This is a genomic window from Rhodococcus sp. YH1 (assembly GCF_009939605.1).
Taxonomy (GTDB): domain Bacteria; phylum Actinomycetota; class Actinomycetes; order Mycobacteriales; family Mycobacteriaceae; genus Rhodococcus; species Rhodococcus aetherivorans.
Genome location: NZ_WVTE01000086.1, coordinates 1 through 52,347, shown reverse-complemented (window position 1 = coordinate 52,347; position 52,347 = coordinate 1). Strand labels below are relative to the sequence as shown.

The window sequence follows — 52,347 nt, the reverse complement described above, 5'->3', positions numbered from 1 at the left end:
ACCGCGGCCACAGCTCGTACTCCCCGGTGTTGCGCGAGCGCAACTTGCCCTCGTTCAGCCCGAGCGTGTTGATCCAGGTGATCTCCTCGTCGAACGACGAGTAGTCCGAGTCCATCGACACGACGTGCATCTCGTACGACTCGGTGAACCCGTACTGCAGCGAGTCGGCCAGGTCCACGCCGAGCGTCGGCCGGGGCGGATCGTCGCTGCGCTGTACCCGGATGAAGTGCCATCCGAGGTTCTGCGAGAAGAAGCACAGGTGCCCGGGCGTGCTCGTCGACCAGGACCGGAACCAGGCAGTGCGCCGCATCTGTGCCTCGCGGGCGGTGCGGCCGAAGATGTGGACCGTGAAGTCGAACTCCCGCTCCTCGCGGAGTGCGCGCAGGAACTTCGCGCCGGGTTGCTTGGCGCCCTTCGACTTGACGATCCGCTGCTGCCCGAACTCGAACCCGTCGGGATGGTCGGACAGAAGGACACCTTCCATCCCGGAGTTCACCCCGGACAGGTGGAAGCACCTGCCCGGGGTGCCGTCCCGGTTCGGCGGCCCGATGTAGATGAGCTTCGTGTCGTCGAGCTCGAGAACGTTCACCCGAACAGACCTCCAATGCTCATCTGTGCCAGCGCATCCCGCCGCAGGACACCCTCTATCCGCTTACCGACCTTGTCGGGGTCCATGCCGTAGGCGTTGATCGTGTGACCGCGCCGGGAGGCGAGGGCCCCGATCGCCTTCGTCAGCGACTCCTGCCGCTGCCCCATCTGCTCGAGTAGAGCAGTGCTGGCCGTACCGGCCCCGGCCCGAAGCGCCGCCAACTCCCGCATCTCGCGGTCGTAACGCCGCTTGTCCTCCGCCGTCTGCACCCACTCCTGCTCACCGGAGAGGTTGAGCGCAGCCATGCCGTGCGGCAGCGGACCACCGGAGTCGCGCAGCACCGCCGGCACCCGAAGGGTCTTGGCGAGCTCCTCGAGCCAGCCCGGCGTGCCCGGGGTGACCGGGCCCTGCTTGGCGATCTCCTCGTCGGAGAAGGTCGGGGCGACCATCGTCGGCGGCTGCTGGGCGGCGATCATCGCCGGGATTCCGGTCGTGCCGATGCCCTGTAGCAGCGGACCACCGATGTCCCCGGTACCGAACAGCACCTTCGGCAGGAACCCGATCGGGGAGTCCTCGAGCCCGAAGGTCTCGAGGACACCGCCGGCCAGGGTCTCGGCCAGCTCCAGCCCGACCGCGCCGAGGGACTTGACCCCCGACCCGGATCCGGAGCCCGACTTCGGCTTGCGGCCCTCGTCCAGCGCGTTGAGCGCCTTCTGCAGGTCCCGGTCCGCCTGCGCGCGATCCCGATCAGTGGATGCCGGATCGGCATACACCGCGTTGCGGTCCAGCTTGGCCTGCTCGACCGCGTCCTCGAGGTCGGCGAGCCGCAGCTGGTCGTCGGTCATGCGCCCCTGCAGCGCTGGGGCTTCCGGCGCCAACGCGACACGCTGCTTCTGCTGTTCCGCGGTCAGCGCGTTGATGGCCCGACGTAGCTGGTCGTCGGCCTCGTCGCGGTCCCGCTGTGTCGCCTCCGGGTCGGCGTACACATCGTTGCGGTCCCACCGCGCATCGTCGACGGCCCGCTCGAGGTCCCGCAGCCGCAGCTCCTCGTCGGTGTAGGTGCTCGTCAGCTCCGGGGCTTCCGGAGAGATCGAGGCACCGGACTCGGCGGCCCGCTTCTTCTCCTCGAGTTCGCGGACCTTGGCCTCGGCCTGGGCGACCTTGTTCTCGGCCTGGTCCTTGTCGGCCTGCGACTTCTTCGGATCGTTGAGGGCCTTGTCGCGGTCCTCGATGGCCTGCTGCACCGAGATCCGCGCCGAGTCCAGCTTGAGGTCGTCCTGCTCGTCCCACGTCGCCCGATTCCGGTTCGAGCGGCTGCTCGGCCGACCCGAGTAGTAACCACCCCCGCTCGAGGAGCCGTCGCCCGGGGGTATGAATGCTTCGGCCGGCAGGTGGTAGTGGTTCTCGAACTGCGGATCGTCCGCCCCGGCTGCCCCGGCACCCCAGCGGACACCGTTGCTGCCGGACTCGAACGGGGTGCCGTCGAGGGTGCCGGCCATGTGCGAGTACTGGCCGCCACCGCCGTTGTGCACGCCGATGTTCAGCGCCGAGGCGGGACCCAGCCCGGACCGGAATCCGAGGGCTGCGAAGTTCGACTCGGTGGTGAACCACCGGCTGTACGGATCGAGACCCTTTAGCAAAGCGTAGGCGGCAGAGACGAACCCGGAGCAGTCCCACGACGGGGAGCCGACCCCGCCGTACTGGTACTCCTTGCCCGACTCGCCACGCAGGAACGACACGGTTCGATCGACGGCGATACGGCCGCCGGTCTCGAAGCCCGGGAGCTTCGGGAACGTGCCGGCGTTCATCATCGCCAGCTCGCGGTCGTACTTGTCGGACATCTCGCTGTTGACGACCCACTCGCCGCCGTCGACCTTCGCGATCGGCACACCATTCGGGTCGACAGCGAAGATGCCGTCGGTCGTCTCGGTGCCCGGACCGGTCGTCGGCATCCGGCCACCACCGAGGAACCCCGGCAGCCTGGCCCCATTGGCGTTGCGCGGTAGGAACGGACCCTGGATGGTCCGGTCACCGAAGTACGCCTCCCGGGCCCCGGGGGACCACTGGTCGACAACTCGGATCGTCGCGGTGCGGTTCCGGGCTGCCTCGTCGATCGCGGCGGAGACGACCTGCGCCTGTCGCATCGCCTCCTCGATGAGCATGCGCACCTCAGGGGATGCCTTGCTCGTGTCGATCTTCGCGAGCTCGGCGAGGGTGACGTCGCGGCCGGCGAGGAAGTCGTCGATCACCGCGCCGACGGCCGGGTCGACCTGCGAGGTGTCGATCTCGCGCAGCTTCGCGAGAACGTCCTCGTTCTTCAGCACGAAACCGGTGGTGTCGGCATCGATCGTCGGGGTCGCCGACTGTGCCCCAGCCTCGATGGTCTTGTTGATGACCTCCTGCAGCGCAGCCAGCGCCAGCTGGTTCGGGGCGGTGATCTGGACGTTCTTCGTGCCCGGAACCTGCTCGATCGTGAAACCGAGCTCCCGCAGGTTCGCCTTCGCGGCCGCATCGTCGACCTGGACCTCGACCGACAGGTCGTCCGAGCTCTGGAATGCGAGCGCGACGTTGTTCAGTTCCTGCAGTGCCTGATCGGCTCCCTCGATCTTGACCTGCGCCAGGATGATCTCCGGGTCGAGCCCCAATTGCTCGGCAGCACGACGGATCTCGTCAACACCGAGGCCAGCAGATTTCGCGAGCTGCTGGAACTGCTGCTCGTTCTGCGCCCAGATCGGCCCCATGTCGGCACCGGCCGCGGCCGCATCGGCGGTCGCATCCCGGATGTCCTTGAGGGTGTCGTACAGTCTGCCGCCGTTGGCGCTGGCAGTGTTGACCGACCCGTCAGCGTTGATCAGGGCCGCCCCAAACCCGGCGGTGGCATCCCACGCAGCCGTGGTTTCCTCGGCGGTCTCCCGGACCCGCTCGTTGTATGCGGCGATCGCATCCGACAACGGCACAGGAACGCCCGCAAGGACATCCAAGGTGCGCTTCAGTGCCGAAGCCTTGTCGTCGGCCGATGCCGACGCATCCGCCAACGTCCGGGTCGCATCCGCCAGATCCAGGAATCCCGGCTCCAGGGTCTTCGCGGAGCGCTGCAGCTCGAGGAACTCCTCGCGCATTTCCCGGACCTTCGCGATGGCGTCCTCGCCGCCGTTTCCGGTGTTACGCAGGCTGGCTTCGAGTTCGGCGAACTCGGCCGGCGAACCGGCGATCGAGGCGGTGAGTTCCTCGTTGGTGATGTTGAGTTCCTTGAGGGACTCCGCCGCCCGGCCGGCTGCCTCCCCGATCCGCTGCGCCTCGTCCACGGCGGCGTTCGCGCCGTTGCGGGGCGGGTTGAGGATGGCCGTCCAAATCTCGTCCATCATGGACGGGGTGGCATCAGCGACCTCGGACAGGCCCTGCATGAACTCGTCGACAGCGACCTTCTGCGCGGACAGCACAGTGTCGTTGATCGAGCCCTGAGATTCCTGGAAGGCCTTCCCGACATCCCGCTGAGCTGCCGACAGATCACGCGCAGAACTCTGCACAGCCTCCTGGAAGTCGTTCACCGCCCCGAGGGACTGCACCAGGGTGTACACAGCGGCAGCGGCAGCAGCGATACCCACCACCCACGGCCCACCGAGCATCGACACCATGCCACCGGCGGCGGAACGCAGACCGGTCGACGCGGCCGCAGCCGCGCCGGCGGTGCGCCCGAACGTGGTGGCACCGGCAGCGGCGTTCATGAACGCGCCCTGCATGCGAGCCACCACCGGCACATGGGTACCGAGCTGGCCAACTGCAGAACCGAAACGGCCCATCTGCACCGCGCCCATCCCGGACACGGTCACCAGGCGGTTCGTGGCGGTCGCAACACCCACCGCGGCCGTCCCGTACGCGCGCAGCGCCGACACCGCGGTGGTGGCCGCCCCACCGAGGGCGGCTCCGAGACCGGTGGTCTGTAGCGCCACCAACGCGACCGTGGCGGCCTGCACCACCGGGGGAAGATCGGTGAACGCGTCGACCGCAGTACCTACCGCGGACCCCGCGGCGGACAGTCCGGTCACGATGCCCGGGGTGACGTCGTTGATGATCTGCGCACCCTTGGTGGCGAGGCCCTCGAGTGGTCCGTCGACAAGGTCGTACACCTCGAGCGCCAGACCCTCGGCCGAGTTCTGCACGGCTGACAGGGCACCCGGCAGCCCTTGGGTCTTGGCTGCGGCGACCTCGGCTGCCGAGCCCTGCCGATCGATCGCGGAACGCATCGCATCCCAGCCCGCCACGCCCTGCTCGGCAGCAACACCAGCCAGACGCATCGCGTCGGAGCCGAACAGGGTGGCCGTGGCGGCCTGGTACATCTCCGGCGTCATGTTCTGCGACGCCCGCTCGAGCTGCCCGAACAGCGCCTTCATGCCGATGAAGTTGCCCTGCGCGTCGTACACCGTCAGACCGAGATCACGGATCGCGGCCTGCGCCGGCTTGCCCGTGTCGGTCAGCGCCAACAGCGCCGACTTCAACAGTGTTCCCGCATCCGAGCCAGCGATACCCGCATTGGCGAGCAGACCCAGCCCGGCAACCGTGTCCTCGATGGACACACCGAACTGGTTCGCCACCGCGCCGGCCTGCTGCAGACCGGAGGCAATATCGGCGATCTCCGCCGACGAGGCATTCGCACCGTTGGCGAGGACATCGGCAGCCTTGGCTGCGTAGTCGGCATTGAGACCGAACGCCTGCAGAGCCTGCGACTGGATGGTCGCCGCCGACGCCGCATCGATTTGAGCCGCCGCCGCCAACTCCAGGGTTCCGCGGGCCGCGCCCATGGCCTGCTCGACCGAGAACCCACCCTTGGCGAGTTCGGTCATCGCCGCCGCAGCGTCCGTCGCCGAGGTGTCCGCCAACGACGCGTCGTTGCCGAGTCCCATCGCCGCGTCCCGGACCTTCTGCAGCTGGTCCGCGGTCGCACCCGACACAGCCTGCAGAGTGTTTAGCTCGTTGGTGAAGCTGTTGCCGATGTCGAGGACCGCCTTCGCGGCGGCTCCGACGCCGAGAGCCACCCCGAGCGCACTGCCGATCTTTGTGGCGACACCCATCGCCCCGCGCATCCCGGATTCGAGCTGCGCGGGAAACTGCCGTAGATCGGGTGCGACTTCAATGTCGATGCGTCCGCCGGCCACCGGCCACCTCCTTCGTGTCCGGCGCCCTCTACCGGGCGCCCAGAAGCCGTTTGAAATCGGCGGCCGACGAGAGTTTCAGGCCGCCGCTCTTCGGCGCGTTCGCAGCGAGCGCGTCGGAGTACTGCTTGCGGCGGATCTCGCCGATACCGTCCGGGCGCAATGCGACTGGCGCGATCAATGGCTGCGGTGGTGGTTTGATCCCGGACCGCTTGCGTTGTTCACGCGCTGCTTTCACCTCGGGGTCGTCCGGGTCGGTGGTCCACTGCGCGTACTCGGAGTTGAGCCAGTAGTCGTCCCGGTCGAGCAGCATCGCCAGGTTCTCCGAGTCCCGCGCGGACTGCGCTTCGTATTCGCGCGCAGCGAGGATCAGGTGTCCGCAGTCTCTCCACGGGAGGGTTCGGAGGACTTCTCGGAGGTCTCGGTGGAACCAGCGCCCAACGCTTGTGAGAGCACCGCGCCAGCCATCCTCGCGGCAGAGGGAGGCGAGAGCGGCACCAATTCCCCCTCGGACAGCTCCGAAAGGGAGATGACCTTGTTGAGCAGTTCGGCGGTGATCTTCGCGTTCAGCTTCGCTGCCATGACCGCATCCCACAGGGCCTGGCCGGCGCCGTCGGTGATCAGGTCGAGTGCTGCGACCACCTGGCTGGTGGCGAGGTAGGCGTGGAACTTGGCTGCTTCCTCGCCGGTGAACTTGCGGCGTACGTCGGCCTCGACCCCGAACAGGGTGATCGGCTTCGGTTCGCCGCCGTCGTGGGCGAGGACGTCGAGAATGTCGAACCGCTCCACCGCAGGCTCCGGTGTCGAGGCCGGAGCCGTGCGGGGAGCGGTCTTCTTCTGGGTGCCGGACATGATGTAGTGCTCCTATCAGGGTGCGAGCGGGTTGAAGTCGGTAACCGGGACGACCTCGGTGAGGGCGAGCAGCTCGAATTCGAAGCCGTCGAGGGTCTCGCCGCCGAACACCCGCGGGGGCGGGGTGGTCAGGGTGGCGCGCTCGACGTAGAACCCGGCCGAGCCGGTCTCGTCGACAACGCGGAACAGAGCGGCGAACTCCTCGTCCACACCCGGCTCCCACTTGAAGATGCCCGAGCTCGTGCCGATCTCGGTGATGCTGCCGCCCTGCAGGGCCGTCAGCACGGTCGCCTTGGAGAAGTCGACGGCGCGGAACTTGATGCGCTCCTCGAGCGGGCCCTTGACGACCTTGTACGGAGCGGTGCGTCGGTTCCACACCGGCAGGGTCTTCAGGTCGCGGGTCGGGTTCACATCGAACCCGGCCTCGACACCACCGAACGCGTCCCAGGTCACGGCCGGGGACGTGCCGCTGGTGACGGTTGCGGCGAACGGGTCGGTGGGCAGTGCGGTGCCGGCGGGGGCGCGGAAGATGTCGCCGTCCAGCCAGACGTAGGCCTTGTTCGGATCCGCGTAAGTGCTCACGGGGTTACCTCCTGAGATCGGCTCACGGATCGTGAGCAGTAAGGGAGTCCCGCCCCGGGCGCGTCCGGCACAAGGACACCCGGGGCGGGACAGATGGGAGACGCCTGCGGCGTCAGGCGGACAGCGTCCGCATCTTCAGCTCCACACGGCAGGCCGCGCGGAATAGCGGGAAGTTGTTCCCGCGGGTGTTGTCGACCATCGTGATCGGGCCGTCGACCCACCGGCCGGACCAGGCACTGTCCCGGAACCGCACGGTGCGGGCCCGGCCCAGCAGTTCCCCGGCCAGGGCCGCGACGTTCCACGACACTTCCTCCGGGTCGGTGGTGCCGCCGAGGATCTCGATCTTCGGGGTCCACACGTCGACCTGCACCATCGGCCGGCGCAACATCGGGTCTGCGCCGACGTTGCCGGGCCCACGCAGCGTGATGCACGGTCCGGTGATCTCGTCCGGCAGCTCGCGGGTGGTGATGCGGTCCGCGGGAACCAGATCGAGGATCTTCGGCTGGTCGACCAGGAAGGCGCGGACCGCGCCAGGTGCGAACGGAATCGGCACTGCTTACCCCCCTCTCGGTTGCCAGCCGCTGTACCGGCCGTACTGGCGAGCCGCATCGGTGAGCGAGGCATGCGCCGGGGTGTCGACCGTGCCGTACTCCTTGAAGATCGCGTCCGGGTCGTTGTCGACCAGGAACACGCGGTCTCCTTGGACCTCGACGCCGATGCCGTCGCGGTATGCGCCGGTGTAGACCGGGGCGGCCGATCGGGCGTCGTTGGCGGCCTCGTGGGCGATGTCGGTGCGATCGTCTAGCGACAACGCGCGCGCTTCGCCCCGCGCCCGGGCGCCGTACACGATGATCCGGGCGGCCACCTCGTCAGCCCTTCGGTGTCGTGACCGTGGTCGACGACGAGGACGTGGACGAGGAGCTCGAGGACTTCTTCTTCGAGTCCTGCTCCCGCAGATGGTCCTGGTACGCCTTGGAGTCCTCGGCCGCCCAGTGCTGGTTGCCGTCCGCGTCGGTGTAGGTGACGACGTCCTGGGTCTTGGTGGTCTTGGCCATGACTGGCTCACTCCTTCATGTCGGAAACGCACCGCACGTTGGCGGCGATGTAGGCCAACCGGCGGGATCCGTGGGCCGGCCTGCGGGGGCGGGGTTTGCCCTCGACCTCGTAGATCAGGCCGTCCGGGCCGCGGAACTGGTCCCGACGGTCCGGGGTGGCGGGGATGCCGGGGTCGAGCAGCAGCACGTACGACGAGACGACGTGCCCGTCCAGGAACTCGGTGTTGCCGGCGTCGACCGACGCGGCCGACAGCTGCCGCTGTTGCAGCAGACCGGTCCACTCGATCTCCGTGCGCGGGCCCGGGAACCAGTTCCCGGTCGATGGGTCCTGGACCGGCTCGCCGTCGACCAACAGCACCCACTTCTCGGGCAGGGCTTGCATCACGCGATCCTGATCGTGAACGCGCCACCGGTGCTCTCGTCCGATTCCGGCGCGAGCTGCCCGAGCTCGGTATCGGTGAAGTACACGAGCTCGGCGTCCGAGTCCGCGTACGTGGTCTGGATCTCCGGGTATTGGGCTGACCGGACCCGCAATCCGACACGCAGGGCGTCGAATGCCCGGCATATCACTGTGACGAGGATGCCGCGGACCAGACCGGGACGGAGAGTCCCGTCGGTGAGACGCGCGTCGACGTCACCGACGACGGCCCGCATTTTCGGTGACCGCAGATTCTCGGATGCCAGCTCGATCAGTGATTCGACCTGCCCGATCTCGGGTCCGGCCAGGGTCTCCCCCAGCCGGACCTCGACGTCAGTTCTCTCGACCAGACTCTGCAGCGGTGCTGTCACTCTTGCTCCCTGCCGTCTTACGGGTGGTCGACTTCGGAGCGGGATCGTCGGCGCCGGCCGATTCGATCAGTCCGTCTGCGACGAGACGCTCGATGTCGTCCTTGGAGACGTCCGACGGCACGGGTGTCCCGCGGTAGAGGTACTTGACCTTGCCGTCGACGCCATTCACGCCCACGAGAGGGGCCGTCACGATGTGGCTCATGATTCTTCCTCTCAGATGCCGGTGATCTTGACCGCGGCGCCGGGTTCGCTGACGTACGGAACGAACACGCGGCGGGCACGGACCTTCCACTGGTCGTTGTCCTCGTCGCGGATGGACTTCGTCTCGATCGTCTCGCCGGTGTATCCGCCGCCGAGCTTCTCGTCGGCGATGCCACCGAGCGCGTTGGTGTCGATGACCCAGGCGCCGACCGCCGGCAGGTTCGGTGTCGGCAGGATCGTCAGACCAGCGATCATCGGGAACTCACCGGTGTAGACAGTGTTGGCGGAGTCCTCGCGCGCCCGGGCAGTCTGGATGGTCGGATCCGACGCCAGGTACGCCCAGGTGGTGTCGTCGACGACGAGCACGTTGGGGTCGTACCCCTTGTTCAGACCGATGATCTGGGCCTTGGCGAGCATGATGTCGCGCAGGATCTTCGTCGAGGCCGACCAGGCGCCGTCGGTGACGGCCTGGGTCTGGGTGACCTGGGAGGCGATCAGCGACAGGGCGATCGCGTCGCAGTTCTTCACCGCGGTGTTGACCAGGCGGGTGAGTGCCTTCTCGACCGCACCGAAGTTCGACCGCTTGATCTTCTCGTCGGTGATCGGCACGTCCTGGCCCCACTTGTTGACCTTCACGGCCTGCGGGACAGCGTCGGCCAAGCCGGTCTGCGGGTATTCGCCACCCGGGGAGATCATCTCGACCGGACGCTCGACGTAGAGCGGGTCGTCCTGCTCGAAAACGATGGCGCCGCCCTGCACGTCGGTACGTGCAGTGAGCAGCACATCCGAGATGAAGCGCTGGCGGGCGAGTTCGGTGGCACGCCGCGAGACCAGTGTCGGCGACGCCAGGAAACGGTTGACGGTCTCGAAGTCCCCGGAGTAGGTGGGCGGTGCCGGGGGGTAGGTGATGGCCATGTGGCCCCTCCTTCGTGGTCCGGAGCCTCACGACTCCAGGGATGGTGTGGACTCAGCGGAGAACGACGCGGACCTTGCCGCCCGACGCTGCCGAGACGGCGACGCCGACCACCTGCGAGTAGTCGGTGCCGGCGCCGATCGCTGCGACCGCGCCAGAGGCTGCCGGGATCACGTTGGCGCCGGCGGCGATCGCGCCGGATGCGGCGAGTTCGTGTTCTCCCACCGAGTGGATGGTGACCCTGTCACCGGAGGTGGCGTCGAACGCGGCGACGCCGAGCCACGCGGCGGTGGCACCGGAGGTCGGGGCGACGGTGCCGTTGCCCGATACGGCGACGAGCTGGCCGCCGGTGATGGTTGCGGATGCCTGCGAGACGAGGGCTGCCCCGGGCTTCCTGATGGGAACGTATTCGGCCATGTCAGGGCCTCACTTTCTGGTGGATCCGTAGATCTGCTCGTACAGGAGGTCTTCCTCCGACGGGGGCGGGCCGCCCTGCGGTCCGGCGTGAGGAAGCGGTGCGGGAACACGAGGTGCGTTCGGGTCGACGACCGGTGCCAGCGTGGGCTGGATGGTTGCCCAGTCGGCGGCAAGTTCGTCGACGGTGTTGCCGTGCAGCCGATCGACCCACGCTGCGGGCACTCCGTTCTGCAGGGCGAACCGCAGCCGAAGGTTCTCGGCCGCTGTGTTCTCCTTGTCGGTGGTGGCCGCCTGCAGGTTCTGCTGTGCGGCCGCCGCTGCCTGCTGGGCCTTCTCGAGGTCCGTCAGCTTCTCGGCGTTGATCTCGTCGAGTTGCCGCTGTAGGTCTGCGACTCTGCGGTCCGCTTCGGCTCGAGCGTCGCGCTCGGCTTGCAGCGCACGCAGGCCGGGTTCACCGAGCGGTGCGTCCGGCTTGGGGTCGGCTGTCGGCTGGGGCGGAGTGGGTGGCGTCGCGCTACCCGGATCAGCTCCGCCTTCGGGGGCTGCGCCAGTGCCTTCGGTACGTGCAGTCATGGTTGGGTTGTCCTCCATCGCGGGGGTAGCCCGGCCCGGCATCGCGCCGGTCGGGAGTCGTTGGGTGCGGCTACGCGAGGTAGCCGTACAGCTTGAGAAGCCGGAGCGCGTCGGCGCGGTCTTCGGCGATCTCGTAGATGGCCTCCGGCATCAGCCGAGGGGCGCGGGCCTGGAAGTAGCGTCGCCCGTTGCGAACGTCCGTCTGTCGGCGCGCGTACCCGGCCTGACTCATGGCCCGGTAGGCCTCGCCGCGCCGGGTCACGCCTTCCGTAGTGGTCGGTAGAGGCCGGCCGTATACGTCGGTGCGGGACAGCCTGCCTCGGGGGATCCAGCCGGCGGCGTTCAGTTCTTGCGTCGACATGCCTCGACGCGAGTTCACGACCTGGGTGATGTCGGCTCCGTCGCGGATCGCTTCGGCGCCCGCCTTGGTGAACTGCTTGTCCTGCTCCTCGGGGGTGAGGCTGTCGAAGTAGGCCTTCGGATCAGTAGTGACGTCATCGGCCCTGTCCTCCCGGGTCGGGATGTGTCGGCAGTCGCAACCCGGGTGTCGCTGGAAGGCCCGGTTGGATCGGTAGAACCGACCTGCCAGTACCGCGCAGCGCGAGCAGGACGGCGGGTTCAGCATCCGCGTGTATCCCACCCCGGGCCGGGTCGTGATTGCCAATCCGGTGGCGACCCGGGCAGCATCGGCAATCTGCGTCTGCATGCGTGTCACCAGCGCAGACAGACCAGCTTCCCAGGCTTGTGCGACACCGAGTCCGGCGCCGACTCGTCCCTTGGCGGTGATGACCGCGCCGTACATCAGCGAGTCCAGTCCACGCCCATCCGACGCGACCCCGACCAGCCCGGCGGTCTCGACCGAGGCTTCGGCCGCCACCGGTGTTCCGAGTTCGTCGAGCACATCGGTGACATAGGCGTCGGCCGATCCGACTGCTCGCTGCTGGGCGGCGACGAGCAGCTCGAGCATGGCGTCGATGTTCCGGTCGAACCATGCGTCGAAGTCCTGCGGAGGGCGGTTCCCCCACAGGTCCACAGCGATCGCCAGGGCTTCCATCGTGATCGACTGCTGATCGCGGTAGTACTCGACGGAGGCGTCAGGAATCATCGCCCGGCGCCGTCCGTGCGAACCGGGCTATCGCGCCGGCCGCCGACGCTTCATCGTCCATCTCGCGCATCTGCTTCCGTTGCGTAGCCGAGTAGCCGAGATCGATGCGGGTCTGCTCGAGCGGGACGATGCCCGACTCGTACTTCTTCACAGCCGCATCTGCCTTCTGCGCCACCGTCGGCGTCGACGGATCCCGCCAGACCGTTTCGATCTGGTAGTCCCGCGGTTCGAGCTTCGGGCTCTTGCGCAGGTACATCAGGTTGATGCGCTGCACCTCTTCCCAGGCCCCGCCGAGGAAGGTGTGCTTGCGCTCGACTCTCTTGACCAGCTGAGTCTCCGAGGATCGGATCGCATCAGCCGACGTCGGGTTGTCCCCGACGAAACCCATGTAGTGCGGCGGCAGGGCAGCGATCTGCGAAGTCAGCTGGGCGAGCAGCTTGATCGTGTTGTGGAAGACCGTCAGGTCCGCCTCGTCGAACTGGCCGACCTTGATGTTCGGGTTCTCGTTGGCCCACAGCCGCGACTTGACCTTCGACCACGTCGACAGCGGGTTGCCGTTCCGGTCAACGAAGTCGGACTGCTTCAGCCCGAACGCCCAACGACGCGGCATCGCGTGGAACTCCCCCGACACCATCATGTCGGTGGCCATCTTGTTGGCCGCGTCTGCGAGCGGAATGACATCTCGGAACTCGGTCATGCCGTCCGGCCGCAGGATCCGGGGCCGGTTCACCAGCGGCACCACGGGCACGATCCCGAAGTTGTGCTTATCCTGGAACTCCCCGGCCTTCCATTCGCCTTCCTTCTTCACGAACTCGGTCGTCTCGGTTGGCGTGAACACCAGGACGTGGTCGACGTCGTCCTCGTCCTTCCACTTCTTGATCGCGCTCGACACCTTGCGGGTCCCCGGGTCACGGCGTGCCCACACCTGGAACGGCGACTCGACCGTGTTCCGCGGCGGCTGATCCTTCTCCTGGTTGGCGCTGATCAAGACGTAGGACCGTGACAGTGCGATGGAATCGAGGTGGCCCTGTTGAGACTGCTCGTCCATGTCGTTGTACTGCCAACCAGCCCAGAGGACCTCGTCCTCGACATCGGAGTCCGCATAGCGGAAGCCTTCGATGTCCAGGCGGGACTCGTATGCGTCGGCGACGAGCCTGGCCCAGTTCAGAACCAGTTCGGCGACAGTGTCGCCGAGCTCCTCGCGCATCGCGTCAGACATGTACTTCAAGGGCTGCTCGCCCTCGAGGTAGTTGTCCCACTTCGTCAGGTTGCCGACATCGGCTGCCAGGCCCTTCTCGAGGACAGGGATGAGTTCGACAGCTCCGGGCATCTGCTACATCACCCCTTCACATCACGATCATTCGACTACTGACGGGATCCGCCCATCCGGCCTCGCGGGCGTCGGCGGCTGCTTCGTGGGCGAGGATCGACGCCATCGCAGCGTCGATCTTCTGGTGGTCGGCCGGCTTGCCGAGGATGTACTTCTGCCCAGGCTTGGCAACCTTGCGTGCGTTGGCGATGTGGACCGCGGTGATCGGGCAGCCGTCGTGACGGATCCGGCCGGTCGCCAGGTCAGTTTCGAAACGGCGGATCGCGTCGTACATCTGCCGGACGCGGTTTGTCGCCCACTCGAACACGTGCTCCTCCCCGTGCCGTAACGCCCAGTCTCCGATCTCGCTGTACCAGTCCTGCGGGTCGCAGTACTGACGCTCCACGCGCCACCGGTCGTGGATCTCGTCCACGGCCGCGTCGACCTCACCACGCGGGATCTGCCCGCCCCACTGCGATGGGTCCCAGATTGTCGGCCGCTGATCCGGCCCGTACCTGGGTGTGAACAGGAACCCGTCACGCGTCTCGCACCGGATCGCTGTGAAGTCGTTGTTCTCGGATCCGTCGAAACCGAACGAGATCTGGGTTCCGGGTTCAGGATTGGGCAGCCACAGCTGCGTCGTCATACCGTTCCTCCCAGAGCCCATCCCGCAGCCACGAACCCTGGCCGTAGACCAGCCGATTACCGAAGAACCGTTCGGCCTGTGCGGGGTCGCGCTCGTTGAGCTCCATGGCCTCGGCCTCGATCGAGTCGAGGTTCACCCACGGTGAGCCCGCGTAGACGTACTTGAGGATCTTCCTGCGGTCCCGCTTGTTGCCCCAGGACAGCCCCTTCGGAGGGATCCGATAGAACTTGAAGATGTCCGGGGCCTGCGACTCGTACGTGCGCTGCGCGGTCGAGTTCTCCGACGGATCCCATGCGTTCGTGGTCTCCATCGTCCGGCCACCCATGCCGGCGGCGCCGCGGCGCTGTGTCTCCGCGACACCGACCATCTTGTTGGCCACCGTGTACATGCCGGTCTCGTCGTGCAGCACCCAGGACACCGGGTTACCCAGTCGACCGCGCGCACTCGAGGTGACCGCGTCGATCCGGTCGAAGTCATCTCCGCCGACCTCACCGGCGATACGGATGAACCCCTCGCGCGGCGACATCAGATCCGACAGCGGACCGAGACGGATCATCGCGGTAAGCGGCCGGTACACGTTGCCGACCTGGTCCTCGTTGTTGGCGGTCAGCTGGATGACCGGCGAGGGATGACGCATCCCCATCGGCTCGCCTGGCAGGTACTCGTACTCCCAGCCGCATCCACAGCCCCAGTCGGAGCAGGCGTACCCGTCGCCCTTCTCGGCCCAGCCGAGGAACTGCGAGGGCCCGACCGCCTCGAGGCACGCCATCGACGCCGCCCACGGTCCCTTGCCGGTCTTCTGTGGCGCCACGACCTGGGCGCGGCGGTAGACGAATGCCTGGTTGAACAGCGGTTCCGGTTTTCCGTCCTCGCCTGTCCCCCACTCGACGCCCGGCCGGATCTCGTAGTACTTCGCGCCGCACCAGAACTGCCAGTCCGACCACACGAAGTCCGAGCCGCGGCGGTAGCCGTCCGGGACTCGGCAGTGCCGCCGGACCCACGCTTCTCCGATGTCCCCGAGCGTCGGGAAGTCGACGAGGAACCCGTCAGTTAGCTCCACCAGGCACCGCCCGCAGGCGCCGCTGCGGAGCGGCGGTCTGCTCGACGTCCTGGGCCTTGGGCTTCTCGGCCTTCGCCGCGGCGACCTCGTCGGTAGCGATCACCCAGCCGTTCTCCTTCAGCCCCGCGGGTGTCAGACCGATCTGATCAGCCAGGCGGTGCATCACGGCCGCGTCGGCGGCCGGCGCGTCCGGCGCCTCGGCGCGGACCTTCCACCGGACCCACATCGCGATGGTCTCCCACCGGTGCGGCTCGATCGCCCACTGCGCTGCCTGTGGGTAGGTCCAGGCCTTCCGCCACACCGCGCGTTCCCGGGTCGAGCCCTTCGGGAACGGCCAATCGGGTCCCTTGCCGGAATAGCCCTCGCTGGGCAGCGTCGTGAATTGCAGGCCGCGTCGGTCCGAGCGGCCGGACTTCGGATCGGCCTGGGGGCCGGACCGGTTTCGTGCACCTCCACGTGCCATGTCGATCACTCCTTCGGTGGCATCGCGCCACGTCGGACGTGCCGTCGGCATCGCGCCGGCGGCGGGGGCTTCCGGAATGTCTGAACCCTCCGCGCGGATTTCTCACCTCCCCCGCGGTCGGGGAGGGAGGGTCCTTTGGGGGTCACCCCCTGGGGTGGGGGTGGGTCTGCGGCCGGCGGTGGCTCGGTTGCAGGCGATGTGCTCGGGGCCGCGGTAGCGGGTGCGGTCGTGGTCGTCGTGTCCGAGGTCCCACCGTTGCTCGGGCAGGATGGGCCGGTTGCAGCGCCAGCATTGGACGGTGCCGGCTTCGACTGCGGGGCGCCATGCCTCGCGCCTGTTGCGGTGTGTCTGTCCGTATCCGCGGGCGGTGCTGCTGCCTCGTCGTTGCTCGTGCTCGCGCCGGTGCTCGGCGCACTGGGGCTCGCGTTGGATGCGGGCGCAGCCTGCGACGGAGCAGACACGCATGCGGGCTCGGGCCATGTCAGCCTTGGAGGTCTTCGATGGTGGCTGCGGGCCGGACGTCGATGATGAGGCGCTGGTCGTTGTGGGACCAGGTGTGGATGAGGCCGTGCCAGGTGTCGGGTTGTCCGGGTTCGCCGATGGTGACGAGGTAGCGGCGCAGCCCGGCGGCGGTGAGGCGGGAGGCGAATGCGGATGCGGCGGGGATGGAGACGTGCCGCCGGTCGCCGTGTGTGGTGACGGTGGTGTCGTCGAGGGTGAGCCATTCGCCGGTGCCGGATTGCCTGACCTGGACGAGTTCATTCACTGGCCTTGGCCTCCTCGGTCTTGGTGAGCAGTTGCTGCAGCAGTTGGGAGTGGGCGCGTGCCTTGCTCGGGGCCTGGGCGTAGAGGCCGGCAGGGTGGGAGGCGATCCACGATCCGTCGCGGCTTTGTGAGGTGACGATCTTCTCGGGGTCGTAGAAGTCCTCGGGGTCTGGTGTAGGCCAGGTGCCGTCGGGGTTGCGTTCGATGTGGAGTCCGAGGTCGCCGCTGGGTCCGTTGGGTGTGGGGACCCAGCGGACTTGTTCGTGTTCGGGGTGGTGGCGCCAGCCTCTGCGATGCAGGTATGCGGCGAGGCGGGTGGATTGGTGGATCTCGACGCGTGTGGGTTCGGCGACTTTGCGGTCGGCGATGGTGTGTTCGGGGAGGTGGACGACTGCGAGTTCGTCGGCGAGGACCTTGACTTCGGGGTCGAGTTTGGCGGCTTCGGTTTGGTTCTGCACGGCGCCGGTGAGGGTTTCGCGGAGCCAGTCGAGGTACTCGGGTTTGACCCACTGTCCCGGGGCGTCGGGGTTTTCGATGTAGCCGGGCGGGGGCGTCTTGCCGCTAGGGCGGAAGTTGATCTCCTTGAGGACTTCCTTGCCGTCTTCGCGCTCGGTCACGTGGGGGTTACCTCCGGTAGTGGGCGAGGATGAGGAGCCAGCGGATCCAGGGCTTCAGTGCCATCACGCCTCCTGCGGCCAGAGCATCTCCCGAGGCGGTACGCCCGGGATCAGCTTCTCGATCAGTGCCTCGGCGAGCGATCCGCCGACGTATGCGATGACTTCCTCGCGGGTGCCTTTGCCTCCGGTGGGGAGGCGCAGCGGGTTGCTGCCGAAGTAGGTCTGTGCGAGGAACACGGCGACGTGGATGGACTCGTGGACTACGAACTCGATGGGCAGCGACTCGGCCGAGAAGCGGAGGATGCCGAGGTATCCGTTGTGTCCGGCCTTGACGGCGTGGGTGAATCCGCCGCCGACGTCTGCGACGTTGCGGATGCTCTCGCCGCTGTGCTTGGCGTAGGACCGGCGCATCTCCTGGTCGGTGTCGTGGACAACGACGCGGACCCAGTAGGGCGGGATCTCACCGATGTCCGGGACTTCGATGCCGGCGGTACGGGCGGTGAAGCGGCGGGTCATCGGTCGGCGGCGACGATCTTCACGGCGTCGAGGAGTGCCTGTGCGGTGTCGATAGCGAGCCAGATGGCGTTGCGGAGCATGGCTTCTCCTCGGAACGTTGGGGTCGGGCAGCGAGGTGGTGCGCTCGGGTACGTCCGAGCGGTGCGCTTGTGTGCGCGGCCTGGCTTGAGCTGTGTTGTCCGAATGCGGCGTGCGGGTGCCGGTCGGCAGCCTTGACCCGACGGTCTCTGGGGTTGCCCCAGGAATGCCGAAGGCGTGAGAGTCGATGCCTTTGCATAACTCTCACGCCCGCGGGCGAAGCCTAGCATATGGGGGCGCCGCAGCTGGTCAGGCTGTGTGGCGTGTTCCGAGGAGTTCGAGTGCTTCGTCGAGTCGGTAGCGGCCGCTGTGTGATTCGAGTCGTCCTCGGCTGATCCAGGTGTCGATGGTGGATCGGGCTATGGGTTGGCGGGTGATGACGGTGAGGGCGGTGCGGAGTTCTCGTTTGTCGTAGAGCCGGTCGGCGAGTACGGCTGCGGTTGCTTCGCGGAGGGTGTGGATGTCGATGATGGTTCCGCAGCTTCCGCAGGTGGTGGTGTTGCGTCCGCGCCGGCAGTAGACGCCTGGGCAGGTGGTGTCTGGGTTGGTGGATTGGCAGGGGCCGATGAACTCGGGTGGTTCTTTGGTGTCGATGACCTGGGCGACTCGGTGTGTGACGTCGCGGATTTCGTCGAAAGCTTGCTCGGCGGTGTCGCACAGGGCGAGGTCGTTGATGTGGAGGGCGAGCCAGACGGTGGCTTGCTGCGAGCGCTGATGCCCGGGGTGTGGGAGTTGGCGTTGTGTGGTGGTTTCGTCGATCCAGGCGGTGAGGGTGCCGTGGAGGTCGTAGGCGATGTCGCTGGCGACGGGGTCGAAGGGGACCATGGTGTCGGTGGTTCGGCCGCCGTCGCGGTATTGGTCGCCGTATTGGGTTTGTCGGGTGATGACGTTGTCGAGTTCGGGGATCATCCAGGTGAGGTCGCGGAGGGTGCCAGTGAGCAGCTGGCGGGTGTGCGGGTCGAGGTAGAACGTCTCGCTCACTGGTCCTCCTGTGGTCGGTGCCCGGTGATGAGTGCGACGAGGTCGGCGACGGTTCCGGTGACCCACTGCTCGAGGGGGTTGGTGGTGCCGTGGCGCTTGTGGACGACGAGGCCGCAGAGTGCGTCGTCGTTGCCGGCCTCGATGGCTGCCTCGCGGGTCCAGCCGGGCAGGTCGATCCTCTGGCCCTTGCCGGGGGATTTGAGCTCGAGGACGAGGCGCTGGCCCCTGATTCGGACGCCTGCGATGTCGCCGCGGTCTTTGGCGCCGTTGCGGGCGCGGCGTTCGATGCGGTCGTCGTCGAGGTGGTGTGCGAGGGCTTGGGCGATGAGGGTTTCGAACGCGGTGCCGGCCTTGCGGGCAGATGCGCGAGTGCGGGCCATCAGGCTGCGCCTTTCGGTTTGGTGAGCGTGGAGCGGATGGCGGCGAGGTGCCGGGCGGCGCGTTCGGCTCGGTCCGGGTCGTGGTCGCAGAGGGCGCCGTTTGCGTAGCCGTCGTCGTCGCAGATGCCGCATTCGGTGATGGCCTGGGCGCGGAGCTCGGCGCGTTCCCTCGCTTCGGTGGAGAGCCTGAGGGCGGCTTCGCGTTGCTGCTGGGCCATCCAGGCGGCGTGCGATCGGCGTGCCTCGCCGCAGGCGTGGCAGTTCGCCGTCGTGCCGCCTGGATGCGATGGGCAGAAGGGGAATGGTTCGGTGGTGCGCGCCCTGTCTCCTTCCGTACTTACGTAACCACTATTTGAAGATGGAGAGGGAGTAGGAGAGGGAGTAGGAGAGGGAGAAGGAGTAGAGGGGGGTTGACTCGGGGGGTCAATCGGGGGGCGCGATTCATACTGAATTGGGGGATGAATCGAGGGTTGGACAGAGGGATCAATCGGGGGTCGAGCGTCACCCTGATTCGGGGCATGAACCGCACCATCACCGAGGGGATAGGTGGCGGGATCGATCGGGGTCTGCTCGAGCAGCCGGCGGACCGCGTCACTCCCCCAGCCCTTCAACTCCGACTCGTCCCCGTGGAGTCGGATCAGCTCGTGCACGATGACGCCGCGCAGCACATTGGACGCCACCGCCGAATGCGCCTTGGCCATGGACACACCCATGTGCCGCTGCTTCATCAGCCCGTCGTTGCGGATGAAGGATCGGACGAGAACTTCTTCGGTGTCCTCGTCGACAACGATGTAGAGACGCTGCACCAGCTCGGCGACGGAAGCCCAGAAACGGTCCGGGTTCCAGTCGCGGGCGAGCGGGAGCAGCCTGCGTGGTCGCCAATCCGCGACACCGCAGTAGCTGAGACTCGGTGAGGTGATGAGCATCAGGTACACGTGCTGCGCGCCTGGGGTGAGTTGGCGGAAGTCCTCGTCGGACCAGATCGACGTGAAGATGCGGCCGTGATCCCGCGCCATCAGGCTGGCCTCCTCTCTGTGGGTTCGAGTGCGCCGGGAGTGTTCCACATCGGTTCATGTTGCGGCGCAGCTGGATTCGACGTGCATGTATATGCAACCCGAGCGCGGTAACCGGTATTGCAGGGGTGACGCAGAGCGGTGTGATCGCCGCGGTCATGGATGGTCACAGCAGTCCCTTGCAGTCGCGGCACCAGTAGGCGCCGGCGGCGGCCGGGGCGTCGCAGACCTTGCACGAACGTGGTGGTGGTCGGTGCGGGTGTTCGGCGGACTTGATGGCGGCCGCTGGCTCCACTCGGCTGGTGACGGATTCGCTCATCGGCGTTCGCCTCGCAGGATCGCGAGCTCGTCGTCGCGGAGGCCGGCCATGAGTTTCTGGCTGCCACGTTCGGCGAGGTGCGCGATGTCGTGGCGGATCTGGTCGGGCAGGATCTCGCGGTTGTCGAGTGCCCAGCGGCCGATGCGGATGGCAGCGTTGGCATCGGTGACCCTCACTGGTCACCGTCCAGGGCGTCGCGGAACTCCTGAGCGAGCGCGTGCAGGACGACAGAGTGTGACGTACCGCCACTGAGGTCCGTTGCGTTCGCCCAGCGGTCAGCGAGCTCGCGGACTCGACCGACACTGGCTTCCGCTTCGTCCCTCTGGCAGCGCAACGTCTGGATGATGCGCTCGTTCTCGTCCGCCTCGTTGAGCAGCGCCATTCCGTGCTTGAGAACCCAGATGTAGACGGCGCGGGCCGACCCGTCCGTGAACAGCTTCCGCGCTTCGGCACGTGCCTTCGTGATGTCGATCGGCTCAGGCATCGGTGTCCTCCGGGAGGCATGTGAGGGAGGTGTGGACGGCTTCGGCCCATTCGCAGGTGTGGCGCCAGGTCTCGGCGAGGTCGAGGCCCTGGCCGAGGAGGCGCAGGCAGCGGGTGAGATCGGCCTTCACGCGGGCGTTCTCCTTGAGGGCGTCGTCGAATGCGCGCTTGAGCGTGGCGTTCTCGTCGGCGTGCGCGAGTGCCTGCCGTTCCTTCACTTCGAGGAGGTCGCGGGTCTTGTCGCGTTGGGTTTCGGCGGCGATGAGCTGCTCGGCGAGATCGGCGTTGCGGTGTTCGAGGCGGTCGTTCTCGCGTTGCAGGTCGTCGATGCGGTGCACTTCGGCGGCGATGGTGGTTTCGAGCTGCTCGATGCGGCCCGGCTGATCTGGGAGTGGAAACGCGGCGCTCATGCTCGGGCCTCGATTCGGCGTTCGATGTCTTCGATGCAGTCCGTGACCCACACGAGCAGCAGCCACGAGGCGGTGGCCCACCCGGCCGCCGACAGTGCGGCGGCCGAGCAGACGGTGAGGGCGGTCCTCATTCGGCACCGCCGGCGGATGGGTCCTCGGGCTGCTCGAGGAACTGGATGAGCGCGGCGGACTGGTCGGCGGTGATGTCCGCGGCGGACCGGATGTGGTTTCCGAACTGGGCCTGCAGGTACTCGAGCTTCGCGGCCTTCGTCTTCACCCCGGAGGCGTCGAGGAGTTCGGCGATGCGCTGCTGCTGCTCACGCGACGCCTTCTGCTCCCGTGGTTCTTCGGCGACCGGTTCGGGCGCCGGCGCCGGGGCGAGTGCAGCCTTCAGCCCGGCCACACCGCGCTTCGGTGGTCGAACCTGCTCGACAGTTCCATTGATCGGCTGGGCCGAGTTCTCGACTTCGCTGACCATGCCCATCAGTGCGCCCGGGGCGATGATTCGCGCGAGCTCGGTCTGGCACTTCGAGCGCAGCATCTCCTGAGGGTTCGAGGCGTACTTCGCGTTGCTGGTGTAGCCGGCCTTCTTGGCGCGCTCGATGGTCCAGGTGACCGACTCGACCTTGTCGTCACCCGGCCGGGTGCCGCACCAGGTGACGGACTCGTCGCTCGCCGACTCCTCCCAGACGGTGCAGCCGATGTTCTCGGCTACTGCGATCATGGCGCGGGCGTACATGCCGACCTTGCCCCTGATGACGAAGAACGCTTCGAGGGCGCCGTCGGGGGTGAAGCCGAGCTGTACGCCGCGGAGGATTGCGGCTGCCGCGTCGAGCGGTTTCCCGCGGTAGATCTCCGGGCAAGCACCCGTCTGGGTGATGAACTCTCCGTACTGCATCGCCATGGTCTGCATCTCGGCGTGCTCACGGAGCTTCGCCATGCCGTCGCTCTGCAGTCGGTCGAGCGCGGGCTTCATTGCCGGCAAGACTTCGGCGTCTGCCAGATGGGCGAGTTCGTTGCTGGTCATGCAGGTACTCCTTCGAGGAAGTCGGTCTTGGTGTTGGCGTAGAGCGAGATGCTGTCGCCGCGGCCGTTGCGGCGGTCGGCGATCTTGTGGCCGCGGCAGGTGGCGTACTGGGCGCGGCCCATGGCGTCGAGGACACGGATCTTCGCGGCACGGACTTCGGCGTCGATCAACTTCTGATCAGCCACAGCCCGCAGATACGCGGCGGCCAGGTCCTCGTCGAGCTCAACCTCGGCGTCCCGATCGATGTCCGGGTGTAGCCGTCGCAGGCACTCGTACGTGGCGATGCTGTTGTCCAACTCCGGCGGGGTGCCGGCCTGCAGCGACGCCACCCATGCCCGGACGCGGTCGAGGATCTCGTCGGCGAGCTCGCGGTCCCATTCGATCGGGTAGATGCGCGGCATCCCGTACGTGGGCCACAGGACGATGTCGGCTTCGTGGATGCCGGAGACGAGCATCTGCCACGTGACCTGGGCGGTGTAGTCGGCCGGTGCTTCACCGGAGCCGTCGTCGCCCCACTCCTCCTGCGAGCGGGCGGTCTTGACCTCGACGATGCGTCGGGCCCGGCCACGCGAGGCGCGCCGGTCGATGGTGGCCGCGTTCGGGAAGCCGAGATCGTCCACGGTGAACTGCACCTCGCCGGTGGAGATCCGCCACCCGGGGGTGCGGTACTTCCAGTACTCGGCGGCGGCGATCTCCGCGGCGTGCCCATAGTCGAACAGGTCCTGCTTCTGCTCCCCCACTGGTGCGGGTTCGACGAGGCCGGCCATCTCGTGCCACAGCGCGTACTGCGACTGGTAGCGGGAGATCCCGAGGATGGCAGGGACCTTCGATGCAGTCACGGTACGGACCCATTCGGCCGAGCCGGGCGCGAGCTTCGGCATCTTCACAGCTCGACTCCCATCTCGCGGTCGACCTGGGCTTCGTGGAGTCGGTCGGCGTAGGCGCCGTCGTCGAACTCGAGGAACACGGGCCGGTCGGGGTCGTCCCATTCGGGGTGGCTCACAGGACCTCCTCGGCGGGCCCGGCGACAGCGGCGTCCTCACGGTGTGCACGCGGGTCGTAGTGGTCGGCAGGCAAGCACGCTGCCGCACAGGGGGCCTGACGGATCGCGTTGCAGGTGTTGCACTGCCACAGGTTTCGCGGCGGGGCGATGTAGCGCTGGGTCATGGGAGTACCTCCACGGGGAGTTCGAGGTCGGCGATGGCGCACCAGGTGCCGGTGCCGGCGTGGATGAGGTGGCCGTTGACGGTGACGGCGAAGATGCGGCCGGATTCTTCGCGGATGCGGGTTCCGGTGCGCAGCCGCCAGATCAGACGGTCGTCGTGGATCGTGATCGGTGTGTGGGTGGGGCGGTCCCATGCGTCGGCCGGGTCGGCGCCCGGATCGTTCCAGCCGCTCATGCCGCGGCCTCCTTCTGCGTGTGGCGGTGGCAGGTGCGGCACATGCCGGAGGTGAAGTGCCCGACGGTTCCCGGGAACTCCTTTTCGGAGGTCTTCGTGGGGCGCAGCCTGCGGCCGCAGGTGCCCTGGCACACGTCGGGCATGCGGAAGGTGGTGGGCTTCGTGGTCCGCCCGTCCGGGTACTTGTGGTAGCAGCCGGAGCAGTAGCCACGGCCGGTGTGGGACTTGGTGCCCGGCCAGTCCTTCGCCGAGGCCTTGTTGGGGCGCATGGCTCCACCGCATCCGCGGCATACCCTGGGCCGGTCCTGTTTGGTGGGGGCGACGTGGCGGGCGCAGGTCTTGCACATGTGCCGGTTGTCGGAGAGAACGGATCCGGGGTGGGCAGCGGGGTCGTCGTGACGACCACGGAGAGGCCGGCCACAAGGCCCGGCGCAGGTGCGTGTCTGGGCCTGGGCGGATGGCTCGATCAGTCCGAGCATTTCGAGGAGTTCGCGGGCTTCGTCGGCGTTGCGCGCATTGGACGCGACGGTGCGGCGGGCCGGGTCGACCACCCAGTCAGGCAGGGTGGTGTCGCCGAACTGGGCGCCGGGCACGGTTTCTCCGGCTCCGATGTTGATGCTCATGGCTGCACCGCCTTGCGGTACTTGGCGATTCCCCAGGCGATGGCGTGGCAGGCGATCAGGTAGTGGTGATCCCAGTCCGACACGTCCCATTCGTAGGTTTCGGTGAAGTGGTAACCGTCGTAGTTCCAGCGGTTGACGGCCTCATGGAACAGTGAGCTGTCGTAGGTGTGGATCTCGTCGATGACCTGGTTGCGCAGGTCGAGCCATGCGTCGGCGGTCGGGCCGTCGACGTAGTGCCGCTGTGCGAGGAAGTCCTGCACTACGGCCGATACGGCTTTCGATTCGGAGAACGTGTGGGTTCCCCGCCGGGCGGCGTGGTTCGTGATCTTCTCCGCCCAGTAGTGCGGGTTGATCCGGGCGTCGTCGTAGGCGAAGAACTCGAACATGTCGTGTTCGCGGGCGAACGTGAATGACTCGAGGTCGCCGTCGATGCACAGGTGGCCCGGCCACGTGGTGAGCGTCCACGACCATATTCCGGTGCCGGGCTTCGCGAACCGGATGTGCCTGTACACGCCGTCGTCGTGCAGGGCAGTCATCTCGTGGTCACGGGTCGCTGCGGCGAACTGGCGGGCGGCGTACTGCTCGGCGGGTTCCGCGTGGCTCAGATGCCGACGGGTGATGCGGCGAAGCATGGCGCGACGTTCCGCAGTCATGGTCGGCTTCGTGTGGGTGGCGCGGCGTTTGCCGGGACGGGCAGTCAGTTCGGGAACGAAGTCGATGCTCATGCCGCACCTGCCAGGTGCTCGAAGCACGCCTTGAGGTGGTGCGCGTCGGCGAGGGCGTCGTGTTCACCGTCCGGCTGTACCGGTAGCTCAGGCTTGCCCAGTCGATGCCATTCCTGCTGGAGGTCGCGGGTGAACATCGGCAGGCCCTTGGGCAGTCTGATCATCGTGCCCCACAGTTGCGCGAGCGCGACGTGGTCATACGCGCCGTAGTCGGCCCACAGTTCCGGGTCGGGCTCGACCAGGAGGAACTCACGTACCTCGTTGGCTATGACCCACCTCGGTTTCACGAGAACCGATGAGGTATCCAGGGTCCCGGCCTCGGAGGTTCGGACCGCGTGCTGACCGTCGCCGATGTACTGCAGCGAGGACTTGTAGCCGCGTAGTGGGAGGTGCGGCCACACGTTGTTGAGCAGCCAGTGATCCCGCCGGATTAACTCGGCTGGCATATCCGAGTTGACGGCGTAGTACTCGCGGCCGTCCTCGGCGACGATGCCGATCGAGATCAGCTCGATGGTGCGGCCGTCCTCGAGGAACTCGGTGTCGTAGAAGTACCTCATGCGGACACCACCGCGGCGTACATGATGAACGCGAGCATCCCCACCAGGCCGACCATCGCGAGGATGGACCACCACACGCTCGCCATCTCGTCCGGGCGGGTGGCGATGATCGGCAGGTGGTCGAGCTCCACAGAGTCGGCCAGGGCGTCGGCCTCGTCGGCCGGGGTGAGGGTGTCGTCGAACAGCAGCGAGCAGGGCACGGTACGGCGAACTTGCTCGTAGATCGGAAGAGTCATTCGAATGTCCTTGTGTCAGAAGTGGGTGGCGGTGGCGGCGCGGTCATCCCCACACGCGCCGCCACCGCGGTCATGGGATCCACGCGAAGAAGAGGGCCAGGGCGGCGACGATCGGGGCCCACAGCAACAGCGCGGGCGGCAGCGCGAACACGATCCCGCGGAACGGTCCCGTCACGACGCACCACCGACGGTCGAGGCCCGGACGAGGCCGCTGTCGATGACGGCCACAGCACCGAGCTCCACGACGTCGCGGATGATGTCGTCGACGTCCGAGCCGGCCTCGAGGAACTCACGCAGAGCTTCCGGCGTGTCCTCGTCACCGTCGAGCCACCCCAGGTACTCGGCCTCGTCGATCGCCACCTCGGCCGTGTGCTCCACCGAACGGACAACGGTCACATTGACCTTGCGGGCGCTCACGACGCCACCTCGATCCGCAACTCGTCCAGATCGACGCCGGTGATCTGGTCGCCCAGACCGTCGTTGTACACGCGCCCCTCAATGCGGACCAGCGCGTAGCGGATGCCGCCCGTGGCAGTGCGGTAGTCGAGGACCTCGGCGATCTCCTCCGACAGGCCGGTCACCAGGCGGGCGGTCACGATGCCGCCTCCATGTGTGCGGCGATGTAGTCCTCAAGCCACTGGCGGGTGACTTTGCGGCCGCGGCCGATTCGGATGCACGGGAGTTCGTCGTGCTTCCACATTTCGCGGATGGTGGTTTCGGACACCCCGAGCAGCTCGGCCGCCTCACCGGCGTTCAGCAGCAACTTCGGACCGATCGGGGCGCTCACGCCGCACCGCCGTAGTACTTCTCCCAGACGCGGTCAAACAGAACCCGATCCGATTCGGTGTACGCGTTCACCGGCCGAATCTGCCCCGACTTCGTTTCGAGCGGGTACTGCTTTGGGTCCTCGCCATGCTCGAGCTGGTACATGGCCTTGAGTCGCTTCCCGAACACCGACGACATCGATTTGATCTCGTTGCGCGACAGCCCCTTCTCCTCGAGGTAGGACTGCGCGTATAGCGGAGTGGTCGCCGGGTCCAGCTGCGGCGCCTCCCCCATCGCCCGGGCGAGGACCAGGCGGGCCTTGCATTCCAGGTGCGCAGGATCGATCAGCCCCTGGGCCATGCGCATCAGTTCCATTTGCGCCTTCGCTGTGCTGATCGCGTCGGTCAGCTTCGCCTCGACAACTTCGGCCTGCCGGGTGCGAATCGCGAAGTAGGCCTGCGCGGCGGCGATGGCCGGCTTCCGCGGATCCCCGTTCATCACGACTAGGTAGGCGCCGAAGCGGGAGAGTTCGAAGTCCTCCTGCCGGATCGAACCGCCCTGCGGGCGCTCGACCAGCTTGCTGGCGTCGGCAACGTGGCTGGTCACGAACTCGCCACTGTTCACGAGTGCAGCCTTCGCGCGGTCGATCGCGGCGGCGAAGTTGCGCCAGCTCTCGTACTCGACGACCTGTGCGAGGTCGCGGGCGGACCAGAACTCGGTTCCGTCGGCGCGCGTCTGCCGGATGGAGTCGAACGGGGACTCCTCCGATGGGGACGTGCCCGGTAGAGTTAGGTCTGACATTGAGATGCCTTTCGTGTCGCGGCCGTCAGCTGTTGCCCTCAGCTGGCGGCCGTTTTCATGCACTGAGTCGTGCCCTCTTTCGAGCGGTGGAACGCCGCGCATTACTGGATAGTTCGGGCACAAAAAAGATGTCCATGGGGACGTCCAGGGCCTCGCAGATAAGTTCTGCGGTGCGCGGGTTGTTGACCGACTGAGTTCGCCCGCCGACGAGGTTGTCGATCGTGCCTGGTGCGCACTCGGCGTACTTGGCGAGTCGTCGATTCGAGAAGCCCTTGCGGTCCATTCGATCGATCAGGGCGTCTCTGGCCACCAGTTGCATCCTCATGCCACTCGGCCACCTCCTTCGGTTGCTGCGATGCCTGCGGCTGTCTGTTCGAACGGTCATCATCCTCACTCCCCGTTAGGCGTTCTGTCAAGCATTACGCGTCAGAGTATTACCCAACGTTAGGCAGTTAGGCAAGGGGTTCTCAGTGCGCATCCGCGCTGGCCTGGGCTGCGCCGCAAAAAATCCCGCGCGAGTTCTTAGGTGGAATAGTTCGGGACCTGCGTCGATGTTCGAATGCTTCGGTTGGGCACTGCCTAAGATTGCGGAGTGGACGAGATGCCAAGTGACAAGCGACGGTGTTCCCGTGAGCGATGAACAGACGCTGGCCGGCCTGATCGCCGACCGGAAGGGCACCAGGTCCTACGAGAAGGTCTCGCAAGACTGCGGAGGGATCCCGACCTCTAAGCGACTGCACCAGCTCGCGACGCAGAAGCCGAAGAACTTCCCCGACCCGGACACCATCCGGGGATTGGCGCAAGGACTCGGCGTAACGATCACCGACATCGTCATGGCATCAGCACGTTCCCTTGGCCTCCCCGTCTACACAGGGAACGACCCGAGCGCACTGGCCATCGGCGGGGCCGGCGACCTTCCGGACTCGACCAAGGAGGTCTTGTCCACTGTGGCGCGCGAGTTCATCAAGCTCACATCCCAGCGAACGGATGGAGCGAACCATGAATCAGACACCGAAGAAGTCCCGGAACCGGGGACGCAAGAGGGCGGCACGAAGCACCGCCGCAAGGCTGGCGCGGATCGCGTCCGGCCAGGAGCCCCCATGATTGAGGAAGACCATATTCGGGACATCCGGCGCACAGCGCTCCTCGGGCACTATCAGTGGGTCCGGGACAAGGCGGCCGGCCAGCGCGACCTTAAGCTCCTGCTGGTCCAGGCAGAGGAGGTGCTGACTGGGCCCTACGGTGGCGGACTCGACGAAACCGCGGACATCGACCCCGAGATCGACGATGGGGCCTACTCGCAGTACTTGGCTTGGAGAAGTGTCCTCTCCGCATCTCGCGAGCCGCGGCCGACTTGCCCTCTGGACACTGAAGGCAAGCGGTTGGCAGACCGGCGATGGCGACGGGAGTTTTCCGAGTTGGTGCTCTGGGACCGAGTTCGGACAGTGGCTGCGAGCGAGGAGATCAGAGACTTGGCGGTCCAGGTTGCATCGGCGCAGTTAGCGACTGATCCCGCATCTGGATCCGGAGGATTCTTGAACGCAGCGACCGCCCAGGTTCGGGAACTCCATCCTGACAGTGGCCGGATGCCGCCACCGGACGAGCTCAGCCCCGACGAGATCCTTGCTGCGCGGAAGAACGACGACAAGAGTGGGACGTATCCCGACGACGAGGGTGAGGCGTAGGTGGGGAACGATGAGTTCCCTTCCATGAAGGCGACGAAGCTCTTGCAGATCCTCAGGAAGCGACTTGGATATCAGTCTGTCGCCAAGAGCGGCCCAGGTAGCCACACTTGGCTCGAGGCAGAGGGAAGACCGCGAATACGCTGGGCGTTCCACAACAAGGTGACTCTTGCGCCTGGGCTGGTGCGGAAGGTTCTTGTCCAGGAAGCTGGGCTTACTATCGAGGAAGCGAGGGAGGTGCTCGGCAATGGCTGATTTGCATGTCGTATATACCGGATATGGTGACGAGTTCGGCTGGGCGATCTCCTCACCGCAGATCCCCGAGTTGATCGGGGGGCGAAACACCCTCCAGGAACTCGTGGATGATACTTCGGAAATCCTGCAGTTTGCCGGCGTCAACGACGGAGACTTTGACCAGGTCTGGGTCCATGAGCAGCACGTCTACCTCGACCCATCGGGGGATGAATACCTGATTCGCTTCGCCCACGAGGATGACAACGAGGTCGATAACGAGGCGCGCCGGATGTGCGCCAGTCTCACCCTCTCTTGCGTGGAGGCGGGGTTCGACGAAGACAAGAAGGCGCGACAGCCACGGCTAGTGACGACCGAGCGCCTGATGATCGCCGCTCTGGGGCATGACACGATCGGGTGGTGCCTCGACCAGCTCGACGCTGGCACCAGCGCGGTAGTCGTTCAGCAGATCGCGGACGATGCAACCCATGCGGTCGCGATCGGCGAGACGGTTCCCGACGAGGTGACGTGGGAGCTTGAGGACCTCGGGTTAACGCGCAAGGACACGGTCACGTCAATGTTTGATGCGGTCTACGCCTGGGAGGCACGGGGTCTGGCTGGCGCTCGACAGCACACTGTGATCGTCCCTGTGTAACGACGCGGTGTAGTAGAAATCCGACCGTTACGTTCGAAAGCATGTTCTAATGCGGACATGCGGCAGTCGACAGCGCGCGCACCAAAGCGCTGGCATCCGTGGCAACACCTCGGACGCCACCATCCGCGCGTGCCCGTCAACTGCGACTACAAGCTCGGCGACCGCACCAAAGGCCTGATGACCGCCCACGGTATCTACCTGGATTGCCGCCTCAATCAGACCGGCCGGCGCTGCACCCTCACCCACGAGATCATTCACCTCGAACGAGGGCCCGTACCCCACCATCCGTACTTTGCTGCAATCGAAGAGCACATCGTCGAAGTGCTGTCCGCTCGTAGGCTGATCACACTCCCCCATCTCCTCGACGCGCTCGCCTGGACGCAGCATCCGTTCGAGCTCGCTGAAGAACTATGGACCGACGTCGACACTGTCACCACCCGCGTGCAGCACCTCACCCGTGAGGAGCGCGCGCACATTAACCGCGAGCTGGCCCGCCGCCAGCCCTGGAACAACTAGGAGCCACCCGTGGCCCGCCAACAACTACCCCCGCAGATCAAGAAGATCGAACTCGCCCGCAAGGTCCGCGGCCGCCCCGTTGTCCGCTACCAACTCACCGTCGACATCGGCACCGACCCGGTCACCGGTGGACGCAAGCAGTACCGGAAGCGGTTCGACAACCTCGACGACGCGAAGGACAAACTATCCGAGCTGCAGAACGACGTCGCCCGCGGCACCCACGTGCACCGCTCGGCCCTCACCGTCGAGCAGGCCTGCGCGGACTGGCTCGCCGGCCGCCGCGTCCGCCCCACCACCCTCGGCGCCTACACCCACGCACTCCAACCTGTGCGTGACACGTACGGGGACCTGTCGGTGCAGAAGCTGACGAAGCGACACATCGACGACCTGGTCTCCGCGCTGCTCGCCGGCACCGTCACGAAACCGGACGGCACACCCCGCAAGGCGTGGACCGCGAACACCGTCAATCCGATGCTCAACGTCCTGTCCTCCGTGCTGTCCGGGCTCGTGAAGCAAGGCCAGCTCGTGCGAGACGTCGCGGCCCTCGTCGACCGGGTGCCACGGCAGAAGAAGGAGATGCGCACCTTCACCGAGGACGAGGTCCGCACACTGCTCAAGGTCGCGGCGACCGACCGCAACGAGCACGCGTGGCACCTCGCCCTGTCAGGGCTGCGTCGCGGTGAGATCGCCGGCCTCAAGTGGGAGCACCTCGACCTCGACGCCGGCACCATCACAATCGCCAACAACCGGGTGTCGGTGAACGGAAAGGTGTCGGAGGGCGAACCCAAGTCCACCCGTTCTGCGCGCACTCTGCCACTGACCCCAGCGCTGACCGCGGCGCTGAAGTCGGCGCGCACCCGGCAGGCGAAGGAACGACTCCGGCTGGGTGAGGCGTACGGGCCCGGCACCTATGTGGTGTGCGACGAGGCCGGCCGCCCCTACCACCCGGACACGATCTCGGATTTCTGGCGAGAAATGTGCACACGGTCGGGCGTGTCGCAGATCCGGCTGCACGACGCGCGACACACCTGCGGCACGCTGATGCACCTGCAAGGAGTACCGATTGTGGTGATCTCGGCATGGCTGGGGCACGCGGATGCGGCCTTCACGATGCGCACCTACATGCACTCGCAGAACGACGCGCTGGCGGATGCTGCGCGCATTCTTCAACGGACTGTGACAAACCGTGACAACTCGACCGGGTCGTGACACAGCAAGAGGGGCGCTGACCTGCGTTTCCGCTGGTCAGCGCCCCTCTGTTTGAGCCCCCTGTCAGGATTGAACTGACGACCGCTCGCTTACAAGGCGAGTGCTCTACCACTGAGCTAAGGAGGCAGTCGAGCGGCCCCATCATATCGGTAGCGCCCGCTCCACATGCGACCGCCCGGGTTCGTTACGGTGGATCCATGGCTGCTGTTACCGCGCGCATCGCCGAACACCGGACGGACGGGAGCACGTAACGGTGGGGACGCTGGCAACCGCCTTCGGGAAGCTCGTCCTCGACCGTCGCGCCACCCTCGACACCATCACCGAGGCGCCGGCGCCGCTGCAGCCGATCGACCTGACCGACGACGCGACGGTCGCCGAGGCGCTCGACGTCGCCGTCCGCGTCGGCGAGGTGCTGCTGGCCGCGGGCACGGGTGCGATCGACACCTCCGAGCAGGTCCGTTTCGTCGCCGCGACGTACGGCCTGGCCCAGTGCGACGTGGACGTCACCTACAACTCGATCGTGCTCTCGGCGTACCGGGGGCCGACGATGCCGCCGGCGAGCACGATGCGCGTCGTGCAGTACCGGTCGATGGATTTCACGCGGCTCGCCGCGGTGGACCGGCTGACCCGGCGCATCCGACGGGAGGCGATCTCGCCGGCGCAGGCCCGCGAGGATCTGCTGGCGATCACGACGGCGCCGCACCCGTATCACCGCTGGGTGGCGACGTTCGCGTGGGCGGCGATGGCCGCGTCGATCTCGGTCCTGCTCGGCGGTGGCGCGCTCGTGGCGGTGATGGCGTTCGCATCCACGGCGGTCATCGACCGGACGAACCGCGTCCTCAACGGCATGGGCCTGCCGTTCTTCTTCCAGCACGTGGTCGGCGGCATCATCGCCGCGACGCCCGCGATCCTGTTGTTCAACCTGCGCGAACCGTTGGGTGTCGACGTGCCGCCGGGCCTGATCATCGCGGCCGGCGTGACGGTGCTGCTGTCGGGACTGTCGCTGGTCGGTTCGGTGCAGGACGCGATCACCGGGGCACCGATCACCGCGTCGGCGCGGTTCTTCGAGCTGGTGATGATGACCGGCGGAATCATCGCCGGCGTGGCGACGGCGCTGAAGGTGATGGAGGCGCTCGGCGCGGAGCTGCCGGTGATCAGCAACGATGCGCTGCCGACGGCGACCGCGCTGCCGGTGAAGGTGCTCGCCGGTGCGGCGTCGGCGTTGTTCTACGCGCTGGCGTGCTACGCCGAGCGACGGGCGCTGACGGCCGCCGCGCTCGGCGGTGCGGTGGGCAGCCTCGTGTTCTTGATGTCGATGGAGTTCGCGGTGGGTCCGATCATCTCGTCGGCGACCGCCGCGACGGTGGTCGGCTTCGCCGGTGGCTTGATGGCGCGACGGGCGCTGACCCCGCCGCTGGTGGTGGCGGTCGCCGGTATCACCCCGTTGCTGCCGGGCCTGTCGTTGTATCGGGGCCTGTACGCGGTGATCGGCAGCGAACTGCTGCTCGGGCTGACCGCGCTGTTCTCGGCGTTCGGCATCGGGTGCGCGCTGGCGGCAGGGGTGACGCTCGGCGAGTGGCTGGCCCGCACGGTCCGGCATCCGCGGAGCGTGCTGCGGGCGGGGTCGCTTCGCCGGCCGCAGTTGCGCCGCGTCCGGCGGGTGCGTCCGTACCGGGGCTCGAAACGCCACGAGAGTCACTCCGCGGGTGGTGCACCCACGGGGTGACTCTCGGTCGACGCGGTTACCGCGGCAGGTCAGGCGCCCGCGTTGCGGGCCTTCTCGTCTGCCTCCATGGCGTCACGCAGGCTCTTCGGCCGCATGTCGGTCCAGTTCTTCTCCACGTACTCGACGCATGCTGCACGCGACTCCTCCCCGAACACCACGCGCCACCCCTGCGGCACCTCGGAGAAAGTCGGCCACAGCGAGTACTGCTCCTCGTCGTTCATGAGGACGTAGAAGCGGCCGTCTTCGTCGTCAAAAGGATTCGTGCTCATCTCGCCTCACTTGTCGCATAGGTGTGCTGCTTTCGTACCCTAGCAAGCCCGGGGGTCCGGTCATGACCCGCTGGTAGTTTTCCTCCGCGCCGCTCGAGGACGGATCCGAGGATCTCCCCGGACCGGATCGCCACGTTCGACAGCAGCGACGCCGTCAACCCGTGGGTCTTCTCGGTGCCGCCCTGCAGATAGATCCCGGCACGGACGTCGCCGGCGGTGGGCAGCCGGTAGTCCCGGTCGACCGTGCGCAGCGGCGACGACGCGGAAGCGAGGGCGCCGAGCAGGGGCGGCAGCGGGGCGGGCTCGAACCCGGTGGCGAGGACGACGGCGTCGCACATCAGGGTGTCGGTGAGTCCGTCGATCGTGCTGCGCACGTCCACCTCGATTCCGGTGGTCGTCTCGGTGACCGCGGCGATCTCGGAGGCGCGCCGCATGAACAGCCGCCGCCGTCCGCTGACGCGTTCGCGGTACTCGGCCGCGTACAGCGCGGTGATCAGGTCGGGGTCGACGACGGAGTAGTTGGTGCCGCGGTGCAGGGCGAGCAGTCGTGCCCGCTCGGCCTCGGGTGCGGCGTGCAGTTCGTCGACGGTGGCCGGGTCGAAGATGCGGTTGGCGTACGGACTGTCGTCGGCGGGGCTGTAGCCGAAGCGGGCGAAGACGTTGTGCACTTCGGCCTGCGGATAGTGGCTGTGCAGGTACTGCACCACCTCGGCGGCGCTCTGGCCGGCGCCGACGACGACGAACCGCTGGTGCACGGGCGCGGGCATCTCGGCCAGATGGAACAGGAACCGGTGGTTGTGGAAGCAGCGCGCGGTCTCGGTGGCCCACGCGGGGATGCGGGGCCGCAACCCCACGCCGACGACGACGTTTCGGGCGTGCACGACGGTGCCGTCGGCGGTGTGGACGGCGAGGCGGTCGGCGATGCCTGCCTCGTCGTGCACGGCCTCGACCGCGGTGACCTCGGTGCCGTAGCGCACGTCGGCGTCGACGCGGCCGGCCGCCCACTGCAGGTAGTCCTGGAATTCGTGCCGCGTCGGGAAGAACGTCTGGTGGTTGACGAAGTCTACGAGCCGGCCCCGGTCGTGCAGGTAGGCGAAGAAGGTGTAGGGACTCGTGGGGTTGCGGAAGGTGACCAGGTCCTTCGGGAAGGCGATCTGCATGGTGGCGCCCTCGAGGAGCATGCCGGGATGCCACGCGAAGGCGGGTTGCCGGTCGAAGAACCGTGCCCGCACGGGATCGTGCGGGGCGTCGGCATTGTGTTCTTCGACGGCGATCGCCAAAGCGAGATTGGCGGGCCCGAATCCGATCCCGACGAGGTCGAGGAGTTCCGGTGGTTCGCCGTCCGGCGACGGCGAGTCACCGCTGTCGTTGCAGGATCGGTCGGTCATTGGTCGCTCTTCCGTGCTCTGGGGCCGCAGCCGCGGATGGATCGATCGCACAAGAAGATAGCTCAGGCTATCCTTGGTTTGGTTAGCCTACCAATCATTGAGGTCGGCTGGGGAGGCTGCGCTGCACCCCTCCCGGCCCGGCTCCGGCCCGCCCTAGTTGCGCTCCTCCGCCCGCGCGAACAGGTCGCCCTTGCGGATCTTGCCGGTGGCGGTCATGGGCAGCGCAGCCACGAGTTCGACGATCGGCACCTTGTAGCCGGCCATGTTCTCCCGCGCCCACGCCACGAGCCCCTCGGCCGTGACGGCCGCGCCGGGGACCGGCTGGACGAACGCGAACGCGACCTGTCCCCTGTCCGGGTCGGACTTGGGGACCACCGCGACCGTCGCGACGTCCGGATGCATGCGCAGCAGCGCCTCGACCTCGGCGGGGAAGACGCTCATGCCGTTGGTCTTGATCATCTCCTTGTTGCGGGCGAGATAGTGCAGCGCGCCCCGCTCGTCGAACCGACCGACGTCACCGGTGCGCAACCAGGCGCCCTGGAACGAGTCCGCGGTGGCCTCGGCATTGCGGTAGTACCCGGTCGTCACCGAGGGGCTGCGCACGATGATCTGCCCGGTCGCGCCGATCGGCACCGGAGCGCCCGTCTCGTCGACGATCAGGATGTCGGTGCCCGGCACCGGCAGGCCGCAGAACACGGGCTCGCTCTCGAGGTCGACGTCGCCGTCCTGGAAGCCGAGGGTGAAGGTGTCGGCGGTGTTCGTCTCGGTCATGCCGTAGCTCGCCTCCCGCAGGGTGTGGCCGGTCGCGTCGCGCCACCGCCGGCGGATCGCCGGATCCAGCTTCAGCACGAACGACACCGCCATGGCGTTGTCGAGGCTGGCGGCGCGGCTGCCGTCGAAGCCGGGCGCCTCCATCAGCTCCACGTAGTTGTCGACGGTGCCGACCGTGCTGGTGACTCCGTGCCGCTCGACGAGGGCCGGCGCGGCGTCCGCGTCCCACCGGGTCATCAGCACGACGGTGCCGCCGTTGACGAGGGGATTGAGGATGCCGAAAACCTCGCCGGCGATCCAGAACATGGGCAGGTAGTTGAGCACCACCGTCGTCTCCCCCACCCGGCGGCCGCCGCCGACGGTGGCCGCGGCGGCGGTGTAGACCATGTGCCACTGGGTGTGCTCACAGCCCTTCGGCATGCCGGTGGTGCCACCGGTGTAGTTCAGCGCGGCGAGCGCGTCCGGATCGGTCGCGACGGCAGGAGCGCGGGGGCTGTCGACGATGCCCGCCCAGTCGCCGACGGCGGAATCGGCGACCGGGAAGGGCGGTGGCACCTCCCCCGGCGCCACACCGGCGAGCATGTCGCCGAGGGCGGTGACGGCGACGTGCCGCACAGGGGTGCGCGGCCGGACCGCTTCCACGAGCGGGAGCAGTTCGGGCTGCGTGAGCAGGATCGTGACGCCGGCGTCGGCGAGCTCGTGGGCGAGTTCGTGCTCGCGCAGCATCGGGTTCACGGGCACGTGGACGGCGCCGATCTTGAGGATCCCGAGCATCGCGACGTGGAACTGCGGGCAGTTGCCGAGGTGGACACCGACGCGGTCGCCGGCCCGGGCGCCGCGGGCGAGCAGCCAGCCGGCGAACCGGTCGGAGAGGTCGTCGTACTCGGCATAGCCGACGGTGCGACCGTAGAACTCGATCGCGGGGGCGTGGGGACGCACGCTCGCCCAGTGCCGCAGGTAGTCCACGAGCCCGCGACCCTCGATCGGGTACTCCACCGTGCGCGGCACCTCCGGCGGCCAGTGGGCCTCCTGCACCCGCCGGATCTCGGCGAGCGCGGCCTCGAGCGCATCGGAATCGGTGGGGACCGTGTCGAGCTGGCGTGTCATGTCGACCTTCCGTTTCTCGGGGCATCCGCGACGGCCGGGGTGATCCCGGTCACCCGCCATGTATAGTTGAATCCGGTGTCGGATTCAACTGCCCGGAATTCTCGCGAGGAGTCCGAATCACCGCACCGCAGTAGACGTTCCGCTGCCGAAAGGAATATGCATGGCGTCCGTGAACAAGCAGGTCCGATTGGCGCGACGACCGGTCGGCCGCCCCGACGAGTCCACCTGGGACATCACCACCGCACCCGTTCCGCGGCCCGCCGACGGCGAGTTCACCGTCCGCGTCGAGTATGTCTCCCTCGACCCCGCCATGCGGGGGTGGCTGAACGACGTCCGTTCGTACATCCCGCCGGTCGCGATCGGCGAGATCATGCGCGCCCATGCCGTCGGCCGGGTACACGAATCCCGGCACGACGACTACAAGGAGGGGCAACTCGTCTCGGGACACTTCGGGGTGTGCGACTACGCCGTCTCCGACGGTAGCGGCGTCGTCCCGGTCGACGAATCCCTTGCGGCCCCGCCGGTGTGGCTGGGCGCCCTCGGATTCCCTGGCATGACAGCATATTTCGGCCTCGTCGACGTCGGGCGGATGAAGCCGGGCGACACCGTGCTCGTCTCGGGCGCCGCCGGGGCCGTCGGCAGCATCGCCGGGCAGATCGCCAAACTGAGCGGGTGTCGCGTCATCGGCATCGCCGGCGGGCCCGACAAGTGCGCGTGGCTCACCGACGAACTGGGCTTCGACGCCGCCATCGACTACAAGGCCGGTTCCGTGGGCCGGGCGCTGCACGCCGCCGCGCCGGACGGGATCGACATCTACTTCGACAACGTCGGCGGTGAGACGCTCGACTCGGCGCTCGCCGTGCTGCGCAAGAATGCGCGAGTCGTGTTGTGCGGTGCCATCTCCGGATACAACGCGACCGACCCGCAGCCGGGGCCGTCACGCTACCTGTCCCTGCTGGTGAACCGGGCCTCCATGGCCGGGTTCATCGTCTTCGACTACCTCGACCGCTTCCCCGAGGGCATGGCCGCGGTGTCGGAGTGGATCCGCCGCGGCGAACTGGTCACCCGCGAGCAGGTCGAGAGCGGCGGCGCCGAGGCCTTCGGGCGCACGCTCAACATGCTGTTCGACGGTGCGAACACCGGCAAGCTCGTGCTGAAGATGACCGACGACGCCTGAGGGCTCGCGCGGGGTGGTCGAGTGTCGGGCCCGCCACCCCGCGACCGGCCCCAGCGATCAGTTCTCGAACCGGTAGACCGCGTAGGCGGTGCGGATGACCGGCTGCGCGACGTTGCGGACCCGCACGCCGCCCGGGGTGGTGCCGCGCTCGCACCCGGCGTGCGCGTGCCCGTGCACGGCCAGGTCCAGGTGGAACTCGTCGACCGGTTCGCCGAGCAGATACGACCCGAGGAACGGGTAGATCTCGGCGGGTTCGCCGCGCAGGGTGTCGCTGATCGGCGAGTAGTGCAGCAGCCCGACGCGGACGTCGGCACCGTCGAGCTCGGCGACGGCGCTGCGGAACCTGTCGGCCAGTTCCACGGTGTGCCCGGCGAACTGCTTCATCTCCGGCTCACCGAACGCGCTCGCGCACTTGCCCGCGAAACCCCCGCCGAATCCCTTGGTCCCCGCCACACCGAGCCGCGCCCCGTCCACCTCGAGGACGACCGACTCACCCTCGAGCATGACGATGCCCCGGTCGCGGAGCAGTTCGGTGATCTCGTCCGCGGCGTCGCTGTGGTAGTCGTGATTGCCGAGCACCCCGACGACGGGCACCGGCAGGTCGCCGAACTCGTCGGCGACGACGCGCGCCTCGTCGACGGTGCCGTGCCGGGTGAGATCACCGGCGAGCAGCAGCACGTCGGCATGCTCGTGCAGGTGTTCGAGGGCGGGCCGCAGATGGCCGCGGGCGTCCTCGGCCAGGTGTACGTCGCCGACGGCGGCAATCCTCATCGCAGTTCCTCCACCGAGGTTCCGGGGTCGCGCGAGTCGACCACGTGCACGTCGTTGTGGACGGTGACGTCCGGTAGCTGTTCCTGTACCACCACGGTCAGCGCGTCGCGGCGTGCGGCGCTGGCGACCTCGCCGGTCAGGTACACGTCGGTGCCGCGGATCGTGACGCGCACGCCCTGTTCGGCGGTGCGGGGATCCTCGGCCAGGGCGCGGTGCAGGTGCGCCACCACATACTGCGGGTGATCCTGCTCCGGGTGTTCGTGACTCATGGCCGGACCTCCGAGCCGGGTTCGATGATGCCCAGGTCGGCGAGCAGGCCGAGGAAGGCGCGGGCGTACGGCGACGCCGCCGTGGCGGTGGCCACCTGGGCCCAGTCCACCTGCTCGCGCAGGGCGCGGGCGATGCGCAGCAGCGGCGCGAAGTCGCAGCGGTGCGCGTCGAGCACGTTGAGCTTGTCGCTCATCAGGTCGGTGCCGCTGATCACCGGCGCCGCGGTCGGGCCGATGCGCATCCACTGGGCGCGGGCGAGCATCGAATCGTCGACGTCCCGGTCGTTGGGGCGGAAGATCAGGTCCACGAGATGCTCCCCCTCGTAGACCTTGCTCAGCCAGTTCTCGGGCGGATCGACCGGACGCATGCCGGCGGCGACGAGCGCCTCCCGCGCGGCGTCCACGTCCCGGGGGCGGACGAACAGGTCCACGTCGTGGTCGGACGCGGGCCCACCGCGCGCGTACACCGCGCATCCACCGCCGACCGCGAACGGCACCCCGGCTTCGTTGAGGGTGTTCGCCGCCTTGGTCAGCACCTGCAGCAGCTGGGTCTCCTTGACCGACTCGTCCGGCGAACCCGCGACGTCGACCGTCGCGGCGTCGGGGCTGTGGGGCTGTGCGTTGGTCATGGGTGGCGGGTACCCGCGCGCCGACGGCTCACACCTGACCGGGCACTCGTCCCGTCACGAAGCCGAACCGCTCGGCGAGCTCGAGGCGCGTGGTGTCGGCGTCGGTGTGCAGCACGCCGGCGATGCCGATCCGCGCCGCCCCGTCGAGGTTCTGCTGCAGGTCGTCGACCATCACGGCCTGCTCGGGCGCCACCCCCAGCCGCTCGCACGCGAGGGCGTAGATGCGGCGCGACGGCTTGCGGATGCCGATCTCGGCGGAGATCACCACCTCGTCCGCGAGCGCGGCCAGGTCGAAGCCGGCATAGCAGTCCCGGCCGAAGGCGTTGGACACCAATGCGACCGGCACGCCGGCCGCCCGGAGGTCGTCGACGAGGGCCACCGTCCGGTCGTCGCGCCGCATCCCGGCCTGCATCCGGGCGGCGAGTCCCTCCGCGGTCACGGCCGCCCCGTGGGCGCGCAACCGCTCGGCGAAGCCCTGCTCGAACTCCTCCGCGTCGATGCGCCCCGACTCGTGCTCGGCGAGCAGCCCGCGCGAGATCGGGTCGCCGCCGAGCAGCCGCAGCGGCAGTCCCGGATCGCCGAGTGTCGCGCCGAACTCCTCGAACGCGGCGAACACGCTCGTGGTGATCACCCCGCCGAAGTCGACCAGGACGGCGGTGCGTTCGGAGATGGGTGCAGCGAGGTTCATTCCGCCCGGCCTTCCGCGCGTCCGGCGCCGACCGCCGCGGCGCGCTCGGTGTGGAACCGCACCATGCCCTCCTGCGCGACGGCGGCGACCAGTCGTCCGGCCGTGTCGAAGATCTGTCCCTGGATCAGGGCGCGCCCCGATTCGGACGACGGCGACACCTGATCGAACAGCAGCCATTCGTCCACCCGGAACGGCCGCAGGAACCACACGGCGTGATCGAGGGACGCTCCCTGGATCGGCCTGTCGGGATGCGGTAGGACGGCGATGTCGAGCAGCGCCATGTCGCTGCAGTACGTCAGGGCGCAGGCGTGCAGGACCGGGTCGTCGGGCAGGGGGGTGCGGTGCCGTATCCACAACCGCCGGCGCGACGGCACGTCGGGCGTGGCCTCGTCCGCAGGGAGCCAGCGGCGCTCCCAGTCGTCCCATTCCGGGAAGTCGTACCACGCGGCCCACGGGCGGCCGTTCTCCGCGATCTCTTCCGGTCCGGCCGTCGCCGGCATGGCCGCCTGATGGGTGTACCCGTCGTCGCCGCGGTGGAACGAGGCGGTCAGTGTGAACACCGTCTCGCCGTCCTGGACCGCGGTGACGTACCGGGTGCGGAAGCTGCCGCCGTCCCGCACGGCGTCCACCCGATAGTCGGTGGGGTCGAGCGGCCGGCCGGGGCGCAGGAAGTGCCCGTGCACCGAGTGCACGCCGAACTCGGGCGGCACGGTCCGTGCCGCCGCGGAAAGCGCCTGCCCGGCGACCTGGCCGCCGAAGGTCCGCTCCATCTCGGTCGGCACCGGGTCGGCGCGGAACGTCGCCGGGGCGATTTCGCGCAGGCCCAGAACCTCGTCGATGCTCGGCACGTGTTTCCCTCCTCGGGTCAGGACGACGCGACCCTGCGCATCTCGCGGCGCAGGATCTTCCCGCTGGTGGTCTTGGGCAGCTCGTCCAGGATCTCGACCGACCGCGGGGCCTTGTAGGTGGCCAGCCGGTCGCGGCACCACGCCACCAGCTCGTCCGGGTCGACGTCCTGGTCCGGGCGCAGGCTCACGAACGCAGCGACCGACTCGCCGCGGTAGGAGTCGGGCACGCCGACGACCGCGGCCTCGCGGACCGCCGGATGCCGGTAGAGCACGTCCTCCACCTCGCGGGGCCAGACCTTGAACCCGGAGGCATTGATCATGTCCTTCTTGCGGTCGACCACGTACACCCAGCCCTGTGCGTCCATGAAGCCGACGTCACCGGTCAGCAGCCGCCCGCCCGGGATGGATTCGGCGGTGGCCTCGGGCAGGTTCCAGTAGGCGGGGACGACCATGGGACCCTCGACGGCGATCTCCCCGACCTCGCCCGGTCCGAGGTCCTTGCCGTCCTCGTCGACGATGCGCACCATCGCGGTGGGCAGCGGCAGGCCGATCGACAGCGTGCCCGAGTCCGGATCCACCGGCGCCTCGCGGCCGGAGGGCACGACGACACAGGGCGCGCTGGTCTCCGTCAGGCCGTAACCGTTGCGGATGTAGAGGCCGGTCCGCTCGCGGAAGCGCTCGACGATGGCCGGTGGCAGCGGCGCGCCACCGGAGTTGAGGGTCAGGAGCGACTCGAACGCGTCCGACGAGAACGACGGATGCGCCAGCAGCGCCATGTACGCGGTCGACGGGCCGACCATGAACGCGGGCCGCTCCCGCTTCAGGACGTCGAGCACCACCCCGGCGTCGAAGCGGTAGGCCAGCACCAGCGGACCGGCCAGTTCCACCGCGGTGAGCAACTGGACGACCATCCCGGTGATGTGGAACAGCGGCGCGAGAGCGAAGATCGGCGAACCCGCCGGAATCTCGTCGTACAGGCGCAGCAGTACGCAGTTGACGGTGAGGTTCGCGTGGGTGTTGGTGGCGCCCTTGGGCAGTCCGCTCGTCCCGGACGTGTAGGAGACGAGCGCGATGTCGTCGGGGACCAGGCCCGGATCGGGGACGGGGCGGCCCGCCCACTCGCGGGCGACCTCCAGTAGGTCGGGGACGCCCGGCGTACGGCGGCGCTCGACGCCCGCGAAGAGCCGCTCGTCGTTCCGGGTCTGCAGGTCCAGTTCGCTCGCGGTCAGCGCGATCGTCACGCCCGCCCCGGCGGCCCGCTCCGCCACCCGGTCCGCCCACGCCTGTTCGCCGCACACGACGGCGACGACGCCGGCGTCGGTGAGGATGTGGTCGAGTTCGTCCTTGTACATCGGGTTCAGCGGCACCACCGCGCCGCCGGCCTTCCACGCGCCGAACAGCGCGAGGACGAACTGCGGCACGTTCTGCAGGTATACGGCCAGCCGGTCGCCCCTGCGGAAGCCGTGTTCGAGCAGGTAGGCCGCCACGCCGTCGGTCAGCTCGTCGACTTCCCGATAGGTCAGCGTCGCACCGAGATACGTGATCGCCGGCCCGTCCGGCGCGGCGGCGACGGCGTCGGCGAACACCTCGAGCGTGGTCCGTCGCGGGACGGGTCCGACCTCGGCCACGCGGGGATCGTACTGGGCCATCCAGGGCCTGTCGTCGTACCAGCTCATCGTGGCGGCACCTGTCCTTTCGTGTGTTGTTGCAGCGCAATCGTTTCGGTCACGAGACCGGCAGGCCGACGAGGTCCGCCAGCCGGGCGCGGTGCCGGGACGGGACGCCGAGCGCGAGCTGATCGGCCTTGGCCCGCTTGAGGTAGAGATGCGCCGGGTACTCCCAGGTCATGCCGAGGCCGCCGTGCAACTGGATGCACTCCTCGGCAGCGTGGACGGCGACGTCGCTGCAGTAGGACTGGGCGACCGCCGCCGCGATCGCGGTGTCGTCGTCGCCGCGTGCGTACGCGTCGGCCGCGTACCGGGCGGCCGACAGCGCTGCGCCCACCTCGAGCCACAGATCGGCGAGCCGGTGCTTGATCGCCTGGTACGAACCGACGGCGCGGCCGAACTGGCGGCGCTCCTTGACGTAGGCGACGGTGGTCTCGAGGCACCACTGGGCCACCCCGAGCTGCTCGGAGGCGAGCAGCACCGCCCCGCACTGCAGCGCCTCGGTCACCGCGGCGGCCGCGTCGCCGCCGTCGACGCGGGTGGAGGCGGCCCCGGCGAACTCGACGTCGGCGATCGGCCGGGTCATGTCCAGCGACAGCACCGGGGTCACCGTGACGCCGGCGGCGTCCGACCGGACGGTGTGCAGTTCGAGGCCGTCCGGCCCCGCGACGGGGACGACGAGCACGTCGGCCTCGTGTGCCCCGGCGACGCTGGTGACCCGTCCGGTCAGGCCGTCGGCCGTGCGATGCACCCCGGTGATCGCGGCGTCCGGCGCCGTCGACAACGGCACGACGAGGGCGCCGGTCGCGGCGCCCTCCGCGAGGGCCGGCACGGTCCCGGTGTCGCCGGCGCGCAGCAGCGCGACGGTGGCGAGCACCGCGCTCGACAGGTACGGCACCGGCGCGGCGGCCCGGCCGATCTCCTCCATGACGACCGCGGCTTCGCGGGTGCTCGCGCCGGCGCCGCCGAGCGACTCGGGCACCAGCAGCCCCGCCAGCCCGAGTTCGGCGGCGACCGTCTTCCACACGCCCGAGAAGTCGGCGGGCGCGGCGTCGTACGCGGTCACCACGACGGACGGTGGGCAGCGATCGGTGAGCACGCGACGGACGCTGTCCCGCAGGGCGTCCTCGGTGTCGGAGTACAGCAGGTCGGTCATCGCGCCAGGTCCTTCCACGGAATGTCCTTGTCCACACGGTGTTCCGGCGGCAGCCCGAGCACCCGCTCGGCGACGACGTTGCGCAGGATCTCCGACGTGCCGCCCTCGATCGAGTTGCCCTTGGCGCGCAGGTACCGGTATCCGGGTTCACGGCCGGTGAAGTCCACCGCCTCAGGCCGGCGCAGGGTCCAGTCGTCGTATCGGAGGCCGTCCTCGCCGTGCAACTCCACCTCGAATCCCGACACGGTCTGGGCGAGGCGGGCGAACGCGAGCTTCATGCCGGAGCCCTCCGGACCGGGCTGGCCCGCGGCGAGCTGCTGGCGCAGGCGTTCTCCGGTCAGCCGGGTCACCTCCGCCTCCACCCACAGCCGCATCAGCTGGTCGTGCCGCGCCGGGTCGCGCAGCTCGGGACGCTCGCGCCACGTCGCGGCGACCTTGCCGATCATGCCGCCCTCGCGGGGCGCGCCGGAGCCGATCGCGACGCGTTCGTTGTTGAGGGTGGTCGTGGCGACGCGCCAGCCCTGCCCCTCGTAGCCGAGCCGGTTGGCGTCGGGTACCCGCACGTCGGTGAGGAACACCTCGTTGAACTCGGCCTCGCCGGTGATCTGCCGCAGGGGTCGCACGTCGACGCCCGGATCGCTCATGTCCAGCAGGAAGTACGTCAGGCCGGCGTGCTTGGGCACGCTCGGGTCGGTGCGGGCCACCAGGATCGCCATCTGCGCGTTCTGCGCGCCCGACGTCCACACCTTCTGGCCGTTGACGATCCAGTCGTCGCCGTCGCGGACCGCGCGGGTCGCGACGGCGGCCAGGTCGGAGCCGGCGCCGGGCTCGCTGAACAGCTGGCAGTAGATGTGCCGTCCGGTGTAGAGGGGACGCAGGAACCGGCGTTTCTGCTCCTCGGTGCCGAACGCCGCGATGGTGGGCGCGGCCATGCCCAGGCCGATGCCGTTGCGGCCCGCGGCGGGCCGGGGTGCTCCGGCGGCGGCCAGTTCGGCCTCGACCTGCGCCTGGTGACTCTGCGGCAGGCCGAGTCCGCCGTGGCCCGGCGGGAAGTGCACCCAGGCGAGACCCGCGTCGAACCGAGCGCCGAGGAAGTCCTCCGGCCCGGTCGTGCTCGGATCATACTGGTCCAGAAGGTGTTTCACGCGCCCGGAGAGGTCGCGCGAGGTCGTCTGCTCGTCGGGGGACATCGTCGTCTCCTGCGTGTCGAGGGTGGTGGGGGCGTCAGATGCCGGCTTCGTCGGCGATCTCGCGGGCCTTGTGGACGAGGGCGTCGATGCGCGCGACCGTGGGAGTGCCGGCCGCGGCCTTGTTCTGCGGTTCGTCGAGGGCGCGGCGCATCACACCCTCCGCGATCACCGCCACCTTCCACAGCCCCAGCGCGTGCCAGAACTTCAGCGCCGCCGGGTCGCGGCCCGTCTCGTCCAGGTAGACGGCGGCGAGTTCGGCGCGGCTCGGGAAGCCCTCGAGGGTGGAGGCGGGGAAGTCGCCGCCGGTGTCCTCCCCCGGCTCGGGCCAGTACGCGAACAACGACCCGACGTCGGCGAGGGGGTCGCCGACGGTGGACAGTTCCCAGTCCAGCGCGGCGACGACGTCACCGCTCTCGCACGAGGTGATGACGTTGCGCAGGTGGAAATCACCGTGCACCAAGGTGATTTCGTGCTGTGGCGGCACGGCGGCCAGGAGCCGGCGGGTCAGGTCGTCGAGTTCGGGCAGCTCGCGGGTCTTCGACTTCTCCCACTGGCCGGCCCAGCGGTGCAGCTGCCGCTCCGCATACGGCTTGGGGCGGGCGAGGGCGTCGAGCCCCGTACGTTCGAGGTCCACGGCATGGATCCGGCCGAGCGTCCGCGCGAGCGACAGCCCGATCCGGCGGCGGCGCTCCGGCGTCAGGGATTCGGCGACGGACATCCGGTCCACCACCTGTCCGTCGACGAACTCCATGAGCACCAGCGGCACGTCACTGAATGCCGGATCGTCGGTGAGCCCGAACACCTTCGGCGTCGGCACGTCGGTGCCCTCGAGCGCGGAGAGGATGCGGGCCTCGCGCGCGACGTCGTGCGCGGACGCCAGTAGGTGCCCGAGCGGCGGTCGCCGCAGCACCCACCGGCGGCCGTCGCCGTCCTGCACCAGGTAGGTCAGGTTCGACTGTCCGAGCCCGATGCGGTCGAAGGTCAGCGGCGCGGTGTGCTCGATGCCGAGGTCGCCGAACCAGCGCAGGATCGCGTCCGGGTCGATGCCGACGGTTTCACGCAGGGGCATGGGCACTCCCGGGCAGGGCGGCGAACGCGGGGGCGCGCCGCTCGAGGTGACTGGCGACGCCCTCGGCGACGTCGGGACCGCGGAAGGCCTCGCGCATCAGGCGGTCCGCGGCGGCGAGCGCGTCCGGGTAGGACCGGTCGGCGTCGTCGCGCAGCTGCTGCTTGATCGTCGCCATCGACCGCGGCGAGCAGTGCGCGGCGAGGTCGGTCGCGTAGGCGACGGCGGCGTCGACGACGTCGCCGGTGGTGACGAGATGGTCGAGCAGGCCGATCCGGTGGGCCTCGTCCGCGTCGACCATACGGCTCGACAGGAGCAGGTCCGTGGCGCGGCTGTGGCCCACGAGGCGGGGCAGCAGCCAGCTGATGCCGTACTCGGCGATGAGCCCGCGGCGCGCGAACGCGGTGGTGAACCGGGCGGTCGGGTCGCCGAAGCGGACGTCGCAGTAGAGAGCCTCGACCAGGCCGAGTCCCGCGACGGGTCCACGGATCGCGGCGACGAGCGGTGTGCGGACCCGCAGCGGGAAGTCGCGCGGGCGTGGCCGCATCAGGTCGTCGTCCGACGCGTCGGCTACGTGGCGCAGGTCGTCGAGGTCGGCGCCGGAGCAGAATCCGCGGCCGGCACCGGTGACGACGACGGCCCGCACCTGCGGGTCGTCGTCGGCCTCGGCGAGCAGGTCGAAGTAGCGGTCCTCGAGCGCGTTGCTCCAGGCGTTGAGCTTGGCCGGCCGGTTGAGGGTGAGCAGGGCGACGGGGCCGCGCCGCTCGGTCAGGACCAGGTCGTCGGTGGTGGCCACGCCGCGGGTCGCCGCGGCGGGTGCGTCGGTCATCCGGGTGCTCCTTCACAGCAGGGAGTCACGTAACTTGACGTCAGATTCAAGTTGCTGAGCGCTCGCATAGTTTGCGCCCGAGGCGGTGTGATGTCAATCGCTCGGGCCATCCGGATGTGACCGGGGCAGGCGGCCCGGGCCACGGTCGGCGCGGGCTCGACGGGGCTTGCCCGATCCCCGAGTCCCGGGTCGCCGGCGGGCGGAGGACCCGGTCAGGGCCCAACGGCGTCTGGGGCGCGTGGACCGCGCCCCGAATTTCCCCGGTGGTCCGGCACGGCACGTACCGATCGGTGCGCGAGGCGAGTAAGCATGAGGGATCCGCACCGAATCCGAACGAGCAGAGAGGGCGCGATGGCTCAGGTGGATGCCGCGAGCGAGCCGATCGGCCTCGACGCAGCGCGCGTCACCGCGTGGTTCGTCGAGCACCTCCCGGACGTCGCACCCCCGTTGCACTTCGAACTGATCACCGGAGGCCGGTCCAACCTCACCTACCGGGTCCGTGACGAGGCGGGGACGCGTTGGGTCCTGCGCCGGCCGCCGACCGGGGAACTGCTCTCCTCCGCCCACGACGTCGTGCGGGAGTGGCGCATCCTCGACCTGCTCGCCGGCGGCCCGGTGCCGGTGCCGCCGGTGACGGGCTGCTGCACCGACCGGTCGGTGACGGGGGCGGACTTCTACGTCATGAAGCACGTCGAGGGCATCGTCCTCGACGATGCCGAGACGGTCGCCGCGATCCCCCGGCCGAACCGACCGACCGCCTCCCGCAGCATCGTGGACACCCTCGCGGTGATCCACGCGGTGGACACCACGACCGGACCGCTGGCGCAACTGGGCAAACCGGGCAGCTACCTCGAGCGCCAATTGCGGCGCTGGAGCCGTCAGCTCACCGCCGGCGGTGTCGGTCCCGGGCCCGTGTGGGACGTCCACGAGCTCCTGACCCGGAAGCTGCCCGCCGAACGGTGGACCGGGTTGGTGCACGGCGACTTCCGGCCGGGCAACCTGCTGATCGGGACCGACGGGCAGGTGCGCGCGGTTCTGGACTGGGAGCTGTGGACCATCGGCGACGTGATGGCCGACCTCGGGTGGCTCACCGCCACCTGGGCGTCGGCCGACGTGATCGGCTGGGCGCCCGATCCCGCCGACGGTTTCCTCGACGTCGACACGGTCGCCTCCCGGTACGCCGACACGACCGGCCGTGACCTCGACGACCTGCGCTATCACCAGGGCTTCGCGCTGTGGAAGCTCGCAGCCATCGCGGAGGGTGTGGCGGCGAGGTTCCGCGCCGGCGCGATGGGCGATCAGGAGGTCGACATCGACGCCCTCGCACAGCGTCCGGCGCAGCTGGCCGAGATGGCCCGCGCGGTGCTCACGGGGCGAGGGCCGGGCTGACGCGACGCGAGTGCGGGCGGTGCGGCGGCCCGATCCGGGTGCGCGTCCGGACGATCGTCCCTCACCCGGACCGCCGGGGGCGGTGGCGCAGCAACTGGGTGAGACGATGCGCCTGCCGGAGCAGCAGTTCCCCGAGTTCGGGACGACGGTCGGCGCGGAAACGGCTCTCCACCCCGGTGATGCTCAGCGCCCAGGCCGGCGCGTCCCGGTGGTCGAAGACGGCGGCCCCCATCCCCCAGCTTCCCTCCACGAGCAGGGCGGGATTGGTGGAGTAGCCGGCCAGGCGCGTCGCGGCGATCCGTTCCTCGACGGCCTGCCGGCTGTGGTCCGGCCCCCACCCGGCGGTCAGGTCGGTACGGGACAGGTACTCGTCGATGTCGCGGTCGGACAGGTGGGACAGGATGACGAGCCCCGCGGACGCGACACCGAGGGGCAGCCGGATCCCGACGTGGAGGACGTGGGAACGCAGCGGGAAGCTGCCCTCCTCGCTGGCGAGGCACACGGTCTCGTCCCCGCGCCGGGCGGACAGGAAGGCGCTCTCGCCGGTCTCCCGTGCGAGGTCGCGCAGGATGTCGCGGGCGAGGTCGGTGATGTCGTAACGGCCGGCCGCCAGCGAGCCGAGCAGGTACAGCTCGGGCCCCAGCGACCATCGACCGGTCTTCGGGTCGCGGTCGACGAGGCCCTCGTCGGTGAGCGAAGTCAGCAGGCGGTGCGCCGTCGGGCGCGCGAGGTTCGTCGCCCGGGCCAGATCCGAGGTCGACGAGCCGGTGGGCTCGTGCCCGGCGATCGCGCGCAGCAGCGCGCTGACGCGGCCGATCACGTGGGGTCTCTGTGCCTCCTCCATGACACGAGAATACGTCCACTCAGTGAACGCCGTCGAAATCGACGTTCCGATGGGCGAGCAATCTCGAATGCGCCGCTCGCAAGGCCTTGAAATCGGCAAACACAGAGCATGTAGTGGTACTCGACCGATGCGTCATCGTCCATTGAATGAACGCATCCTGCACCGGGGTCCGGAGGGACCGAAGTCTCGAGAAGGGGTCTGTGATGGGAACGAAAGTGTTCGACACGCCCGCGGCCGCCGTCGCGGACGTGTCCGACGGCGCGACGATCGCCGTCGGCGGGTTCGGGTTGTGCGGCATCCCCGACGCCTTGATCCGCGCGCTGGTCGAGTCCGGCGTCGGCGATCTCGAGGTGTTCTCCAACAACTGCGGCGTCGACGACCACGGCCTGGGCCTGCTGCTGAACGCGCGCCAGATCCGCCGGGTCACCGCCTCCTACGTCGGGGAGAACAAGGAGTTCGCCCGCCAGTATCTCGCCGGTGAGCTCGAGGTCGAGCTCACCCCGCAGGGCACCCTCGCCGAGCGGCTGCGCGCCGGTGGCGCCGGCATCCCCGCGTTCTTCACCCCGGCGGGTGTCGGCACCCCCGTCGCGGACGGCGGACTGCCGTGGCGGTACCACGTCGACGGCTCGGTGGCCGTGGCCTCCCCGCCGAAGGAGACCCGGGCCTTCGGCGACAAGCGGTACGTGATGGAGGAGGGCATCACCGCCGACTTCGCGCTGGTGCACGCCGTCAAGGGCGACACCGCCGGCAACCTGATCTTCGACAAGACGGCGATGAACTTCAACCCGCTGGCCGCGATGGCCGGGAAGGTCACGATCGCGCAGGTCGAGGAACTCGTCGAGCCCGGCGAGCTCGATCCCGCGCAGGTGCACCTGCCGGGAATCTTCGTGCAGCGCATCGTCGAAACCGGTCCGCAGGACAAGCGGATCGAGAAGCGGACAGTCCAGGCAACGGAAGGGGCGGCACGATGACCGGCACCAAGGGATGGACCCGAGACCAGATGGCGGCCCGCGCGGCCGCGGAGATGATCGACGGCGAGTACGTCAACCTGGGCATCGGGCTGCCGACGCTCATCCCCGGTCATCTTCCGCCGGACGTGCAGGTGACGCTGCACTCGGAGAACGGCATCCTCGGCACCGGCCCGTACCCGACCGAGGAGAACGTCGACCCGGACCTGATCAACGCGGGCAAGGAGACGGTCACCGTCAATCCCGGTGCCGCATTCTTCGATTCGGCATTGTCGTTCGGCATGATCCGCGGCGGGCACATCGACACCGCCGTGCTCGGCGGCATGCAGGTCTCCCGGACCGGCGACCTGGCCAACTGGATGGTTCCCGGCAAGATGGTCAAGGGCATGGGCGGCGCCATGGACCTGGTGCACGGCGCCAGCCGCGTCATCGTGGTCATGGAACACACCGACCGCGACGGCAATTCGAAGATCGTCGACACGTGTTCCCTGCCCCTCACCGGCCAGGGTGTCGTCGACCGGATCATCACCGACCTCGCGGTGATCGACGTCGTCGGCGACGGGACCCTCGCGCTGCGCGAGCTCGCGCCGGGCGTGACCGTCGACGACGTCGTTGCGGCCACCGCGGCGCCGCTCGAGATCCGCATCGACGAGCTCGTCTGAGAGAATTAGTCGAATACCACTGCTCGACAACAAGATCGGAGACCCCATCGTGACCAGTTCTGTCATCGTTGCCGGAGCCCGGACCCCGATGGGGCGTCTGCAGGGCGCCCTGAAGGACCTCTCCGGTTCGGACCTCGGCGGGGTCGCCATCGCCGGTGCCCTCGCCAAGGCCGGGGTGGCCCCGGAGCAGGTCGAGTACGTGATCATGGGTCAGGTGCTCACCGCCGGCGCCGGCCAGATCCCGGCCCGGCAGGCCGCGGTGGCCGCCGGCATCCCGATGGACGTGCCCGCCCTGACCGTGAACAAGGTGTGCCTGTCCGGCATCGACGCGATCGCGCTGGCCGACCAGCTCATCCGCGCCGGCGAGTTCGACATCGTCGTCGCCGGCGGCCAGGAGTCGATGAGCCAGGCCCCGCACCTGCTCGAGCACTCCCGGGCCGGGTTCAAGTACGGCGATGTGACCCTGCGCGACCACATGGCCTTCGACGGGCTGCACGACATCTTCACCGACCAGGCCATGGGCAACCTCACCGAGGCCGCCAACACCGGCACCCGGTTCGTCTCCCGCGCCGAGCAGGACGCCGTCGCCGCCGCCAGCCACCAGCGGGCGGCCCGCGCGCAGAAGGACGGGCTGTTCGACGCGGAGATCGTGCCGGTGTCGATCCCGCAGCGCCGCGGCGAGCCGGTCGTGGTCACCGCCGACGAGGGCATCCGCCCGGAGACCACCGCCGAGTCGCTGGCGGCGCTGCGGCCGGCGTTCGCGAAGGACGGCACCGTCACCGCCGGGTCGGCGTCGCAGATCTCCGACGGGGCGGCCGCGGTGGTGGTGATGAGCCGGGCCAGGGCCGAACAGTTGGGTCTGTCCTGGCTCGCCGAGATCGGCGCGCACGGGGTGGTCGCCGGCCCGGACTCGACGCTGCAGTCCCAGCCGGCCCGGGCGATCGCCAAGGCCTGCGCCCGGGAGGGCCTGGACCCGGCCGGGCTGGACCTGGTGGAGATCAACGAGGCGTTCGCCGCGGTCGGGATCGCCTCCGGCCGCGAGCTGGGGCTGGACCCGGCCCGGATCAACGTCAACGGCGGCGCCATCGCGCTGGGGCACCCGCTGGGGATGTCCGGGGCCCGGATCGTGCTGCACCTGGCGCTCGAACTGGCCCGCCGCGGCGGCGGTGTCGGGGCCGCGGCCCTGTGCGGCGGCGGCGGCCAGGGCGACGCCCTCATCGTCCGCGTCCCCAAGGCGTAG

The 52,347-nt window shown here is 68.6% G+C and carries 67 protein-coding genes and 1 tRNA gene (1 of these 68 only partly in view); 10 read left to right on the top strand and 58 right to left on the bottom strand.

Translation table 11 applies throughout. The annotated features are described in order from the left end of the window. The 43 genes from AIIKEEIJ_RS08705 to AIIKEEIJ_RS08500 form a co-directional block, all read right to left on the bottom strand. Positions 1-589, bottom strand: partial view of a phage tail protein gene (locus AIIKEEIJ_RS08705; protein ID WP_161995454.1) — the 5' portion only. It extends 320 nt beyond the left edge of the window; 589 of the gene's 909 nt are visible here — the first part of the coding sequence; the start codon lies at positions 587-589; the stop codon falls past the left edge of the window. Beyond that, entirely contained in the window at positions 586-5,742 is a 5,157-nt protein-coding gene (locus AIIKEEIJ_RS08700; protein ID WP_338020925.1) for a phage tail tape measure protein, read from the bottom strand. Before AIIKEEIJ_RS08700 ends, AIIKEEIJ_RS08705 begins: the two co-directional genes overlap by 4 nt. 28 nt (positions 5,743-5,770) lie before the next feature. After that, on the bottom strand, positions 5,771-6,052 hold the full coding sequence (locus tag AIIKEEIJ_RS08695; protein WP_161995412.1) for a hypothetical protein: 282 nt from the start codon (positions 6,050-6,052) through the stop codon (positions 5,771-5,773). A gap of 56 nt (positions 6,053-6,108) precedes the next feature. Then, entirely contained in the window at positions 6,109-6,591 is a 483-nt protein-coding gene (locus AIIKEEIJ_RS08690) for a hypothetical protein (RefSeq protein ID WP_161995453.1), read from the bottom strand. 15 nt (positions 6,592-6,606) lie between these two features. Next, entirely contained in the window at positions 6,607-7,173 is a 567-nt protein-coding gene (locus AIIKEEIJ_RS08685) for a phage tail tube protein (RefSeq protein ID WP_161995452.1), read from the bottom strand. A 112-nt stretch (positions 7,174-7,285) separates the two neighbouring features. After that, complete coding sequence (locus AIIKEEIJ_RS08680) at positions 7,286-7,726, bottom strand: hypothetical protein (RefSeq protein ID WP_161995451.1); 441 nt, start codon at positions 7,724-7,726, stop codon at positions 7,286-7,288. A gap of 3 nt (positions 7,727-7,729) precedes the next feature. Then, positions 7,730-8,038 (bottom strand): hypothetical protein, encoded by a 309-nt coding sequence (locus tag AIIKEEIJ_RS08675; RefSeq protein WP_054372424.1) that lies wholly within the window; start codon positions 8,036-8,038, stop codon positions 7,730-7,732. 4 nt (positions 8,039-8,042) lie between these two features. Continuing rightward, a complete protein-coding gene (locus tag AIIKEEIJ_RS08670) occupies positions 8,043-8,228 on the bottom strand; it encodes a hypothetical protein (protein WP_161995450.1) in 186 nt (61 codons plus the stop codon). A gap of 7 nt (positions 8,229-8,235) precedes the next feature. Then, positions 8,236-8,610 carry a hypothetical protein gene (locus AIIKEEIJ_RS08665; protein WP_161995449.1) on the bottom strand — a complete coding sequence of 125 codons (375 nt, stop codon included), beginning with the start codon at positions 8,608-8,610 and terminating at the stop codon, positions 8,236-8,238. Further along, positions 8,610-9,017, bottom strand: coding sequence for a hypothetical protein (locus AIIKEEIJ_RS08660; RefSeq protein ID WP_161995448.1), 408 nt, complete (start codon positions 9,015-9,017; stop codon positions 8,610-8,612). Before AIIKEEIJ_RS08660 ends, AIIKEEIJ_RS08665 begins: the two co-directional genes overlap by 1 nt. Continuing rightward, the gene (locus AIIKEEIJ_RS08655; RefSeq protein WP_161995447.1) at positions 8,980-9,219 is read right to left on the bottom strand and encodes a hypothetical protein; all 240 of its coding nucleotides are present in this window, start codon (positions 9,217-9,219) and stop codon (positions 8,980-8,982) included. Before AIIKEEIJ_RS08655 ends, AIIKEEIJ_RS08660 begins: the two co-directional genes overlap by 38 nt. A gap of 11 nt (positions 9,220-9,230) precedes the next feature. Beyond that, positions 9,231-10,133: a phage major capsid protein gene (locus tag AIIKEEIJ_RS08650; RefSeq protein ID WP_161995446.1), complete on the bottom strand. Its 903-nt coding sequence runs from the start codon at positions 10,131-10,133 to the stop codon at positions 9,231-9,233. A 52-nt stretch (positions 10,134-10,185) separates the two neighbouring features. After that, entirely contained in the window at positions 10,186-10,548 is a 363-nt protein-coding gene (locus AIIKEEIJ_RS08645) for a capsid cement protein (RefSeq protein ID WP_161995445.1), read from the bottom strand. A gap of 9 nt (positions 10,549-10,557) precedes the next feature. Further along, positions 10,558-11,121 carry a hypothetical protein gene (locus AIIKEEIJ_RS08640; RefSeq protein WP_161995444.1) on the bottom strand — a complete coding sequence of 188 codons (564 nt, stop codon included), beginning with the start codon at positions 11,119-11,121 and terminating at the stop codon, positions 10,558-10,560. A 70-nt stretch (positions 11,122-11,191) separates the two neighbouring features. After that, on the bottom strand, positions 11,192-12,088 hold the full coding sequence (locus tag AIIKEEIJ_RS08635) for a VG15 protein (RefSeq protein WP_238406263.1): 897 nt from the start codon (positions 12,086-12,088) through the stop codon (positions 11,192-11,194). Between the two features lie 127 nt (positions 12,089-12,215). Beyond that, positions 12,216-13,556: a phage portal protein gene (locus AIIKEEIJ_RS08630; protein ID WP_161995442.1), complete on the bottom strand. Its 1,341-nt coding sequence runs from the start codon at positions 13,554-13,556 to the stop codon at positions 12,216-12,218. A gap of 16 nt (positions 13,557-13,572) precedes the next feature. Next, positions 13,573-14,181: a terminase TerL endonuclease subunit gene (locus tag AIIKEEIJ_RS08625; protein ID WP_161995441.1), complete on the bottom strand. Its 609-nt coding sequence runs from the start codon at positions 14,179-14,181 to the stop codon at positions 13,573-13,575. Then, positions 14,150-15,241, bottom strand: a complete 1,092-nt coding sequence (locus tag AIIKEEIJ_RS08620) for a terminase (RefSeq protein ID WP_338020924.1) — start codon at positions 15,239-15,241, stop codon at positions 14,150-14,152. The genes AIIKEEIJ_RS08625 and AIIKEEIJ_RS08620 overlap by 32 nt, the downstream gene beginning before the upstream one ends. Beyond that, the gene (locus AIIKEEIJ_RS08615; RefSeq protein ID WP_161995440.1) at positions 15,228-15,704 is read right to left on the bottom strand and encodes a hypothetical protein; all 477 of its coding nucleotides are present in this window, start codon (positions 15,702-15,704) and stop codon (positions 15,228-15,230) included. The genes AIIKEEIJ_RS08620 and AIIKEEIJ_RS08615 overlap by 14 nt, the downstream gene beginning before the upstream one ends. A gap of 481 nt (positions 15,705-16,185) precedes the next feature. Next, complete coding sequence (locus AIIKEEIJ_RS08610; RefSeq protein ID WP_161995439.1) at positions 16,186-16,470, bottom strand: hypothetical protein; 285 nt, start codon at positions 16,468-16,470, stop codon at positions 16,186-16,188. Next, positions 16,463-17,086: a hypothetical protein gene (locus AIIKEEIJ_RS08605; RefSeq protein ID WP_161995438.1), complete on the bottom strand. Its 624-nt coding sequence runs from the start codon at positions 17,084-17,086 to the stop codon at positions 16,463-16,465. Before AIIKEEIJ_RS08605 ends, AIIKEEIJ_RS08610 begins: the two co-directional genes overlap by 8 nt. Before the next feature lie 63 nt (positions 17,087-17,149). After that, positions 17,150-17,602, bottom strand: a complete 453-nt coding sequence (locus AIIKEEIJ_RS08600) for a hypothetical protein (RefSeq protein WP_161995437.1) — start codon at positions 17,600-17,602, stop codon at positions 17,150-17,152. A gap of 327 nt (positions 17,603-17,929) precedes the next feature. Next, complete coding sequence (locus AIIKEEIJ_RS08595; protein ID WP_161995436.1) at positions 17,930-18,661, bottom strand: hypothetical protein; 732 nt, start codon at positions 18,659-18,661, stop codon at positions 17,930-17,932. Continuing rightward, positions 18,658-19,041, bottom strand: coding sequence for a hypothetical protein (locus AIIKEEIJ_RS08590; RefSeq protein WP_161995435.1), 384 nt, complete (start codon positions 19,039-19,041; stop codon positions 18,658-18,660). The genes AIIKEEIJ_RS08595 and AIIKEEIJ_RS08590 overlap by 4 nt, the downstream gene beginning before the upstream one ends. Then, the gene (locus AIIKEEIJ_RS08585) at positions 19,041-20,057 is read right to left on the bottom strand and encodes a hypothetical protein (RefSeq protein ID WP_161995434.1); all 1,017 of its coding nucleotides are present in this window, start codon (positions 20,055-20,057) and stop codon (positions 19,041-19,043) included. Before AIIKEEIJ_RS08585 ends, AIIKEEIJ_RS08590 begins: the two co-directional genes overlap by 1 nt. Before the next feature lie 163 nt (positions 20,058-20,220). Beyond that, the gene (locus AIIKEEIJ_RS08580) at positions 20,221-20,373 is read right to left on the bottom strand and encodes a hypothetical protein (RefSeq protein WP_161995433.1); all 153 of its coding nucleotides are present in this window, start codon (positions 20,371-20,373) and stop codon (positions 20,221-20,223) included. After that, a complete protein-coding gene (locus tag AIIKEEIJ_RS08575) occupies positions 20,370-20,549 on the bottom strand; it encodes a hypothetical protein (protein ID WP_161995432.1) in 180 nt (59 codons plus the stop codon). Before AIIKEEIJ_RS08575 ends, AIIKEEIJ_RS08580 begins: the two co-directional genes overlap by 4 nt. Then, positions 20,546-20,857, bottom strand: coding sequence for a hypothetical protein (locus AIIKEEIJ_RS08570; protein WP_161995431.1), 312 nt, complete (start codon positions 20,855-20,857; stop codon positions 20,546-20,548). Before AIIKEEIJ_RS08570 ends, AIIKEEIJ_RS08575 begins: the two co-directional genes overlap by 4 nt. Continuing rightward, positions 20,850-21,266, bottom strand: a complete 417-nt coding sequence (locus AIIKEEIJ_RS08565) for a hypothetical protein (protein ID WP_161995430.1) — start codon at positions 21,264-21,266, stop codon at positions 20,850-20,852. The genes AIIKEEIJ_RS08570 and AIIKEEIJ_RS08565 overlap by 8 nt, the downstream gene beginning before the upstream one ends. Continuing rightward, positions 21,263-21,397, bottom strand: a complete 135-nt coding sequence (locus AIIKEEIJ_RS33620; RefSeq protein WP_268965364.1) for a hypothetical protein — start codon at positions 21,395-21,397, stop codon at positions 21,263-21,265. The genes AIIKEEIJ_RS08565 and AIIKEEIJ_RS33620 overlap by 4 nt, the downstream gene beginning before the upstream one ends. After that, positions 21,394-22,293 (bottom strand): hypothetical protein, encoded by a 900-nt coding sequence (locus AIIKEEIJ_RS08560; protein WP_161995429.1) that lies wholly within the window; start codon positions 22,291-22,293, stop codon positions 21,394-21,396. Before AIIKEEIJ_RS08560 ends, AIIKEEIJ_RS33620 begins: the two co-directional genes overlap by 4 nt. Further along, positions 22,290-23,132, bottom strand: coding sequence for a YqaJ viral recombinase family protein (locus AIIKEEIJ_RS08555; RefSeq protein ID WP_338020923.1), 843 nt, complete (start codon positions 23,130-23,132; stop codon positions 22,290-22,292). The genes AIIKEEIJ_RS08560 and AIIKEEIJ_RS08555 overlap by 4 nt, the downstream gene beginning before the upstream one ends. Before the next feature lie 160 nt (positions 23,133-23,292). Then, a complete protein-coding gene (locus AIIKEEIJ_RS08550) occupies positions 23,293-23,460 on the bottom strand; it encodes a hypothetical protein (RefSeq protein ID WP_161995428.1) in 168 nt (55 codons plus the stop codon). After that, positions 23,457-23,693, bottom strand: coding sequence for a hypothetical protein (locus AIIKEEIJ_RS08545; RefSeq protein ID WP_059175265.1), 237 nt, complete (start codon positions 23,691-23,693; stop codon positions 23,457-23,459). Before AIIKEEIJ_RS08545 ends, AIIKEEIJ_RS08550 begins: the two co-directional genes overlap by 4 nt. Then, on the bottom strand, positions 23,690-24,316 hold the full coding sequence (locus tag AIIKEEIJ_RS08540) for a hypothetical protein (protein WP_161995427.1): 627 nt from the start codon (positions 24,314-24,316) through the stop codon (positions 23,690-23,692). Before AIIKEEIJ_RS08540 ends, AIIKEEIJ_RS08545 begins: the two co-directional genes overlap by 4 nt. Further along, complete coding sequence (locus AIIKEEIJ_RS08535; RefSeq protein ID WP_161995426.1) at positions 24,313-25,041, bottom strand: hypothetical protein; 729 nt, start codon at positions 25,039-25,041, stop codon at positions 24,313-24,315. The genes AIIKEEIJ_RS08540 and AIIKEEIJ_RS08535 overlap by 4 nt, the downstream gene beginning before the upstream one ends. After that, entirely contained in the window at positions 25,038-25,598 is a 561-nt protein-coding gene (locus tag AIIKEEIJ_RS08530) for a 3'-5' exoribonuclease domain-containing protein (protein ID WP_161995425.1), read from the bottom strand. Before AIIKEEIJ_RS08530 ends, AIIKEEIJ_RS08535 begins: the two co-directional genes overlap by 4 nt. Then, complete coding sequence (locus AIIKEEIJ_RS08525) at positions 25,595-25,834, bottom strand: hypothetical protein (protein WP_161995424.1); 240 nt, start codon at positions 25,832-25,834, stop codon at positions 25,595-25,597. The genes AIIKEEIJ_RS08530 and AIIKEEIJ_RS08525 overlap by 4 nt, the downstream gene beginning before the upstream one ends. Positions 25,835-26,005: 171 nt before the next feature. Continuing rightward, complete coding sequence (locus tag AIIKEEIJ_RS08520) at positions 26,006-26,251, bottom strand: hypothetical protein (RefSeq protein WP_161995423.1); 246 nt, start codon at positions 26,249-26,251, stop codon at positions 26,006-26,008. Continuing rightward, the gene (locus tag AIIKEEIJ_RS08515) at positions 26,248-26,430 is read right to left on the bottom strand and encodes a hypothetical protein (protein WP_161995422.1); all 183 of its coding nucleotides are present in this window, start codon (positions 26,428-26,430) and stop codon (positions 26,248-26,250) included. Before AIIKEEIJ_RS08515 ends, AIIKEEIJ_RS08520 begins: the two co-directional genes overlap by 4 nt. After that, positions 26,427-26,621, bottom strand: a complete 195-nt coding sequence (locus AIIKEEIJ_RS08510; RefSeq protein ID WP_338020922.1) for a helix-turn-helix domain-containing protein — start codon at positions 26,619-26,621, stop codon at positions 26,427-26,429. Before AIIKEEIJ_RS08510 ends, AIIKEEIJ_RS08515 begins: the two co-directional genes overlap by 4 nt. Continuing rightward, positions 26,618-27,463: a BRO family protein gene (locus AIIKEEIJ_RS08505; RefSeq protein WP_161995421.1), complete on the bottom strand. Its 846-nt coding sequence runs from the start codon at positions 27,461-27,463 to the stop codon at positions 26,618-26,620. Before AIIKEEIJ_RS08505 ends, AIIKEEIJ_RS08510 begins: the two co-directional genes overlap by 4 nt. Continuing rightward, the gene (locus tag AIIKEEIJ_RS08500) at positions 27,456-27,725 is read right to left on the bottom strand and encodes a helix-turn-helix domain-containing protein (protein WP_161995420.1); all 270 of its coding nucleotides are present in this window, start codon (positions 27,723-27,725) and stop codon (positions 27,456-27,458) included. The genes AIIKEEIJ_RS08505 and AIIKEEIJ_RS08500 overlap by 8 nt, the downstream gene beginning before the upstream one ends. Positions 27,726-28,029: 304 nt before the next feature. Between AIIKEEIJ_RS08500 and AIIKEEIJ_RS08495 the strand changes: the two genes are divergently transcribed. The 4 genes from AIIKEEIJ_RS08495 to AIIKEEIJ_RS08475 all read left to right on the top strand — a co-directional run bounded on the left by AIIKEEIJ_RS08495 (position 28,030) and on the right by AIIKEEIJ_RS08475 (position 31,693). Then, complete coding sequence (locus tag AIIKEEIJ_RS08495; protein ID WP_161995419.1) at positions 28,030-29,085, top strand: hypothetical protein; 1,056 nt, start codon at positions 28,030-28,032, stop codon at positions 29,083-29,085. 244 nt (positions 29,086-29,329) lie between these two features. Continuing rightward, the gene (locus tag AIIKEEIJ_RS08485) at positions 29,330-29,968 is read left to right on the top strand and encodes a hypothetical protein (protein ID WP_161995417.1); all 639 of its coding nucleotides are present in this window, start codon (positions 29,330-29,332) and stop codon (positions 29,966-29,968) included. A gap of 129 nt (positions 29,969-30,097) precedes the next feature. Continuing rightward, positions 30,098-30,484, top strand: a complete 387-nt coding sequence (locus AIIKEEIJ_RS08480; RefSeq protein ID WP_338020921.1) for a hypothetical protein — start codon at positions 30,098-30,100, stop codon at positions 30,482-30,484. Positions 30,485-30,493: 9 nt separating this feature from the next. Further along, complete coding sequence (locus AIIKEEIJ_RS08475; RefSeq protein WP_161995415.1) at positions 30,494-31,693, top strand: tyrosine-type recombinase/integrase; 1,200 nt, start codon at positions 30,494-30,496, stop codon at positions 31,691-31,693. Between the two features lie 54 nt (positions 31,694-31,747). Here AIIKEEIJ_RS08475 and AIIKEEIJ_RS08470 read toward each other — a convergent pair. Beyond that, a tRNA-Thr gene (locus AIIKEEIJ_RS08470) sits at positions 31,748-31,819 on the bottom strand. A 127-nt stretch (positions 31,820-31,946) separates the two neighbouring features. Between AIIKEEIJ_RS08470 and AIIKEEIJ_RS08465 the strand changes: the two genes are divergently transcribed. Beyond that, positions 31,947-33,419 (top strand): threonine/serine ThrE exporter family protein, encoded by a 1,473-nt coding sequence (locus AIIKEEIJ_RS08465; RefSeq protein ID WP_303683296.1) that lies wholly within the window; start codon positions 31,947-31,949, stop codon positions 33,417-33,419. A 29-nt stretch (positions 33,420-33,448) separates the two neighbouring features. Here AIIKEEIJ_RS08465 and AIIKEEIJ_RS08460 read toward each other — a convergent pair whose 3' ends face one another. The 3 genes from AIIKEEIJ_RS08460 to AIIKEEIJ_RS08450 all read right to left on the bottom strand — a co-directional run bounded on the left by AIIKEEIJ_RS08460 (position 33,449) and on the right by AIIKEEIJ_RS08450 (position 36,954). Further along, complete coding sequence (locus AIIKEEIJ_RS08460; protein ID WP_003936798.1) at positions 33,449-33,688, bottom strand: MbtH family protein; 240 nt, start codon at positions 33,686-33,688, stop codon at positions 33,449-33,451. Beyond that, complete coding sequence (locus tag AIIKEEIJ_RS08455) at positions 33,685-35,076, bottom strand: lysine N(6)-hydroxylase/L-ornithine N(5)-oxygenase family protein (protein ID WP_006942900.1); 1,392 nt, start codon at positions 35,074-35,076, stop codon at positions 33,685-33,687. Before AIIKEEIJ_RS08455 ends, AIIKEEIJ_RS08460 begins: the two co-directional genes overlap by 4 nt. A gap of 153 nt (positions 35,077-35,229) precedes the next feature. Beyond that, a complete protein-coding gene (locus tag AIIKEEIJ_RS08450) occupies positions 35,230-36,954 on the bottom strand; it encodes an AMP-binding protein (protein WP_044476290.1) in 1,725 nt (574 codons plus the stop codon). Between the two features lie 160 nt (positions 36,955-37,114). Here AIIKEEIJ_RS08450 and AIIKEEIJ_RS08445 point away from each other — a divergent pair, with 160 nt between their 5' ends. Continuing rightward, positions 37,115-38,131, top strand: coding sequence for an NADP-dependent oxidoreductase (locus AIIKEEIJ_RS08445; protein WP_006942896.1), 1,017 nt, complete (start codon positions 37,115-37,117; stop codon positions 38,129-38,131). Positions 38,132-38,188: 57 nt separating this feature from the next. Here the strand turns inward: AIIKEEIJ_RS08445 and AIIKEEIJ_RS08440 are convergent, their stop codons facing one another. Genes AIIKEEIJ_RS08440 through AIIKEEIJ_RS08395 form a run of 10 tightly spaced genes read right to left on the bottom strand, consistent with a single transcriptional unit; the run spans position 38,189 to position 47,244 of the window. After that, positions 38,189-38,902: a metallophosphoesterase family protein gene (locus AIIKEEIJ_RS08440; RefSeq protein ID WP_050034595.1), complete on the bottom strand. Its 714-nt coding sequence runs from the start codon at positions 38,900-38,902 to the stop codon at positions 38,189-38,191. Then, positions 38,899-39,171: a BON domain-containing protein gene (locus AIIKEEIJ_RS08435; RefSeq protein WP_006942889.1), complete on the bottom strand. Its 273-nt coding sequence runs from the start codon at positions 39,169-39,171 to the stop codon at positions 38,899-38,901. The genes AIIKEEIJ_RS08440 and AIIKEEIJ_RS08435 overlap by 4 nt, the downstream gene beginning before the upstream one ends. Then, a complete protein-coding gene (locus tag AIIKEEIJ_RS08430; protein ID WP_185713869.1) occupies positions 39,168-39,800 on the bottom strand; it encodes a nucleotidyltransferase in 633 nt (210 codons plus the stop codon). The genes AIIKEEIJ_RS08435 and AIIKEEIJ_RS08430 overlap by 4 nt, the downstream gene beginning before the upstream one ends. 28 nt (positions 39,801-39,828) lie before the next feature. Next, positions 39,829-40,488 carry an HAD family hydrolase gene (locus tag AIIKEEIJ_RS08425; RefSeq protein ID WP_006942885.1) on the bottom strand — a complete coding sequence of 220 codons (660 nt, stop codon included), beginning with the start codon at positions 40,486-40,488 and terminating at the stop codon, positions 39,829-39,831. Further along, on the bottom strand, positions 40,485-41,336 hold the full coding sequence (locus AIIKEEIJ_RS08420; RefSeq protein ID WP_029541176.1) for an acyl-CoA thioesterase: 852 nt from the start codon (positions 41,334-41,336) through the stop codon (positions 40,485-40,487). The genes AIIKEEIJ_RS08425 and AIIKEEIJ_RS08420 overlap by 4 nt, the downstream gene beginning before the upstream one ends. Positions 41,337-41,353: 17 nt before the next feature. Beyond that, complete coding sequence (locus tag AIIKEEIJ_RS08415; protein ID WP_029541173.1) at positions 41,354-43,012, bottom strand: AMP-binding protein; 1,659 nt, start codon at positions 43,010-43,012, stop codon at positions 41,354-41,356. A gap of 49 nt (positions 43,013-43,061) precedes the next feature. Then, complete coding sequence (locus AIIKEEIJ_RS08410; RefSeq protein WP_006942879.1) at positions 43,062-44,159, bottom strand: acyl-CoA dehydrogenase family protein; 1,098 nt, start codon at positions 44,157-44,159, stop codon at positions 43,062-43,064. Further along, positions 44,156-45,349: an acyl-CoA dehydrogenase family protein gene (locus AIIKEEIJ_RS08405; protein ID WP_161995414.1), complete on the bottom strand. Its 1,194-nt coding sequence runs from the start codon at positions 45,347-45,349 to the stop codon at positions 44,156-44,158. The genes AIIKEEIJ_RS08410 and AIIKEEIJ_RS08405 overlap by 4 nt, the downstream gene beginning before the upstream one ends. A 34-nt stretch (positions 45,350-45,383) precedes the next feature. Continuing rightward, positions 45,384-46,418: a phosphotransferase family protein gene (locus AIIKEEIJ_RS08400; protein ID WP_006942877.1), complete on the bottom strand. Its 1,035-nt coding sequence runs from the start codon at positions 46,416-46,418 to the stop codon at positions 45,384-45,386. Continuing rightward, the gene (locus AIIKEEIJ_RS08395) at positions 46,405-47,244 is read right to left on the bottom strand and encodes an enoyl-CoA hydratase-related protein (protein WP_006942875.1); all 840 of its coding nucleotides are present in this window, start codon (positions 47,242-47,244) and stop codon (positions 46,405-46,407) included. The genes AIIKEEIJ_RS08400 and AIIKEEIJ_RS08395 overlap by 14 nt, the downstream gene beginning before the upstream one ends. 351 nt (positions 47,245-47,595) lie before the next feature. Here AIIKEEIJ_RS08395 and AIIKEEIJ_RS08390 point away from each other — a divergent pair, with 351 nt between their 5' ends. Beyond that, positions 47,596-48,633 (top strand): phosphotransferase family protein, encoded by a 1,038-nt coding sequence (locus tag AIIKEEIJ_RS08390; protein WP_050034590.1) that lies wholly within the window; start codon positions 47,596-47,598, stop codon positions 48,631-48,633. A 61-nt stretch (positions 48,634-48,694) separates the two neighbouring features. On the opposite strand, the gene AIIKEEIJ_RS08385 is transcribed toward AIIKEEIJ_RS08390, so the two are convergent. Next, complete coding sequence (locus AIIKEEIJ_RS08385; RefSeq protein WP_043801479.1) at positions 48,695-49,477, bottom strand: IclR family transcriptional regulator; 783 nt, start codon at positions 49,475-49,477, stop codon at positions 48,695-48,697. A gap of 203 nt (positions 49,478-49,680) precedes the next feature. On the opposite strand from AIIKEEIJ_RS08385, the gene AIIKEEIJ_RS08380 reads away from it, so the two are divergent. Genes AIIKEEIJ_RS08380 through AIIKEEIJ_RS08370 form a run of 3 tightly spaced genes read left to right on the top strand, consistent with a single transcriptional unit; the run spans position 49,681 to position 52,347 of the window. Further along, a complete protein-coding gene (locus tag AIIKEEIJ_RS08380) occupies positions 49,681-50,448 on the top strand; it encodes a CoA transferase subunit A (RefSeq protein WP_029541161.1) in 768 nt (255 codons plus the stop codon). Next, positions 50,445-51,107, top strand: a complete 663-nt coding sequence (locus AIIKEEIJ_RS08375; protein WP_006942868.1) for a CoA transferase subunit B — start codon at positions 50,445-50,447, stop codon at positions 51,105-51,107. Before AIIKEEIJ_RS08380 ends, AIIKEEIJ_RS08375 begins: the two co-directional genes overlap by 4 nt. A 49-nt stretch (positions 51,108-51,156) precedes the next feature. Beyond that, complete coding sequence (locus AIIKEEIJ_RS08370) at positions 51,157-52,347, top strand: acetyl-CoA C-acetyltransferase (protein WP_161995413.1); 1,191 nt, start codon at positions 51,157-51,159, stop codon at positions 52,345-52,347.

What these genes read in the sequence shown, in the direction of transcription:
- AIIKEEIJ_RS08695 (WP_161995412.1), bottom strand. Translation starts at nt 6,052, where the DNA reads ATGCTGCTCGACCGGGACGACTACTGGCTCAACTCCGAGTACGCGCAG.
- AIIKEEIJ_RS08690 (WP_161995453.1), bottom strand. Translation starts at nt 6,591, where the DNA reads ATGTCCGGCACCCAGAAGAAGACCGCTCCCCGCACGGCTCCGGCCTCG.
- AIIKEEIJ_RS08670 (WP_161995450.1), bottom strand. Translation starts at nt 8,228, where the DNA reads ATGGCCAAGACCACCAAGACCCAGGACGTCGTCACCTACACCGACGCG.
- AIIKEEIJ_RS08665 (WP_161995449.1), bottom strand. Translation starts at nt 8,610, where the DNA reads ATGCAAGCCCTGCCCGAGAAGTGGGTGCTGTTGGTCGACGGCGAGCCG.
- AIIKEEIJ_RS08655 (WP_161995447.1), bottom strand. Translation starts at nt 9,219, where the DNA reads ATGAGCCACATCGTGACGGCCCCTCTCGTGGGCGTGAATGGCGTCGAC.
- AIIKEEIJ_RS08650 (WP_161995446.1), bottom strand. Translation starts at nt 10,133, where the DNA reads ATGGCCATCACCTACCCCCCGGCACCGCCCACCTACTCCGGGGACTTC.
- AIIKEEIJ_RS08645 (WP_161995445.1), bottom strand. Translation starts at nt 10,548, where the DNA reads ATGGCCGAATACGTTCCCATCAGGAAGCCCGGGGCAGCCCTCGTCTCG.
- AIIKEEIJ_RS08640 (WP_161995444.1), bottom strand. Translation starts at nt 11,121, where the DNA reads ATGACTGCACGTACCGAAGGCACTGGCGCAGCCCCCGAAGGCGGAGCT.
- AIIKEEIJ_RS08635 (WP_238406263.1), bottom strand. Translation starts at nt 12,088, where the DNA reads ATGCTCGAGCTGCTCGTCGCCGCCCAGCAGCGAGCAGTCGGATCGGCC.
- AIIKEEIJ_RS08630 (WP_161995442.1), bottom strand. Translation starts at nt 13,556, where the DNA reads ATGCCCGGAGCTGTCGAACTCATCCCTGTCCTCGAGAAGGGCCTGGCA.
- AIIKEEIJ_RS08625 (WP_161995441.1), bottom strand. Translation starts at nt 14,181, where the DNA reads ATGACGACGCAGCTGTGGCTGCCCAATCCTGAACCCGGAACCCAGATC.
- AIIKEEIJ_RS08615 (WP_161995440.1), bottom strand. Translation starts at nt 15,704, where the DNA reads ATGGCACGTGGAGGTGCACGAAACCGGTCCGGCCCCCAGGCCGATCCG.
- AIIKEEIJ_RS08600 (WP_161995437.1), bottom strand. Translation starts at nt 17,602, where the DNA reads ATGACCCGCCGCTTCACCGCCCGTACCGCCGGCATCGAAGTCCCGGAC.
- AIIKEEIJ_RS08590 (WP_161995435.1), bottom strand. Translation starts at nt 19,041, where the DNA reads ATGGCCCGCACTCGCGCATCTGCCCGCAAGGCCGGCACCGCGTTCGAA.
- AIIKEEIJ_RS08585 (WP_161995434.1), bottom strand. Translation starts at nt 20,057, where the DNA reads ATGGCGCGGGATCACGGCCGCATCTTCACGTCGATCTGGTCCGACGAG.
- AIIKEEIJ_RS08580 (WP_161995433.1), bottom strand. Translation starts at nt 20,373, where the DNA reads ATGAGCGAATCCGTCACCAGCCGAGTGGAGCCAGCGGCCGCCATCAAG.
- AIIKEEIJ_RS08570 (WP_161995431.1), bottom strand. Translation starts at nt 20,857, where the DNA reads ATGCCTGAGCCGATCGACATCACGAAGGCACGTGCCGAAGCGCGGAAG.
- AIIKEEIJ_RS08565 (WP_161995430.1), bottom strand. Translation starts at nt 21,266, where the DNA reads ATGAGCGCCGCGTTTCCACTCCCAGATCAGCCGGGCCGCATCGAGCAG.
- AIIKEEIJ_RS33620 (WP_268965364.1), bottom strand. Translation starts at nt 21,397, where the DNA reads ATGAGGACCGCCCTCACCGTCTGCTCGGCCGCCGCACTGTCGGCGGCC.
- AIIKEEIJ_RS08560 (WP_161995429.1), bottom strand. Translation starts at nt 22,293, where the DNA reads ATGACCAGCAACGAACTCGCCCATCTGGCAGACGCCGAAGTCTTGCCG.
- AIIKEEIJ_RS08550 (WP_161995428.1), bottom strand. Translation starts at nt 23,460, where the DNA reads ATGACCCAGCGCTACATCGCCCCGCCGCGAAACCTGTGGCAGTGCAAC.
- AIIKEEIJ_RS08545 (WP_059175265.1), bottom strand. Translation starts at nt 23,693, where the DNA reads ATGAGCGGCTGGAACGATCCGGGCGCCGACCCGGCCGACGCATGGGAC.
- AIIKEEIJ_RS08540 (WP_161995427.1), bottom strand. Translation starts at nt 24,316, where the DNA reads ATGAGCATCAACATCGGAGCCGGAGAAACCGTGCCCGGCGCCCAGTTC.
- AIIKEEIJ_RS08535 (WP_161995426.1), bottom strand. Translation starts at nt 25,041, where the DNA reads ATGAGCATCGACTTCGTTCCCGAACTGACTGCCCGTCCCGGCAAACGC.
- AIIKEEIJ_RS08530 (WP_161995425.1), bottom strand. Translation starts at nt 25,598, where the DNA reads ATGAGGTACTTCTACGACACCGAGTTCCTCGAGGACGGCCGCACCATC.
- AIIKEEIJ_RS08525 (WP_161995424.1), bottom strand. Translation starts at nt 25,834, where the DNA reads ATGACTCTTCCGATCTACGAGCAAGTTCGCCGTACCGTGCCCTGCTCG.
- AIIKEEIJ_RS08500 (WP_161995420.1), bottom strand. Translation starts at nt 27,725, where the DNA reads ATGAGGATGCAACTGGTGGCCAGAGACGCCCTGATCGATCGAATGGAC.
- AIIKEEIJ_RS08485 (WP_161995417.1), top strand. Translation starts at nt 29,330, where the DNA reads ATGGCTGATTTGCATGTCGTATATACCGGATATGGTGACGAGTTCGGC.
- AIIKEEIJ_RS08460 (WP_003936798.1), bottom strand. Translation starts at nt 33,688, where the DNA reads ATGAGCACGAATCCTTTTGACGACGAAGACGGCCGCTTCTACGTCCTC.
- AIIKEEIJ_RS08455 (WP_006942900.1), bottom strand. Translation starts at nt 35,076, where the DNA reads ATGACCGACCGATCCTGCAACGACAGCGGTGACTCGCCGTCGCCGGAC.
- AIIKEEIJ_RS08450 (WP_044476290.1), bottom strand. Translation starts at nt 36,954, where the DNA reads ATGACACGCCAGCTCGACACGGTCCCCACCGATTCCGATGCGCTCGAG.
- AIIKEEIJ_RS08445 (WP_006942896.1), top strand. Translation starts at nt 37,115, where the DNA reads ATGGCGTCCGTGAACAAGCAGGTCCGATTGGCGCGACGACCGGTCGGC.
- AIIKEEIJ_RS08440 (WP_050034595.1), bottom strand. Translation starts at nt 38,902, where the DNA reads ATGAGGATTGCCGCCGTCGGCGACGTACACCTGGCCGAGGACGCCCGC.
- AIIKEEIJ_RS08435 (WP_006942889.1), bottom strand. Translation starts at nt 39,171, where the DNA reads ATGAGTCACGAACACCCGGAGCAGGATCACCCGCAGTATGTGGTGGCG.
- AIIKEEIJ_RS08430 (WP_185713869.1), bottom strand. Translation starts at nt 39,800, where the DNA reads ATGACCAACGCACAGCCCCACAGCCCCGACGCCGCGACGGTCGACGTC.
- AIIKEEIJ_RS08425 (WP_006942885.1), bottom strand. Translation starts at nt 40,488, where the DNA reads ATGAACCTCGCTGCACCCATCTCCGAACGCACCGCCGTCCTGGTCGAC.
- AIIKEEIJ_RS08415 (WP_029541173.1), bottom strand. Translation starts at nt 43,012, where the DNA reads ATGAGCTGGTACGACGACAGGCCCTGGATGGCCCAGTACGATCCCCGC.
- AIIKEEIJ_RS08410 (WP_006942879.1), bottom strand. Translation starts at nt 44,159, where the DNA reads ATGACCGACCTGCTGTACTCCGACACCGAGGACGCCCTGCGGGACAGC.
- AIIKEEIJ_RS08405 (WP_161995414.1), bottom strand. Translation starts at nt 45,349, where the DNA reads ATGTCCCCCGACGAGCAGACGACCTCGCGCGACCTCTCCGGGCGCGTG.
- AIIKEEIJ_RS08400 (WP_006942877.1), bottom strand. Translation starts at nt 46,418, where the DNA reads ATGCCCCTGCGTGAAACCGTCGGCATCGACCCGGACGCGATCCTGCGC.
- AIIKEEIJ_RS08395 (WP_006942875.1), bottom strand. Translation starts at nt 47,244, where the DNA reads ATGACCGACGCACCCGCCGCGGCGACCCGCGGCGTGGCCACCACCGAC.
- AIIKEEIJ_RS08390 (WP_050034590.1), top strand. Translation starts at nt 47,596, where the DNA reads ATGGCTCAGGTGGATGCCGCGAGCGAGCCGATCGGCCTCGACGCAGCG.
- AIIKEEIJ_RS08385 (WP_043801479.1), bottom strand. Translation starts at nt 49,477, where the DNA reads ATGGAGGAGGCACAGAGACCCCACGTGATCGGCCGCGTCAGCGCGCTG.
- AIIKEEIJ_RS08380 (WP_029541161.1), top strand. Translation starts at nt 49,681, where the DNA reads ATGGGAACGAAAGTGTTCGACACGCCCGCGGCCGCCGTCGCGGACGTG.
- AIIKEEIJ_RS08375 (WP_006942868.1), top strand. Translation starts at nt 50,445, where the DNA reads ATGACCGGCACCAAGGGATGGACCCGAGACCAGATGGCGGCCCGCGCG.